This window comes from Bradyrhizobium sp. OK095 (assembly GCF_900109945.1).
Lineage (GTDB): Bacteria > Pseudomonadota > Alphaproteobacteria > Rhizobiales > Xanthobacteraceae > Bradyrhizobium.
This window is the reverse complement of record NZ_FOBX01000009.1, coordinates 223,255-279,238: the sequence shown is the minus strand read 5'-3', so window position 1 is coordinate 279,238 and position 55,984 is coordinate 223,255. Positions and strand designations below refer to the sequence as shown.

Annotated in this window: 56 protein-coding genes and 1 tRNA gene (2 of these 57 running past the window's edge); 19 read left to right on the top strand and 38 right to left on the bottom strand. The window is 63.5% G+C overall.

The features are described 5' to 3' along the window. Nucleotides 1-6 carry the final stretch of a hypothetical protein gene (locus tag BMW89_RS24580; RefSeq protein WP_177196284.1) on the top strand. 192 nt of this gene lie to the left of the window's left edge, so the window shows 6 of its 198 coding nt (coding positions 193-198); its start codon lies off the left edge, out of view; its stop codon occupies nucleotides 4-6. 79 nt (nucleotides 7-85) lie between these two features. Here BMW89_RS24580 and BMW89_RS24575 read toward each other — a convergent pair whose 3' ends face one another. Both BMW89_RS24575 and BMW89_RS24570 read right to left on the bottom strand, forming a co-directional pair. Beyond that, the gene (locus BMW89_RS24575; RefSeq protein WP_092029599.1) at nucleotides 86-763 is read right to left on the bottom strand and encodes an AAA family ATPase; all 678 of its coding nucleotides are present in this window, start codon (nucleotides 761-763) and stop codon (nucleotides 86-88) included. A 442-nt stretch (nucleotides 764-1,205) separates the two neighbouring features. Then, nucleotides 1,206-1,559: a hypothetical protein gene (locus BMW89_RS24570; protein WP_092029598.1), complete on the bottom strand. Its 354-nt coding sequence runs from the start codon at nucleotides 1,557-1,559 to the stop codon at nucleotides 1,206-1,208. 354 nt (nucleotides 1,560-1,913) lie between these two features. Between BMW89_RS24570 and BMW89_RS24560 the strand changes: the two genes are divergently transcribed. The 3 genes from BMW89_RS24560 (at nucleotide 1,914) to BMW89_RS24550 (ending at nucleotide 4,965) form a co-directional block, all read left to right on the top strand. After that, nucleotides 1,914-2,858: an AEC family transporter gene (locus BMW89_RS24560; RefSeq protein ID WP_092029596.1), complete on the top strand. Its 945-nt coding sequence runs from the start codon at nucleotides 1,914-1,916 to the stop codon at nucleotides 2,856-2,858. 194 nt (nucleotides 2,859-3,052) lie between these two features. After that, nucleotides 3,053-3,793 (top strand): outer membrane protein, encoded by a 741-nt coding sequence (locus tag BMW89_RS24555; RefSeq protein WP_092029595.1) that lies wholly within the window; start codon nucleotides 3,053-3,055, stop codon nucleotides 3,791-3,793. Nucleotides 3,794-4,011: 218 nt separating this feature from the next. Beyond that, nucleotides 4,012-4,965 (top strand): SHOCT domain-containing protein, encoded by a 954-nt coding sequence (locus BMW89_RS24550; RefSeq protein ID WP_092029594.1) that lies wholly within the window; start codon nucleotides 4,012-4,014, stop codon nucleotides 4,963-4,965. 88 nt (nucleotides 4,966-5,053) lie between these two features. Here the strand turns inward: BMW89_RS24550 and BMW89_RS24545 are convergent, their stop codons facing one another. Further along, a complete protein-coding gene (locus BMW89_RS24545; protein WP_092029593.1) occupies nucleotides 5,054-5,530 on the bottom strand; it encodes an RES family NAD+ phosphorylase in 477 nt (158 codons plus the stop codon). A 9-nt stretch (nucleotides 5,531-5,539) separates the two neighbouring features. After that, nucleotides 5,540-6,178: an Xre family toxin-antitoxin system antitoxin gene (locus tag BMW89_RS24540; RefSeq protein ID WP_177196283.1), complete on the bottom strand. Its 639-nt coding sequence runs from the start codon at nucleotides 6,176-6,178 to the stop codon at nucleotides 5,540-5,542. Nucleotides 6,179-6,475: 297 nt separating this feature from the next. Between BMW89_RS24540 and BMW89_RS24535 the strand changes: the two genes are divergently transcribed. Then, nucleotides 6,476-7,258, top strand: a complete 783-nt coding sequence (locus BMW89_RS24535) for an outer membrane protein (protein WP_177196282.1) — start codon at nucleotides 6,476-6,478, stop codon at nucleotides 7,256-7,258. A 214-nt stretch (nucleotides 7,259-7,472) separates the two neighbouring features. Here BMW89_RS24535 and tenA read toward each other — a convergent pair whose 3' ends face one another. Further along, nucleotides 7,473-8,147 carry a thiaminase II gene (gene tenA, locus BMW89_RS24525; RefSeq protein WP_092029589.1) on the bottom strand — a complete coding sequence of 225 codons (675 nt, stop codon included), beginning with the start codon at nucleotides 8,145-8,147 and terminating at the stop codon, nucleotides 7,473-7,475. A 176-nt stretch (nucleotides 8,148-8,323) separates the two neighbouring features. Here tenA and BMW89_RS24520 point away from each other — a divergent pair, with 176 nt between their 5' ends. Beyond that, complete coding sequence (locus BMW89_RS24520; RefSeq protein ID WP_092029588.1) at nucleotides 8,324-8,977, top strand: hypothetical protein; 654 nt, start codon at nucleotides 8,324-8,326, stop codon at nucleotides 8,975-8,977. Between the two features lie 811 nt (nucleotides 8,978-9,788). On the opposite strand, the gene BMW89_RS24515 is transcribed toward BMW89_RS24520, so the two are convergent. Then, the gene (locus BMW89_RS24515; protein WP_143062816.1) at nucleotides 9,789-10,106 is read right to left on the bottom strand and encodes a hypothetical protein; all 318 of its coding nucleotides are present in this window, start codon (nucleotides 10,104-10,106) and stop codon (nucleotides 9,789-9,791) included. A 36-nt stretch (nucleotides 10,107-10,142) separates the two neighbouring features. After that, on the bottom strand, nucleotides 10,143-10,655 hold the full coding sequence (locus tag BMW89_RS24510; protein ID WP_143062815.1) for a hypothetical protein: 513 nt from the start codon (nucleotides 10,653-10,655) through the stop codon (nucleotides 10,143-10,145). Between the two features lie 385 nt (nucleotides 10,656-11,040). On the opposite strand from BMW89_RS24510, the gene BMW89_RS24505 reads away from it, so the two are divergent. After that, nucleotides 11,041-11,265: a hypothetical protein gene (locus tag BMW89_RS24505; protein WP_092029585.1), complete on the top strand. Its 225-nt coding sequence runs from the start codon at nucleotides 11,041-11,043 to the stop codon at nucleotides 11,263-11,265. 193 nt (nucleotides 11,266-11,458) lie between these two features. Here BMW89_RS24505 and BMW89_RS24500 read toward each other — a convergent pair. Continuing rightward, nucleotides 11,459-11,535, bottom strand: a tRNA-His gene (locus BMW89_RS24500). Nucleotides 11,536-11,728: 193 nt separating this feature from the next. Then, entirely contained in the window at nucleotides 11,729-12,166 is a 438-nt protein-coding gene (locus BMW89_RS24495) for a phasin (protein WP_092029584.1), read from the bottom strand. A gap of 484 nt (nucleotides 12,167-12,650) precedes the next feature. On the opposite strand from BMW89_RS24495, the gene BMW89_RS24490 reads away from it, so the two are divergent. The 4 genes from BMW89_RS24490 to BMW89_RS24475 all read left to right on the top strand — a co-directional run bounded on the left by BMW89_RS24490 (nucleotide 12,651) and on the right by BMW89_RS24475 (nucleotide 19,365). Then, nucleotides 12,651-16,034, top strand: coding sequence for a PAS domain-containing sensor histidine kinase (locus tag BMW89_RS24490; RefSeq protein WP_092029583.1), 3,384 nt, complete (start codon nucleotides 12,651-12,653; stop codon nucleotides 16,032-16,034). A gap of 107 nt (nucleotides 16,035-16,141) precedes the next feature. Then, complete coding sequence (locus tag BMW89_RS38455) at nucleotides 16,142-16,450, top strand: hypothetical protein (protein WP_244547671.1); 309 nt, start codon at nucleotides 16,142-16,144, stop codon at nucleotides 16,448-16,450. A 933-nt stretch (nucleotides 16,451-17,383) separates the two neighbouring features. Next, nucleotides 17,384-19,060, top strand: coding sequence for a methyl-accepting chemotaxis protein (locus BMW89_RS24480; RefSeq protein WP_092029582.1), 1,677 nt, complete (start codon nucleotides 17,384-17,386; stop codon nucleotides 19,058-19,060). A 2-nt stretch (nucleotides 19,061-19,062) separates the two neighbouring features. Next, nucleotides 19,063-19,365: a hypothetical protein gene (locus BMW89_RS24475; protein WP_092029581.1), complete on the top strand. Its 303-nt coding sequence runs from the start codon at nucleotides 19,063-19,065 to the stop codon at nucleotides 19,363-19,365. A gap of 84 nt (nucleotides 19,366-19,449) precedes the next feature. Here BMW89_RS24475 and BMW89_RS24470 read toward each other — a convergent pair whose 3' ends face one another. The 14 genes from BMW89_RS24470 to BMW89_RS38015 form a co-directional block, all read right to left on the bottom strand. Further along, nucleotides 19,450-21,420, bottom strand: coding sequence for a methyl-accepting chemotaxis protein (locus BMW89_RS24470; protein ID WP_092029580.1), 1,971 nt, complete (start codon nucleotides 21,418-21,420; stop codon nucleotides 19,450-19,452). Nucleotides 21,421-21,552: 132 nt separating this feature from the next. Beyond that, nucleotides 21,553-23,100, bottom strand: a complete 1,548-nt coding sequence (locus BMW89_RS24465) for an FAD-dependent monooxygenase (RefSeq protein ID WP_143062814.1) — start codon at nucleotides 23,098-23,100, stop codon at nucleotides 21,553-21,555. A gap of 275 nt (nucleotides 23,101-23,375) precedes the next feature. Beyond that, nucleotides 23,376-24,548 carry a thiolase family protein gene (locus BMW89_RS24460; RefSeq protein ID WP_092029579.1) on the bottom strand — a complete coding sequence of 391 codons (1,173 nt, stop codon included), beginning with the start codon at nucleotides 24,546-24,548 and terminating at the stop codon, nucleotides 23,376-23,378. A 208-nt stretch (nucleotides 24,549-24,756) separates the two neighbouring features. After that, on the bottom strand, nucleotides 24,757-26,346 hold the full coding sequence (gene serA, locus BMW89_RS24455; RefSeq protein WP_092029578.1) for a phosphoglycerate dehydrogenase: 1,590 nt from the start codon (nucleotides 26,344-26,346) through the stop codon (nucleotides 24,757-24,759). 17 nt (nucleotides 26,347-26,363) lie between these two features. Further along, nucleotides 26,364-27,104 carry an enhanced serine sensitivity protein SseB C-terminal domain-containing protein gene (locus BMW89_RS24450; RefSeq protein WP_283805333.1) on the bottom strand — a complete coding sequence of 247 codons (741 nt, stop codon included), beginning with the start codon at nucleotides 27,102-27,104 and terminating at the stop codon, nucleotides 26,364-26,366. 97 nt (nucleotides 27,105-27,201) lie between these two features. Continuing rightward, on the bottom strand, nucleotides 27,202-28,374 hold the full coding sequence (locus BMW89_RS24445) for a phosphoserine transaminase (RefSeq protein ID WP_092029576.1): 1,173 nt from the start codon (nucleotides 28,372-28,374) through the stop codon (nucleotides 27,202-27,204). A gap of 79 nt (nucleotides 28,375-28,453) precedes the next feature. Further along, complete coding sequence (locus tag BMW89_RS24440; protein WP_244547669.1) at nucleotides 28,454-28,645, bottom strand: hypothetical protein; 192 nt, start codon at nucleotides 28,643-28,645, stop codon at nucleotides 28,454-28,456. Between the two features lie 173 nt (nucleotides 28,646-28,818). Beyond that, on the bottom strand, nucleotides 28,819-29,283 hold the full coding sequence (locus BMW89_RS24435; RefSeq protein WP_092029574.1) for a GNAT family N-acetyltransferase: 465 nt from the start codon (nucleotides 29,281-29,283) through the stop codon (nucleotides 28,819-28,821). Between the two features lie 18 nt (nucleotides 29,284-29,301). Then, a complete protein-coding gene (locus tag BMW89_RS24430; protein ID WP_092029573.1) occupies nucleotides 29,302-29,892 on the bottom strand; it encodes a glutathione S-transferase family protein in 591 nt (196 codons plus the stop codon). 75 nt (nucleotides 29,893-29,967) lie between these two features. Further along, nucleotides 29,968-30,867: an outer membrane protein gene (locus BMW89_RS24425; protein WP_092029572.1), complete on the bottom strand. Its 900-nt coding sequence runs from the start codon at nucleotides 30,865-30,867 to the stop codon at nucleotides 29,968-29,970. A 185-nt stretch (nucleotides 30,868-31,052) separates the two neighbouring features. Beyond that, nucleotides 31,053-31,880 carry an outer membrane protein gene (locus BMW89_RS24420; protein WP_177196281.1) on the bottom strand — a complete coding sequence of 276 codons (828 nt, stop codon included), beginning with the start codon at nucleotides 31,878-31,880 and terminating at the stop codon, nucleotides 31,053-31,055. Nucleotides 31,881-32,108: 228 nt separating this feature from the next. Then, on the bottom strand, nucleotides 32,109-33,359 hold the full coding sequence (locus BMW89_RS24415) for an MFS transporter (RefSeq protein WP_092029570.1): 1,251 nt from the start codon (nucleotides 33,357-33,359) through the stop codon (nucleotides 32,109-32,111). A 249-nt stretch (nucleotides 33,360-33,608) separates the two neighbouring features. Beyond that, nucleotides 33,609-34,955, bottom strand: a complete 1,347-nt coding sequence (glmM, locus tag BMW89_RS24410; protein WP_092029569.1) for a phosphoglucosamine mutase — start codon at nucleotides 34,953-34,955, stop codon at nucleotides 33,609-33,611. A 221-nt stretch (nucleotides 34,956-35,176) separates the two neighbouring features. Next, complete coding sequence (locus BMW89_RS38015; RefSeq protein ID WP_177196280.1) at nucleotides 35,177-35,344, bottom strand: hypothetical protein; 168 nt, start codon at nucleotides 35,342-35,344, stop codon at nucleotides 35,177-35,179. 118 nt (nucleotides 35,345-35,462) lie between these two features. Here BMW89_RS38015 and BMW89_RS24405 point away from each other — a divergent pair, with 118 nt between their 5' ends. Then, nucleotides 35,463-36,599, top strand: a complete 1,137-nt coding sequence (locus BMW89_RS24405) for an alpha-hydroxy acid oxidase (protein WP_092029568.1) — start codon at nucleotides 35,463-35,465, stop codon at nucleotides 36,597-36,599. Nucleotides 36,600-36,846: 247 nt separating this feature from the next. Here BMW89_RS24405 and BMW89_RS24400 read toward each other — a convergent pair whose 3' ends face one another. The 8 genes from BMW89_RS24400 to BMW89_RS24365 all read right to left on the bottom strand — a co-directional run bounded on the left by BMW89_RS24400 (nucleotide 36,847) and on the right by BMW89_RS24365 (nucleotide 45,830). Next, complete coding sequence (locus BMW89_RS24400; protein WP_177196279.1) at nucleotides 36,847-37,473, bottom strand: single stranded DNA-binding domain-containing protein; 627 nt, start codon at nucleotides 37,471-37,473, stop codon at nucleotides 36,847-36,849. Between the two features lie 130 nt (nucleotides 37,474-37,603). Next, nucleotides 37,604-38,230, bottom strand: coding sequence for a hypothetical protein (locus BMW89_RS24395; protein WP_092029567.1), 627 nt, complete (start codon nucleotides 38,228-38,230; stop codon nucleotides 37,604-37,606). A 66-nt stretch (nucleotides 38,231-38,296) separates the two neighbouring features. Further along, nucleotides 38,297-39,136: a shikimate dehydrogenase gene (locus BMW89_RS24390; RefSeq protein ID WP_092029566.1), complete on the bottom strand. Its 840-nt coding sequence runs from the start codon at nucleotides 39,134-39,136 to the stop codon at nucleotides 38,297-38,299. Between the two features lie 111 nt (nucleotides 39,137-39,247). Next, a complete protein-coding gene (locus tag BMW89_RS24385; RefSeq protein ID WP_092029565.1) occupies nucleotides 39,248-41,005 on the bottom strand; it encodes a SulP family inorganic anion transporter in 1,758 nt (585 codons plus the stop codon). A 91-nt stretch (nucleotides 41,006-41,096) separates the two neighbouring features. After that, nucleotides 41,097-41,369, bottom strand: coding sequence for a helix-turn-helix domain-containing protein (locus BMW89_RS24380; protein WP_092029564.1), 273 nt, complete (start codon nucleotides 41,367-41,369; stop codon nucleotides 41,097-41,099). 299 nt (nucleotides 41,370-41,668) lie between these two features. Next, nucleotides 41,669-43,717 (bottom strand): elongation factor G, encoded by a 2,049-nt coding sequence (locus tag BMW89_RS24375; RefSeq protein WP_092029563.1) that lies wholly within the window; start codon nucleotides 43,715-43,717, stop codon nucleotides 41,669-41,671. 170 nt (nucleotides 43,718-43,887) lie between these two features. After that, nucleotides 43,888-44,367: a DUF992 domain-containing protein gene (locus BMW89_RS24370; protein ID WP_092029562.1), complete on the bottom strand. Its 480-nt coding sequence runs from the start codon at nucleotides 44,365-44,367 to the stop codon at nucleotides 43,888-43,890. 260 nt (nucleotides 44,368-44,627) lie between these two features. Further along, nucleotides 44,628-45,830, bottom strand: a complete 1,203-nt coding sequence (locus BMW89_RS24365; RefSeq protein ID WP_092029776.1) for a pyridoxal phosphate-dependent aminotransferase — start codon at nucleotides 45,828-45,830, stop codon at nucleotides 44,628-44,630. Between the two features lie 540 nt (nucleotides 45,831-46,370). Here BMW89_RS24365 and BMW89_RS24355 point away from each other — a divergent pair. From BMW89_RS24355 to BMW89_RS24335, 6 genes are all read left to right on the top strand, one after another. Next, nucleotides 46,371-47,021, top strand: a complete 651-nt coding sequence (locus tag BMW89_RS24355) for a glutathione S-transferase family protein (protein ID WP_092029560.1) — start codon at nucleotides 46,371-46,373, stop codon at nucleotides 47,019-47,021. A 154-nt stretch (nucleotides 47,022-47,175) separates the two neighbouring features. After that, entirely contained in the window at nucleotides 47,176-47,352 is a 177-nt protein-coding gene (locus tag BMW89_RS38010; protein ID WP_177196278.1) for a hypothetical protein, read from the top strand. A gap of 73 nt (nucleotides 47,353-47,425) precedes the next feature. Beyond that, nucleotides 47,426-47,584, top strand: coding sequence for a hypothetical protein (locus BMW89_RS24350; protein WP_092029559.1), 159 nt, complete (start codon nucleotides 47,426-47,428; stop codon nucleotides 47,582-47,584). Nucleotides 47,585-47,713: 129 nt separating this feature from the next. Continuing rightward, nucleotides 47,714-48,523, top strand: coding sequence for a PAS-domain containing protein (locus BMW89_RS24345; RefSeq protein ID WP_092029558.1), 810 nt, complete (start codon nucleotides 47,714-47,716; stop codon nucleotides 48,521-48,523). Nucleotides 48,524-48,583: 60 nt separating this feature from the next. Continuing rightward, nucleotides 48,584-49,039, top strand: a complete 456-nt coding sequence (locus tag BMW89_RS24340; protein ID WP_092029557.1) for a GNAT family N-acetyltransferase — start codon at nucleotides 48,584-48,586, stop codon at nucleotides 49,037-49,039. Between the two features lie 261 nt (nucleotides 49,040-49,300). Further along, on the top strand, nucleotides 49,301-50,242 hold the full coding sequence (locus BMW89_RS24335) for an aldo/keto reductase (protein WP_092029556.1): 942 nt from the start codon (nucleotides 49,301-49,303) through the stop codon (nucleotides 50,240-50,242). Between the two features lie 16 nt (nucleotides 50,243-50,258). On the opposite strand, the gene hmuQ is transcribed toward BMW89_RS24335, so the two are convergent. The 4 genes from hmuQ to BMW89_RS24315 all read right to left on the bottom strand — a co-directional run bounded on the left by hmuQ (nucleotide 50,259) and on the right by BMW89_RS24315 (nucleotide 53,852). Beyond that, nucleotides 50,259-50,582, bottom strand: a complete 324-nt coding sequence (gene hmuQ, locus BMW89_RS24330) for a heme-degrading protein HmuQ (RefSeq protein WP_092029555.1) — start codon at nucleotides 50,580-50,582, stop codon at nucleotides 50,259-50,261. A 58-nt stretch (nucleotides 50,583-50,640) separates the two neighbouring features. Continuing rightward, nucleotides 50,641-51,012, bottom strand: a complete 372-nt coding sequence (locus tag BMW89_RS24325; RefSeq protein ID WP_092029554.1) for an endonuclease domain-containing protein — start codon at nucleotides 51,010-51,012, stop codon at nucleotides 50,641-50,643. A 63-nt stretch (nucleotides 51,013-51,075) separates the two neighbouring features. After that, complete coding sequence (locus BMW89_RS24320; RefSeq protein WP_177196277.1) at nucleotides 51,076-52,293, bottom strand: DUF1501 domain-containing protein; 1,218 nt, start codon at nucleotides 52,291-52,293, stop codon at nucleotides 51,076-51,078. 2 nt (nucleotides 52,294-52,295) lie between these two features. Continuing rightward, nucleotides 52,296-53,852 (bottom strand): DUF1800 domain-containing protein, encoded by a 1,557-nt coding sequence (locus BMW89_RS24315; protein WP_092029552.1) that lies wholly within the window; start codon nucleotides 53,850-53,852, stop codon nucleotides 52,296-52,298. A gap of 114 nt (nucleotides 53,853-53,966) precedes the next feature. Between BMW89_RS24315 and BMW89_RS38450 the strand changes: the two genes are divergently transcribed. Continuing rightward, nucleotides 53,967-54,182 carry a cysteine-rich CWC family protein gene (locus BMW89_RS38450; RefSeq protein WP_092029551.1) on the top strand — a complete coding sequence of 72 codons (216 nt, stop codon included), beginning with the start codon at nucleotides 53,967-53,969 and terminating at the stop codon, nucleotides 54,180-54,182. 63 nt (nucleotides 54,183-54,245) lie between these two features. On the opposite strand, the gene BMW89_RS24305 is transcribed toward BMW89_RS38450, so the two are convergent. From BMW89_RS24305 to BMW89_RS24295, 3 genes are all read right to left on the bottom strand, one after another. Further along, nucleotides 54,246-54,944, bottom strand: coding sequence for a glutathione S-transferase family protein (locus BMW89_RS24305; protein ID WP_092029773.1), 699 nt, complete (start codon nucleotides 54,942-54,944; stop codon nucleotides 54,246-54,248). Nucleotides 54,945-55,074: 130 nt separating this feature from the next. Further along, nucleotides 55,075-55,305 (bottom strand): hypothetical protein, encoded by a 231-nt coding sequence (locus BMW89_RS24300; protein ID WP_092029550.1) that lies wholly within the window; start codon nucleotides 55,303-55,305, stop codon nucleotides 55,075-55,077. After that, nucleotides 55,302-55,984: the 3' portion of a sulfite exporter TauE/SafE family protein gene (locus BMW89_RS24295; RefSeq protein ID WP_092029549.1), read on the bottom strand. The gene runs 97 nt beyond the window's last position; the window shows 683 of its 780 coding nt (coding positions 98-780); the start codon falls outside the window, past its right edge; the stop codon is at nucleotides 55,302-55,304. The genes BMW89_RS24300 and BMW89_RS24295 overlap by 4 nt, the downstream gene beginning before the upstream one ends.

The following is a 55,984-nucleotide window of genomic DNA, read 5'->3' as shown; positions in this document are numbered from 1 at the left end:
GCCTAACCTTCATCGGCATGTGAACCCCAAAAACGCAAAACGCGCGGACAGCCGCGCGTTTTCGTCCGGGGAATGATTTTTTGAATTATGCCGCCTGCTTGTGCATTGCGCCAGATGCCGACACCGTGCCGCGAATAGCTTTCACTGAACGCTCGATCGCTGCCCACAGCCTTGCAATTTCCTGAGCCGCACGGCTCTCGGACTGATATTCCCGCGCGCCTTCGCCATGGCTCAGCGCCATCAGCAAATCCGTACGGTTGGTGATCTGACCGCCCCACACCGGAGCGCGGAATTTCGCCAACGCCTCGCGGGCGATGGTGACGATCGGGCTTTCGGATTCGTCACGGCGGGCCGGCGCACCGTTGAGCACGACCGCGTAGGGCTTGCGCGCCGCGCGGCACATCTGAATCGTTTCCTGCACCGCGTTGACGTCGAACACGCCGGGACGCGCCGGAATGACCACCATCGTGGCGTTCTTGATCGCGTCATCGACGACGGCCGACAGGTTCGGCGGCGTGTCGATCAACACCCATTCATAGCCGTCGCGCTTGGCGGCGGAGACGATGCCGCTGACGGAGTTCACCGCAGACTTGATCGGCGGCTCGTTGGTGCCACGCAGCTTGTGCCACAGCGTGAGAGATCCTTGCGGATCGGCATCGACGAGCAGGATAGGCTTGGTCCCCTTGATCTGCGCGGCGAGATGTGCGGCCAGGGTACTCTTGCCCGAGCCGCCTTTACGCGATGCGAAAACAATAACGTTCATGCCCTTGGCCTCCAGATTGACCCCAGGCCGCGAAAATGAATCACCGCGCTGATTCGTGAAAGAAAAATTTATCGGGAGTTGCCTTGCCGCCACGAAATATCAAAGCGTGTTGGCTTTTGAGTCACACTGCTTCGTGCGACGACAGAAACGAACTGCAATCAAGCGCCCTTGAACCGAGCAATCGTGCTTTTTTTGAGCAATGAGAAGGGGAAAGCGGAATGCAACCTTGCCGCGCAAACCGACGCGCGGCTCTTTTCGATCGCGGGTGCGCGTAATCGCCGCAAGCATGCGCGCGAGACAGCGAACAAAAGGAGTCCGGTGGCTGTCGTCAAGCTGATGCGGCAAATCGCGCACCGCGAAGACGCGCTTCGCGCCTATTCAGCGAAGACGCGTTGGCGCTTCTGGCCCAGGCATGACGGAGTTTCAGAGAAGGAACGCGCGCTCAGCTCGGCTCGGTCTTTTTCTTCTTGGCCGCCTTCGGCGCCGGCTTGGTGCTCTTCTTCGCCGTCTTGGGCGCGATGTTGACCGGCTTGCCGGCGCGGGCCTCGCTGGGCTCGGGTCCCTGGCGGAAGTACGGCTTGCATTGCGGCGAGAGCTGCGCCTTCTTCTGGATCATGCAGGCAGTGATGGCATCGACGTTCGGCACGAACTCGCCGCACAGCCGCATCGCATCGGGCGTGCAGGCCTGCTGTTGCTCGGGCGTGTAAGCGAAGCCAGCGCCTGGCTGGACGAACACGGCCAGGGCAAGCCCGGCCATGGCAGCAAGAATGGATTTCCCAGAGTGAAACGCCGGCATTGATCCCCCCAAATCTAGAGTCGGGCCGGAGTGTGGGTGAACGGCTGTTCGTTGGCAACGAGGGCGGAGGCGAAAGGTCGGACGTGTGCGGTCTCGGCAACAGGGCGGGCCGGGCCGGGCTGCTCCGCAGAGTTCGGCAACACTTTGGCAGAGATGGTCAGATCGGGCCCGGCCCGAGCCCCCGGTGCCCCCTCAAACAAAAAAACGCAAAACAACCCCATGCACAGTAGCCAGGCCCGGCCCCGTTTACGGATTTTACGAATTCGATTTGACTCGTCGGGCAAAACAGGAGCATGATGGCATCGTCGAGAGTGCGTGGGGTGGTCGGCTGCTCCCCGAGAGGTTGAGGGGCGCATGGCCACCGTGTTGATCGTCGCGCCGGTGTTCGCCCTGATCGCGGCCGGCTATGCGGCGGTGCTGTTTCGCTTCGTCTCGGAGAGCGCGCACAAGGGCATCTCCGAATTCGCCTTCAGCATCGCGATTCCCGCGCTGCTGTTCCGCACCATCGTCGTGTCGGAATTCCCCGATGTCAGCCCCTACCGGATGTGGGGCGCCTATTACGGCGCGCTCGCGATGATTTGGATCGCGGCGCTGGCGATCTCGGCGCTGCTGCGCGAACGGCGCGAGGATCGCGAGGACGGCGTCGTGTTCGCGATCGGCTCGGTCTACGGCAACATCGTGATGCTCGGCATTCCGCTGACGCTCTCGGCGCTTGGCAACGAGGCCGCGGGTCCGATGGCGCTGATCCTGTCGGTGAACACGCCGCTGCTCTGGCTCTGCGGCATCCTGCAAATGGAGCTGGTCAGCCGCAAGCGGACCGGCTCGGCGCTGTCGGTGATCCGGCCCGTGCTCGCGGACCTCGCGCGCAATCCGCTGATGCTGGGGATCGGCTTTGGCGTGGTGTGGCGCTTCACGGGTCTCGGCCTCAATCCCGTCGCCGACAGGACCATCGAATTGCTCGCGCAGGCGGGAACGCCGGCGGCGCTCATCGCGCTCGGCATCAACCTGTTTCGGTTCGAGGTGAAGGGCGAGATGTTGAGCGTCGTCGTGATGAGCGCGCTCAAGCTGCTGGCGATGCCGGCAGCTGCCTTCGTGCTCGCAAAGCTGTTGAACCTGCCGCCGGTCGCGGCCGGCGTGGTCGTGCTGTTCGCGGCGATGCCAACCGGCGCGAACGCCTACATTTTTGCAGTGCAGTATCGGCGGCTGGTGAATCCGGTGTCGGGCGCGGTGGCGCTGGGGACGCTGCTGGCTGCGGTGACGTTGCCGGTGGTGGTCGCGATCGTGACGAGGCAGCTGTAGCGCGGCGGCGACCACCATCGTACCGGAGCGCGTGCGATCACGGCACCGGATCCCTTATTGGAACTGCCGCGCATTTTGAATGGAAGCGACAATTCCGTCACAGCCGCCGGGCGGCGTGATTGATAGGCTGTGAATTGGAATGGGAATTGGAATGGGAATTGGAATCGAGGTTTTTTCTAACGCGCGAGGGGACCATGAAGCGCTTTGCAATTTCCATCATTCTTTCCCTGATCGGAACGTCGGCCTTCGCCGCTGACATGGCGCTCAAGGCGCCGCCCCCACCACCGCCGCCGGTCGCGACCTGGACGGGCTTCTATCTCGGCATCAACGGGGGATGGGGCTGGGGCACCACCAACCACACTGATATATTCGGCACGACGTCGGGTAATTTTTCCCAGAACGGCGGCCTGGTCGGCGGCACCTACGGGTTCAACTGGCAGGTCAACAGATTCGTCATCGGCTTCGAGGGCGATTTCGACTACGCGGACATCAAGGGCACGCTCACGAGCCCGTTGCTGTGCAGCGTCAACGGCGGCACGACCTGCTTCACCACGCTCAGGAACTTCGGGACGGATCGCATTCGGGTCGGCTTCGACGTCAACGGCTGGCTCCTCTTCGGCACGGCCGGCGTCGGATATGGGCAGGTCAAGGCCGGGCAAAATCCCTGCGGCCTGACCGTGTTCGGCGGCTTCAGCTGCGGCGAGGCGTGGCGCACCGGCTGGGTTGCAGGCGGCGGCGTGGAGAAGATGTTCGCTCCGCACTGGTCGGCAAAGATCGAGTACCTGCACTACGATCTCGGCAACAAGACAGTGTACACGCCGACGACCATCGGAGGCGCGATCAACGTGAACGTGCTCGAGCGCGGCGACATCGTGAGGGCCGGCATCAACTACAAATTCGATTGGCCCGGCAGTTCGGTCGTCGCCAGGTACTGACGGAATCGCAATGCGGTGAGACAGAAGCCCCGGCTGGTCCGGGGCTTTTGCGTTTGGGACCAAGTGGCCGCGATCAAGCTGCTCGCACACGTTCGCCGCGATGACCGAAGCCGACTTCCGGGTTTGACCCGATGTTCCTATCGTCGGTGTCGCGGGTGTGATAGGTCCTGCTGGTCTCCCAGTTCGGCGACGAACGCGCGTCCAGGTAAGGGTAGCTCATGCAACAGTTGACGGACGAAGGTCGGCGGATCGTCGATGATGTGGCGCGCCGGCACGGATTTTCGAGTGACGCTGTATTGTGCATGCTTCTGGCCGTTTCGGCCGGATACGGCAACCAGGCCCAATTCAATCATCCGGAATTCGGCGGCATGGGCCAATGGTCGATGGGCGGGATGATCATGATCGGCGACATGTTCAACAACTACCTGAAGGGCCGCGTCGATTCACTGTGCCAGGAATTGTCGAGCCTGATCCAGGGACAACCGCTGTTCCAGATGCCCGCCCAGAGCCAGAGCCAATCCCAGGGCGGCCAATCCCAAGGCGGCGGCTGGCAGGGCCAGAGCGGAGGCAGCCACCAGCAGCAAAGCAACGGCTACGGCAACACCGGCTACGGCGGCAGCGGCTCGAGCCTTTTCGTGCCCGCAGCATCGAGCAATTGGTGGCCCGCTGATCTCGGCATGCCCGGTTCGACGGGCGGTCAAAACAATCTGCGCTATGCCTATTTTCCAGGCGCACGGCGGCTGGCCGTCGACATCAATGGTCAGGTGTCGGTTTATGATACGGGCCAGCACCAGATCGGCGGTTTTTCGCAACAGCAAAGCGGCGATCAGTCGATTACCTTCACCAGCCAGTTCGGACTGGTGCGCGTGGCCGACCTGCCGCGGATCAACCCAGTGAACAATGGTGCCGCCCCGCAGCAGGCTGCCCCGCAACAGGCCTATGCCAGCCAACCCGATCCCTGGGTGCAGAGCGCGCCGCCGCCGATGCCCGCGCCGCCACCAATGGCGAGTTCGACAATGGCGAGTTCGCCACCGAACCAATTCGGGCCGTCGCCCGCTCAGCACGACGAGATCGTTGCGCTGATCGAAAAGCTCGCCGACCTGCACAAGAAGTGCATCCTCACGGATAGCGAATACGAGTCGAAGAAGGCCGAATTGCTCAGCCGGCTCTGAGCTGCTTTCGATTGCGGCAACAGTCCGCGTTACGGTGGTGGGGGCGAGGTAGGTCGGCAGCGACAGGCGCCGGTCTCACCAATATCCGCTATTCGTTGCCCGTCCTTTGTCCGAACAGCCGCGGGTCATGAGGATAGCGCGCGACATGCGCCACGCGGATACGCCCGGCGTCCTTGTGTCTCGGATTGATGATGTAATTTTGTGCGAACGGCACGATGACCGATGGCACCGACACCATCGCCGTACGCGCCTCGTCGAACCACGGCCGCAATAAGCCACGTGTCACCCTTGGATCGTCAGCCCAATCCCGCGATATCCCTTCGATATCGGTCAGGCTCACCGTTTCGACGGCGAGGTTGTCCGGCACGTCGATCCCGAGCAGCTGGTAGCTCGTCGGCAGGTCCTCGAAATCGATTTCCAGATGCACCATCACTTCGAGCAGCGCCGAAGCCGGATGGTCCGCGGCGTAGACCACGGGCCGGCCGCGATCATGCCAGCGGCCGCCGGCCTTCAGGCCGCCCACGCCCGACAGATCGTCGAAATTGGAAATCCGCCAGATCCTCACGCCAGATCCTTACGCAAGGATGCCGTGATCGATCCGGTACAACATCTCCTCGACAACCCGCGCACCCGCCTCCGTTGCGAGGTAAGCCAACGGCGTTTCTCCGCCCAGCGCCTTCTTCGGTTTGCGCAGCCAGCGGTGCGCCTTGGCGGCATCGCCGAACACGTTCGCGCCCAGCCGGTCGACTCGCGCCAGCCGCACGGCCTTGTCGGTCTCCTCGATCGTCAGCGGCTCGCCATCAGACAACCGTCGCGCCAGCGTGCGCTTAGGCACGACGAACATGTGGATTTCGTCGTCGGTGTAGTTGGCAAGGCATTTGAGGGCGGCGGGTTCGATCCGAAACAGACTGTTGGCGTCGATGACGACATTGAACAGTTCGGCCGAGGGGCGCGATTCATCCGAGGCATTCCTGCCAAGCCCGAGCAAAGGAGCGTCGGTGACGGTGGAGAGCCCCGTGACCGCATCGAAATGCCCCTGCACGACAATCGCGCCGGCTTGCGGTTGATAGGTCTGGTCCGGCTCGGCGGCGGACAGGCGTTCAGGCCTTGCCGATTTGCGCGATTTGTCGGGAGGAGATTTGTGCGTCGGCTTCGATGACGGGCCGCGAAGCCTCCGTGAAGCGATCGAACCAACGCCTTCGCCGGCACGCACATTCTTTGCCATCGGAACCCGTCTCGGCACTCTTATGCCAAATGCCTGAAAAATTGTACCACATGGCATTTAAGCACATCGCAGCGGGGATTCAACCATGGTCCTACAGCTCGAGGATGCCCAAACTCAAAGAGCGCGCGGGGTCTCGGGCACTGTCGCCATAACTCCCACAACTCTGATTTCGGCTAAAGCGCATTCCACCAACAGCGACAAATTTGTCACAGCCGCCGGACGGCGCGCTTGATAGGTTCCGAATCGTAATTGAGCTTATTTTTCGCGTGGGGGATTATGAGGAAGTTGGAATTCGGCATTGTTGCCGCGCTGGTGATGTCCACCGCTGCTCAGGCCGCAGACATGGCAGTCAAGGCGCCACCGATGGCTCCGCCGCCAGTCTATAGTTGGACGGGCTGCTACATCGGCGGCAATGTTGGTGGCGCATGGCACCACGCCGATCAGACCGCAAGCCGCAACATCCGGGGCACCATTTTCGCTACTCCGTACGACCTGGGATCTGCGAACAGCAACGGCGACTTTATCGGCGGTGCTCAGATCGGTTGCGACTACCAGTTCGCCGGCAAATGGGTGGTCGGCATTCAGGGCATGTTCGACTTCGGCAACACCAACAGCACAGGCAACCTCACCGATGCTCGGCTGACGGCCGCGTTCACCAATCCTTATATCACGACCCGCACTCGGGATCTCTACACGGTCACCGGCCGCATCGGCTATCTCTTCACGCCGCAATTGCTGGGCTACGTCAAGGGTGGCGGCGCCTGGACGAACACCTACACGGCGATCTACTCCTCCGCCCCTGCCGCTTATCTTTCGGAATCGGGAAGTGCCGACCGCACCGGTTACACCGTCGGTGGCGGCCTCGAGCACATGTTCGCCAAGGGCTGGTCCGTGTTCGGCGAATACAACTATGCCGACTTTGGCCGCAAAGACATCGCCAACATTGCGGGACCATTGACCACTTCCGGCTCGGCCACCATCAATGCGACCCGCCTGACCATGCAGACCGCGCTGTTCGGCGTGAATTACAAGTTCAACTTCGCGAGCCCTGTGGTCGCGAAGTACTGATTGGCGACAGACCGCAATATGAAAGCCCCGGATTTTGTCCGGGGCTTTTTTGCTGCGCTGAAACCTGGCGTTCATCATGCAAAACGTTCGACCAAGCTCGTCAGCCGAACCGCGTTCTGCTGCTGGCCCTGGCTGACGGGCCTCCATCGCGCGGACGGGGAGTTTCGTGTGCTGTCGCCGTAATTCGTAACTCTACAAACGATTGCCGAAAGGGCTATTCAACATGCCGGCCCGCGCGCCAGGCCATCTCCCAAAAGTCTGCCTCGAGCCGGGTGGCTTCCTTGAAGATCGCAATCAGCTCTGCCTCGCGGGCCGGCGTGGCGTAGAGATCGGCGAGATGATCCAGATGCGCCTGCGCTTTGGCAGCGACCTCCTGGTACGGCACGCCGGCGTACTCGGCGATCCAGACGCGATAGGGGTTCGTCGCAGCGTCCGCTTGGGGTCGCGATGCCAGCCGTGTTGCGATCTCCGCGTACCCGATCACGCAGGGCGCAAGCGCCACCTTGAGTGCGAGCAGATCGCCGCGCATTCCCGTGTCGAGCACGTAGCGCGTATAGGCCAGCATCTCGACCGCCGGAGGGGTTTGTTCAAGATCGGTCGGGGACAGACCCCAACCGGCCGAGAGCTTCACATGCAGGTTCATCTCGACATCAAGGATGGCCGAAAGGCCAGCCGCTGCTTCGCGCATGTCGACGAGTTTGGACGACTTGTAGACCGAGAGCGCGTAGGCGCGCGCAAACTCGATGAGGAACAAATAGTCCTGAACGAGGTAGTGACGAAACGCCGCTTCGGGGAGCGAGCCGTCCGCCAATCCGTTCGTGAAGGGATGCTCGGTGTAGGCCCGCCACTCAGCGGATGCTTCTGTCTTGAGACGCTCGAAGAAACTCACGATCTTTTTCGCCTGGCTTGCTTTTCCATGACCGTCTTTGGCTCGCTACCGATAGCGCATTGCGAACCGGGGGGCTACGGTGATGGTGCACAAAACTGGCTTCGAGCGGCGTTGCGGATAGCGCACTCCCCGCGTCGAGGGTTTGGTGCACTGTCACCGTAATCCTGGGGGTAGACGTGGCTTGGAAAGAACACTCCATTAAATACGGCTCGCTTCTCACTTCGCTCGCATCTGTTGCCATAGCGGTGATGGCTCTTTTTCTGACGATCCATAACGCCAGGCTTGATCGCCAGTATAAAGAACTAAGCATCAGACCATTCTTGCACTTGGACGTGGAAACCTCCGATTTTCACGTCGGTATTTTGAACAGCGGGCTTGGACCCGCCGAGATCATATCGGTTGCGACGAAATTCGGCTCTGACAAATGCCTCCTCTTCTATCGACGTCAGAAGCTCCCTACCGATGATATCGATAAGTCTGCGGAAAAAGTTCTGGACGTTTTAACACCTATCAACGCGTACTTCGCCGATCCACTTAGTCAGCTCTTGCAGCCCGACTCGGTGTGGAATTCACCAAAGGCACCAAAGCTCTATGCGCGCACGCTAACTCCAGGAGAGATCGTCCCGCCCGGAAAGGAAGTAGTTATCTTCGAGGTGCAGAAGGAAACACTGGAAGTTATGCAGCAAAGGCTCCAAATCTTGAGTGGTCCTGACTACAATAAAGTTATGCGCCGATTCATGATGCGCGCACAGACTATTCCGTACTATGTGCACTTTTGTTCACTCACAGGTGAGTACTGCGTCAATCAAATTGAGGAAAACTGCGGCTAGCAGGTATTACGGTGACAGTGCATTTTAACTCACTCCCTATCGTCACGGTTATAGCTCGGGGGCTTCGGTCCACGCCTACCTGATCTGAGAGACCGCCAAAGAAAGATTCGGCTCAATTGACTGGGCCAGAATTACGGTGACAGTGCACTAAATCGATGTTGCCTGGTGAGAGGACCCAACCTGTCCAAGCAGGAAGGCCTCTGGCAGGAGGCGGGGTTTCATGCACCGTCACTCCCGCCGATTTACGCTGGCGGGCATGGAGGGGCCATGCCAAGCGCCTGGAGAAGCACGGCAATGCCCGTCACGATGGCGGCGTAACCACTCCAACGGGATTGATTCGCAGTTGTGCCCACGAGGTCTACTTTGCGACCGTTCTTTAGGAAAACCATTCGATCTGCGCGAGTCTCTGTTTGCTCATCTACGTAATTATTCATCCAGTTGGAGGCTGACGCGAACCACAGCACCGCTGCGATGCCGGCTAAAACGACCGAGGTCCAAGTGAGTAGTTCTTTCATGGTGAGCTATCCGCACTTGAATTACGGTGACAGTGTACGAAATTGATGTTGCTTGGCGAGAGAACCCAACCTGTCCAAGCCGGAAGGCCTGAGCAGGAGGTAGGGTTTCGTGCACTGTCACCGTAACTCCGGGCTCTTCCCACTGTGGGCTAAGCGGTCTGGAGCGAAACGCGATGGCCACAGCGGGAACGATGGGAGCGGGTGAAGAAGACGTAACTGGACAAATAGGAACGATTTCTTTACGAATGTGGTTAGAATAGCGTTGGGTGGGACGACCCCAATCGTCCCACCCTTTGTTACCAATGCCAATGTGACGCTACGACAAACGCCGCAATTCCCGCCCGTCCAACGATGGTGAGGAGTTTGCGGCGTTTTCCTTTTTGCCGTTCCTTGTCCTCTTGCTTCATCGCTTCGATCTCCAGCGTGATGAAGGCGGGGATCTCTGAATGACGTCCTTGAGCTTGCAGACGTTCTACATGCTCGTGGATGCACTTCAGAATCGCGTGTCTAGTTGACGCTTCCGGGTACAGGCGAAAGATCAACTCCTCGACCTCGACCGGCACCAAATTCGGTGGCGGCGAGGCATTCCAAGGTTCTGCGTTACGAGGCGGCATTTGCCCCCCTCCTTATGGCCACGAGAAAAACCGGGATCAGGCGGCCACTGATTCCCGGCTAAACTTCAGAAATAAAGCATTTGAGGTAGCCAACCGAAATGCGGTGCGGCCATTGTTGGTGACGACAAAATGGTCGGCAGCTCGCCCTCGCGATGACCGATCCTTTCCGACGTTGGCGATGAGCCCCTTGCCCTCTAGAGAAACCATGGTCCTGTAGATCATGGTCGTGTTCATCGCCTTCCGATGGAATCGATCCGTCAGTTCAACAACAGTTCCGTAGTCGAAGCCTTGGCCAATCGTCCGGTGCTCATTGAAGAGACCACACGCAACGACCGTAAACTCAAATTTGTTGAGAGGTTCAACGAAGAGGTCGTCCTCCAACATGAGGCGGGCGATCGAAGAGTCACTCAACGTGCTCTGGATGATTGGCTCGATTTGCTCCAATACTTCCGAAAGGCACTTATCGAGAGAGTCGTCCTTCCAATCGCGGTTTGGATCACCGCTAGAAGTTGATCGACCGCAGCTGGCGAACTGGGTCAGGTGGGTCATGTAGTTCCTCCTTTTCAGAGGCCCAAACCAGTTTGAGCCTCACGCTGGTCGGGTGATGGCAAGACCGGCGCACAACATGGTTAATATTTTACGGATGTGGAATCAAGGAACTTACACAGCCGTGTAATCAACAGCCCGTGAGCCCCCCGGTGCGATCGAAAGTCGTTTCGTCACAACTCTGCCCTCTTGACGACCTGATTCGCTTATGGGGCAGCAACATCAGCACGACCTCGCGTGCACTAAATTGATGTTGCCTGGCGAGAGAACCCAACCTGTCCAAGCGGGAAGGCCTCCAGCAGGAGGTGGGGTTTCGTGCACTGTCACCGTAATCCCGTAACTCCATCACCGAGCCAGCGCCCAAAAAGATCAACCTTACAAATTCACCATGAAGCAACTGGCCCGGCCGCGCAGCCTTTACACCAGCCCGCGCCGTGCCCATCTATTGCAGATGACCACATCCCCAAAACCTTACGTCAAGCCGCAGCCCCTGACCAAGGACCAGCTGCGACAGATGCTGGCCCAGGCCGTGCGCAATACGCAGCCTGAACTCAACAACGACGTCCAAGCGCCTGAAACGAAGGCAAAGCGCAAATCGCGCTCGCAATCCTGAGCTCCGGCCAAGGGCCCGCTGCGATCAGGCATAGGCATCGCCCGTGCGTTCAGTTTCCGACGCTGGGGGCAAACCAATCCCCGACATTCGCAAGCGTTTCACGGGCTTTCGGCGCGCGCTTTTGGGCGCCTGACGCTTGTCTGGCCTGCGCTCATTATCCAGCTCGTTATTTCTGCTAAGTGATTGTTTTCGCTGGTACAGTTGGGTGGGCTCGAACCACCGACCTCCTGTTCCACAGACAGGCGCTCTAACCAACTGAGCTACAACTGCATCCTTGCGAGCCGCCCTTAGGGCGCCCTTGATAGGGCCGGTACCGAGGGGGGCTGGACGGGGCGGAAACTAGGTGCAACGGCCGTTTTTGGCAAGGCCGCAGAACCCGATAATCACCCTCCGAGCGACGTTATTTCCAAAGCAAAACCCGGGCTCTAGGCCCGGGTTTCTTAATTCAAACGTCCCGATCCGCTCAGGCGGCGGGGGGCGTGTAGAGCTTGGCGGCGCTGGTCTTGATCGGCTCGGCGGCGGCGGTGGCTGCGCGCTGGGCGATCTCGGCAAGCTCCTTGGCCTGGACCTGGAAGGTCTCGAGCTGGGTCTTGCCGTGGCCGGTCCACAGCGCGAACGCATCCGACGGCGATTTCACGCTGAACAGCTCCTGGGTGAAGTCGAGATGGGCCTTGGTATTGGCCTTCGCGAACTCCATCAGCTTGGCGGTGTACTCGCTTGCGCCCTTGTGGGCGGAGGCGAACACGGCCTCGACGGTGCCGTTGTGGGTCTCGGCCGCGTCCTTGAACTTGGCATAGCTCTCGCGGGCCTGCGACACGCCCTTTTCGGCGAACGCACGCATCTGCTCGGGAACCTCGAACGGAATGATCGAGGCAGAAAATGGATCAGTCGCACCTGTCATGGTTGGTCCCTCACGAAAATGGAAAGTGGAGTGAGCCTTCTGGCGCGCCCGCCGGGCCCCGAAGGCCTTAATTCAGCGGGTACGAAGACTGGAAACGCGAAACAAACGAACGGCTCGCCCAGCGCCCAGCTTTATCCGTGCCTAACATGTCAACATTGTGCACCGCAATGTGATCCGGGGGTGCGGCGCGAAATTTAATCTCGGGGAGGGTGAGGTTCCGGATTGGGGGAACCGGTGGTTGAGGTGCCCGGGTGCCCCGGAATGACGGCGGGGTCTCTGCCCGTCACACCGAATCCTGCGGATGCCGCCCGGGTCCGGCTTGCGGGTCCGGCCACATTAAGGTTATCGCGGCTTTAGGCCATCCCTCCTAGGCGGGGGCCGTGGACCTGCCCGCTCCCGCGGGCGATACTAACCCTTTCTTAAGGCTGTCATTCCAGGCAGCCGGCGGACCTGATGCCAACACGCGAGACTTGAAGCCGGTCGGATGAGTACTTCGGATTTCCAGTTGCGAGGCGTCGGTGATCCCCGGCTGGCCGTGCATGCGACCTCGCAGCTCGGCACCTGGCTCTGGTCGGTCGACGGCACGCGCGTGCTCTGGGCCAATCCGGTCGGCGCAAAACTGTTTGGCGCGGCGAATTCCGCAAGCCTCGCTGCGAGGATGTTTGGACCGGCCGACGGCCATCGCCGCCAAATTATCAGGCTCGCCCGCCAGCTGCCGGCGAACGGCGCCATCAGGCTGGAGCGGCTGCGCGGCTTCGGCGCCCGGCTCGGCACGCTGATGACCTGCGCTTGCGCGCGGCTCGACTTTGCCGATGGCGGACACGCCGTGCTCGTGACTGCGATGGAGGCGGCGGGCCGCTCGATGCCGCTGGTCGAGCGGCTGCATCGTCTCGTCGACGGCGCGACGGTGCCGATGGCAGCGTTCGGGCCCGACGGGATGTTCGCCGGCGCGAGCGAACCGGCACGGTCCCTGCTCGGCTTTCGCGATCTCACCGAGGCCGGCCTCGAACAGGCGCGCAACGATGCGCTCACGACAGGCCGCGTCGCGATGCCGATCGGCATCGGCCAGATGGTGCTGCAACGGGTCGGCCTAGGGGCCGATGTCGGGCTGGTCGCGCTGATCGAGCCGGCTGTGCAGCCGGCGGCAGAAGCGACGACCGATGCTGCGCCTGATATCGTTGAAGACATCGCGCACCAAGAGGCCGCTCAGCCTCCCGCACCGGACACTCCGCCGCCAGCGGTGCCGGACGATGTGCAGGGCGCGCGGTCGAACGAGGCGCCATCCGAAATCGCGCTGTTCGATGCCTTCGCCGAGCCGGACGAGACCCCCGCCCCGGCGACGGAGATCGTCACGATCCAGGACGCCGTCAAGGAAGCGGCCGAAGCGCCGCTCGAAGCCACGCCAGAGACTCCGGTTGATAACCCACCGGAAGCCATCGTGCCGCCGCAGGCCGCGCCGATCACCTCACACATGGTCGAGCCGCAATCAGCAGAGCCGCCCACGCCGCGTCAGCATCCGCTGCGCTTCCTCTGGCAGATGGATGCGGAAGGCCGCTTCGTGCTGGCGTCCAGCGAGTTCATCCACCTGATCGGTGCACACACGGCCTCAGGCTTCGGCCGCCTTTGGCACGAGATCGCCGACGAATTCTCGCTCGATCCTGACGGCCGTGTCGCGCAGGCGCTGGCGAGCCACGACACCTGGGCCGGCATCACCGTGAACTGGCCGGCCGATGGCGGCGAGCATCTGCCGGTCGAGCTGGCGGGCCTGCCGGTCTACGACCGCGAACGCAATTTTGCGGGTTTTCGGGGTTTTGGCGTCTGCCGCGATCTCGACAGCCTGAACCGGCTCGATGCGCTCCGCCGCTTCGAGCTGTTCGTCGAACCGCCGGCACCGCAGAGCCTCTCCGCCGAAATCGTCGAGCCCGAGCCAGAACCGGAGCCAGTGGCCGAGCCACCGCCTCCGCCGATCGAGCCATTTGAGCCTGAGGCCACATTTGAGCCTGTCGCCGAACTGCCCGAACCCGCACCCGATGTGAATTCACACCCAACCGAACCGGAAACGCCAGTGGAAACGCCTCCCAATGTCGTGCCGTTCCGCCCAGCCGGCGATGCCAGATCACTCAGCGATCAGAGATCGCCGACGCTGACGCCTGTCGAGAACAGCGCGTTCAACGAGCTCGCCCGGCAATTGTCCGAGCGGTTGGAACGCGAGCGTGAGACGATCGCATCTGTTACGGTCGAGCCGCCCGAGTTCACGCCCGAACCGCCGGCACCGGAACCCGCGGCGCCGCAAGCGCCGGCTGAATGGCTGACCGAGCCCGCGCCACCCGCGCATGGCCACAGCGCGCGCGACCGCGCGCTGCTCGATCTGGTGCCGACCGGCATGTTGATCTATCGCCTCGACCGCCTGCTCTACGCCAACCCCGCCTTCCTCGCGCGCATGGGCTATGCCAGCCTCGCCGCGCTGGAGGATGCCGGCGGGCTCGATGCGCTCTATGTCGAGCCGGGCGTGTCGTCGGCCAGCAGCACGTCGCAGGCCGGCACGCCCGTGACGATCAGCGCGACCTTTGCCAATGGCGAGCGGCCGCTTCCGACCACGGAAGCGCATCTGCACACGATCGACTGGGATGGCGAGAGCGCGCATGCGCTGATCTGCGCGCTGCCGCAGGCAAGTGTCGTCGCTGCGCCGCCCGTTGCCGCCGAGCCCGTGGTCGCGGAATCCTTCCCTTACGCTGTCGAGCCCGAGCTTGAAGCCGGCGATGCGGACGCGGAAGATCTCGCCGCGATCCTCGACACCACGGCCGAGGGCATCGTGATGTTCGATGCCGAAGGCAACATCAACGCCTGCAACCGCAGCGCCGAAGCGCTGTTCGGCTACGACGGCGAAACGCTGATGCAACGGAATCTGGTGACGCTGTTCGCGCCGGAGAGCCAGCATATCGTCATCGACTATCTCGACAGCATGAAGAGCCAGGACATCGCGAGCCTGCTCGACCATGGCCGCGAGGTGCTGGGACGCGAGAAGAAGGGCGGCGTCATTCCGCTCGCGATGATCATGGGCCGCACCAGGCCCGACGGTCCGAACTTCTTCGCCGTGTTCCGCGATCTCTCCCAGAGCAAGAAGGGTGAGAGCGAGCTGAAGAGTGCACGGCGTCTCGCCGACGGCGCGGCGAATGCCAAGGCCGACATGCTGGCGCGGATCAGCCACGAGATCCGCACGCCGCTCAACGCCATCATCGGCTTTTCGGAGGTGATGATCTCCGAACGGTTCGGCACGCTCGGCAACGAGCGCTACGGCGAATACATGAAGGACATCCGTGCCTCCGGCGAGCGCGTCATCGCCATCATCGACGATTTGCTGGAGCTGTCGCGGATCGAGACCGGCAAGCTCGACCTCCATTTCGCCAATCTCAACCTCAACGATCTGGTCGAGGCCTGCGTCGTGGTGATGCAGCCGCAGGCCAACCGCGAGCGCATCATCATCCGCACTTCGCTGGCGCATGCGCTGCCGCAGGTGACGGCGGACACGCGCGCGATGCGGCAGATCACGATGAATTTGATCTCGAACTCGATCCGGCTCGCGAGCGCCGGCGGCCAGGTCATCGTCTCGACCGCGCTGTCCGATCGCGGCGAGATCGCACTTCGCATCCGCGACACCGGCCACGGCCTGTCAGAGCGCGAGGTCGCAGCCGCCATGGAGCCGTTCCGCACGCCACCGCCGGGCGATGCCGCGGACAATTCCGCGCTGTCTCTTTCCCTGACCAAGGCGCTGGTCGAAGCCAACCGCGCCCGGTTCAACATCAAGAGCGGCGCGAATTCGGGAACGCTGATCGAAGTGGTTTTCGCGCCGGTGGTGGCGGGGGCGTGAGGGCAAGGTGGCCGGCGGTTTAGCGCCTCCGCCGCGCCGCCGCCAAGGTCTCCGACGGCAGCTCGCCGGTCACGCGTCGGTATTCGGAGGAAAAGCGACCGGCATTCGTGAATGCCGCATTTGAACGCGACGGCAAGCACACTGGTGTGCTGATCAGGCTGCCTCAGCAGCTCCGCGGCCTTCCGGAGCCGCACCTGCCTGGCAAACAGGCCGGGCGATCCGCGCCTCGATTCCGAGAACTCCCTGAACACCGTCCGCACACTGACATTGGCGATCCCGGCGATCTTTTCGAGGTCCAACGGCTGATCCCAATGGGCCTCGATGTAGGATTCGACGAGATCGATGACGGTTCGATTGCCTCGCGCCGGTGCTCTGTGAAGCAGATGGCTGAAATTGTGCCGATGAGCCAGAAGTAGCCGGACCATCAGGCTCCGCTCCAGCTCTGTTATCGCAATCGCCGAGTAGTCCGGACCGAGCCTGTCCAATTCCACGGCGAACCGGAAAACGTCCTGCCGCGCCAGCGTCATCACAGCCGGGTCGGGATCGTCTTCGACGAAAAACAACCTCGTGTCGCTGTGATCTCCGACGATGCTCTTCAGCAGACGCTCCGGGGCGCCGGCAGAACTGCCGGACAATGTCGGATTCCGGAAACGAAAGCGACGCCGCACCCGCGTACGAGCAGAATGCCAATCCGATCGAGGTGAGGGGCGCGAAGTTGGCGTGAACGCCGAACCCGGCGTCGCGACTGTCAAATCGATCCGCGCCATAGACGCTGAACAGGAGATCGCGCGCGCGACCCGTGTCAGACGATTGGAACAATGGATATCGATCAAGGTATGAGACGTCGCGCAAATCAGCCCCCGGCGATTGGAGTCTAGCCCGGCTCTCGCATCAAACTACCATTCGAGGTTGCAGATACAGCGACACGATGTCTCGTCAACGCATCGAGAATCGCCAGCTCCCACCGCCGCGAACCACGCGGCCCTCGCAAGATCTACCCAATCCGGGTACCTTGACCATCTTTTTTTTCGAAGAGCGCCCCGCGGAATTACGGATGTGGCCGGGGGCGTCGGCGCCGTTGCGGCCCACAGCTTGCCGGATATCGACAGGTGTTTTAGCGCGCCGTTTAAACTTGCCCTGCGCGAACTACTCCGGCACCGGCATACGGATTGAGTTGTCGTCGTCAGGTTAATCGCCACGGCAGAAACCGGCTGTTGTGTCTTTGATCGGACAAACACTCTGATAATTCGATCCAGCTACCCATCCGACAGCTTCAGAGACGCAACCAAGGCTCGCAGCCATTCGGCGTCCAGGAAGTCGATATCCACAGAGCGTCGGGAGACAACGACATGTTTGGCCGCAAGACCGGTAGTGACACGAAGGCCCAGATCGATGCGATCGGCCGCTCGCAAGCCATGATCGAGTTCAACGCTGACGGAACGATCATCACGGCCAACCGGAATTTTCTCGACGCGCTCGGCTATTCGATCGAGGAGATCCGGGGCAAGCACCACTCCATGTTCGTGCCGGCCGATCAGCGCGACGGCGCCGCGTACAAGGCATTCTGGGCGGCGCTAAACCGCGGCGAGTTTCAGGCAGCCGAGTTCAAACGGATCGCCAAGGACGGCCGCGAGGTCTGGATCGAGGCCTCTTACAATCCGGTGCTCGGCGGCGACGGCAAGCCGGCCCAGGTCATCAAGATCGCAACCGTGATTACCGAAAAGAAGCTCCGCGGCATGGCGGATGCATCGAAGCTGGCCGCCATCAACCGGGCGCAGGCGGTCATCGAGTTCAAGCTGGACGGCACGATCGTCAACGCGAACGAGAACTTCCTCGATGCGCTCGGCTATTCCCTCGCCGAGATTCAGGGCAAGCCCCACAGCATGTTCATACCGCAAGCCGACCGCGACAGCGCGGCGTACCGCGAGTTCTGGAGCAAGCTCAACCGCGGCGAATACCAGGCGGGCGAGTTCAAGCGGATCGGCAAGGGCGGCAAGGAAGTCTGGATCCTCGCATCCTACAACCCGGTGATGGACGACACCGGCAAGCCGTTCGGGGTGGTCAAGTTCGCAACCGACATTACCGCGGACAAGCTCCGCAACGCCGACCTGGCGGGGCAGATCGAGGCGATCGGCAAGGCCCAGGCCGTGATCGAGTTCAACATGGACGGCACGATCATCAGCGCCAACGAGAATTTCCTGCACACGCTGGGCTATGCGCTGGGGGAGATCAAGGGCAGGCATCACAGCATATTCGTCGATCCGTCCGAGCGCGACGGCTCCGCCTATCGCGAGTTCTGGGCCGCGCTCAACCGCGGGCAGTACCAGGCGGCCGAGTACAAGCGCATCGGCAAGGGCGGCAAGGAGGTCTACATCCAGGCCTCCTACAATCCGATCCTCGATCTCAACGGCAAGCCCTTCAAGGTCGTCAAATATGCCACCGACACGACGAAGCAGGTGCTCGTGCGCATGGGCAACGAACGCGTCCGCGGCATGATGGAATCGGTCGCTGCCGGCTCCGAGGAACTCAACGCCTCGGTACGCGAGATTTCGGAAGCCATGACGAAATCGCGCGAGACGGCGATGGGTGCGGTCGAGCAGGTCGCCGCCGCCGACGCGCAGGCCCAGCGCCTGACCGAGGCCGCGCAGGCCATGAGCGGCATCGTCGAGCTGATCAGCAACATCACCGGCCAGATCAATTTGCTGGCGCTGAACGCCACCATCGAATCCGCGCGAGCCGGCGAAGCTGGCCGCGGCTTCGCCGTGGTCGCCTCGGAGGTGAAGGGCCTCGCCAACCAGGCCAAGCAGGCGACCGACAAGATCTCCCAGGAGATCAGCAGCCTGAATGGAATCTCGGGCGATGTCGTCGGTGCGCTGAATATCATCAAGCAGGCGATCAACAATGTCAGCGAATACGTGACATCGACGGCCGCCGCGATCGAGGAACAGAGCACGGTCACCAACGAGATGTCGACCAGCATGCAACGTGCCGCCGCGGAGGCAGCTGCCATGGCGGGCGGCGCCTGACCATGATCGAGACGGACAATGTCATTCCATTCGTTCCACGTACGCCGTCAGGATATGTCGCGAGCGTCGAGGCGTCGGCAGATGTTGCCGAGGCCAAGGCGAAAGTGGATGCCTCCTCGGCAATGCTGATCAGGCTCTACGCTCAGCTTGACCAGATCGCGTTGCCGGAATCGCTGGCGGAGCAGTTCAAGGACAAAGTCGTCGAATTGCTGATCGGTGGCCGGAAGCTCCGATCTGTGCTTCACGAGCTCGAATGTCCTGGTGCGGCGGGAAGGGGTGGCCGCTGCGTCGGGACGAACATGTGAAAAAGAAAGTCGCAATTGGCGCGATGGATTCCGGGCTCGCCGCTTCGCGACGCCCCGGAATGACGGGCAATTGCGCCGCCGTGTTCACGCCGCGCGCACCGTATCCAGAAACCTGCCGACCTCGATCTTCAGCCTGTTGCTGTCGTTCGACAGCGACTGCGCCGCGGAGAGCACTTGCGAGGAGGCAGAGCCGGTCTCGGTCGCGCCCTGCCGCACGCTCACGATGTTGGCGCTGACCTGCGTGGTGCCGGCGGCTGCGTTCTGGACATTGCGCGAGATCTCGCTGGTCGCGGCGCCCTGCTCTTCCACGGCGGCGGCGATGGTGGAAGAGATCTCGGACAGGCGCTCGATGGTGCCGCCGATGGTCTTGATCGCGCCGACGGAGTCTTGCGTGGCGACCTGGATGCTCGAAATCTGCTGACCGATATCGCCGGTCGCCTTCGCAGTCTGCTCGGCCAACGCCTTCACCTCGGAGGCCACCACGGCAAAACCGCGACCGGCTTCGCCCGCGCGCGCGGCCTCGATGGTGGCGTTCAGCGCCAGCAGATTGGTCTGGCCGGCGATCGCGTTGATCAGCTCGACCACGTCGCCGATCCGCGCGGCGGCCTTCGACAATTCGCCGACGCGGTCGTTGGTCTGCCCGGCTTGGTTCACAGCCTCGCCGGCCATGCGCGCGGAGGCCTGCACCTGGCGGCTGATCTCGTTGACGGAGGCGGTCAGCTCCTCCGCCGCAGACGCCACCGACTGCACGTTGGTGGCGGCCTCTTCGGAAGCGGCCTCGACCAGCGTGGCAAGCTCGGTGGAACGGCTGGCGGTCGTTGTCAGCGACGTCGCCGAAGCCTCGAGCTCGGTCGCAGCCGACGACACGGTCTCGACGATCTCGCCGATCGCGCCCTCGAAATCGTCGGCCATCCTGATCATGTCGGCGCGGCGGCGCTCGGCGGCGAGCTTGTCCTGCCGGATCTTCTCCTCGGCTTCCTCGTGCGCCTTCCGTTCGGCGTTGATCTTGAAGGTCTCTACGGCCTGCGCGATCTCGCCGATCTCGTCGGGACGGCCGAGGCCAGGCAGCACGATCGCGAAATTGCCGTTGGCAAGCTCGATCATCGCCGCCCGCATCGCGGACAGCGGCTTTGAGACCGAGCGTCCGATGAAGATGCCGAGGCCGAGCACGCCGGATGCGATCAGCGCGATCGCGACCGCAATCCAGAACTGGATGTTGGCGCGCTCGGCGTCGTTCAGACGATCGGCTTCGGCACGAATGGCCTCGACCGACTTCGAGACCTGCTCGATCACAGGCTCGACCGACGAGAAGGCTTCGGACATGGCCCTCAATTCAGTCGCGAGCTTCAGCGCGGTCTCCATCCACGCCGAGAAGTCGCGCTGATAGTCGGCGAGCTTTTGGCGCAGCTCGGCCTTCGCGCCATCGGGAATGGCGGCGGCGTCGACGCCGGCGGCGAATTCGGACGCGCGCTTCTTCATGTCGCCGCCATATCTGGCGTCGCGGCGCAGCATGAAATCCTTCTCATGCCGGCGCATCATCAGCATGATCACCTTCAGCGACGAATTTTCGAGCTGGTCGACCTGACTCTCGATCCCGTGGACGGAGGCGCGCAGGCGGCCTTCGAGACCCGACTTCTCGTCAAGGCCGAGCCGTTGCCGTTCCTCGACCACCGCCGCGAAGTGCGTCTGATAAGTCTTCAACGACGCATTCATCGCGTCGATCCTCGCGGCGAGCTCAGGCTTGCCCAGCGCTGAAATCCTGCCGCGAAGCTTCTCGATATCAAGCGCCACCTGCTTGCCGATTTCGACCTGACGCTGCGCCCTGGCCGGATCGCTGCGCAGCAGAAAATCCTTTTCGGCGCGGCGGCCCTCGAGCAGCTCGACCGCGATCCTGTTATTCAGCTCGAAGACGCTGCGCGCCTCTTCGGCCGCGTCGCGTGAGATGCCCATCGTGCGTTCGCCATAAAGATGGATGCCGCCGATCAGGACGACACCGATGACGCCAATGACGCCGATCGCGGTGATCTTGTGAGTGAGACGAAGGGAAAGTCGCATCTTGGTCGCCGGTTGTGACGGATGCGGTTTATGAAGCGCTAACGCATAAAAACTTCCGTTAATTTGCGGGCACGTAAGATTACGTGTATTATGACAGAACGCACGCCAGAGTGCACAACGAACTTCATGGCGTTAGTGTCTGGGCCTCGTGGGTTCGCCGAACCATCGCACCGCGGCCTGAGCTGCTTCCCCATTGTCGGACGCGCCGTCGCTGGCCCACGCAACGAAGCCATCGGGACGCAGCAATACAGCGCTCAGGCCCAGCCGATCCTTCGGCTCGCCCGCAATATATGAGATCCGATCGCCCCAGCGGCGCGCGAGCACCTGAAGCGGCTCACGCGTATCGAAGTCCAGCAAGATGCCTTTGGCTTGCCTCAGGCATTCTCCGATCGTGGTGCCATCCGAGAGTTCGAAATCTGGAACGCTGCGGCCGACAAGCGGATGGCGGCCGCCAAAATCATGGCGGAGCGAAACGCCGCGCACGCGCTCCGCGAAATAGGTCGCGCCATCGCGGGTTGCGATGAGATCGCGCATGATGGCTTGCAGCGCGCGGGCGCCCGGCGTCGGCCGCATGATCGCGACCTGTGCGCGCGACCAATCGAGGATCTGCGCGCCGACGGGACGCCGTTCTTGCGAATAGGTATCGAGCAGATCGGCCGGTGCATGGCCACAGATCGTCGCAGTCAGCTTCCAACCCAAATTCAAGGCATCGCCGAGGCCAAGATTGAGGCCTTGGCCACCGAGCGGCGAATGGATGTGAGCGGCATCGCCCGCCAACAGCACGCGCCCTTTGCGATATGTCGTGACCTGATGGGCTCGATCCGTCCAGGTGGCAGCGAGCCGAAGCGCCGTGATGGTAACGTCCGTGCAGGAGACATGGCGCAAGACGCTCTGCACATGCTCGCGTGTGACCGGCTCGGTCCGGTGGAAAGCACCACCGTCGAAATCGACCATCGCGATCGTCTCCGGCTGCGCGTAGGTATACATGCCCGTGGGCGTGTAGTTGCGGCCCGGGCGCAGCTTGTCCGGATCGGCCAGTTCAACATCGACGGAATAGCCGGTGAACTCGGGGTCGGTGCCGACGAAGTCGAATCCGCTGATCTTGCGCACCGTGCTGCGGCCGCCGTCGCAACCCACAAGCCAGCGTCCCCGAAAAGTCTCGCCGGCCGCCTGCACCGTCACGTCCTCGTTCGAAGCCGTGATGGCATTGACGCCGAAGCCGCGCCGGATGTCCACGCCCATGCTGCAAGCGCGCGCAGCCAGAACGGATTCGAGTGTTTCCATATCGACGGCGACGTTGGCGTCCGCCGGCGTTGGCAGGCGCCAGGACCATCGCGCGACGTCGATGTCGTCCTGATAGAACTGGATGCCTGCGAAGTGGCCTGCGGGCCGTCGCGCCTGCTGCATCCAGTGGGCAGCACTCTTGATCGCGCCTGACTTGGCGCGTTGCGCGGCCATGATTTCATCCAGCAAACCGCGCCGGTGAAAGGCCTCCGTTGTCGGGATCGAAAGGCCGCGCAAGCCGAACGGGAGTTGCTTCAGGGGAGAAAGCGGATCTTCTGCTTGCTCCAGCACCAGCACCGAAAGACCGGCGAGCCGCAGCTCGCAGGCGAGAAACAGGCCAACGGGCCCGGCGCCGGCAATAACGACGTCGTAGAGATTCGTGGATTGAGTTTGCATGAGACGCTCCTGTGGTCGATGTTCGACCGGAGCGTTCCCCAAGCTTCGAGAACCACACGGACGAACGATTGGGCGCCTGCGTGGCGTCCGACGTTCGTCGCGGGGATCTCGTGCACAAGGCCAAAGACCAGAGCTTTCGTTACCGAAAGGATTTGGGCTTACCAGACCAAATCTGCCTTTTCCGACATGAGCTATATAATTTCGTGGCGATCGATGCGCAATGAAAAAGGCACGGCGCTTGCGGCGCCGTGCCTTTCACATTCACATGGCTTTGATCAGCTGTAGATTTCGAACAGGCCCGCGCCGCCCTGGCCGCCGCCGATGCACATGGTCACGACGCCCCACTTTGCCTTGCGGCGGGCACCTTCCTGGAGGAGATGGCCGGTGAGACGGGCGCCGGTCATGCCGAAGGGATGGCCGATCGCGATCGAACCGCCGTTGACGTTGTACTTGGCGGGATCGATGCCGAGCTTGTCGCGTGAATAGAGGCACTGGCTGGCGAAGGCTTCGTTGAGCTCCCACAGATCGATGTCGTCGATCTTCAGGCCGTGACGCTTCAACAGCTTCGGCACCGCGAAGATCGGACCGATGCCCATCTCGTCCGGCTCGCAGCCCGCCGCCGCCCAGGCAACGAAACGGCCGAGCGGCTTGAGGCCGCGCTTCTCCGCGTCCTTGGCTTCCATCAGCACCACGGCGGCTGCGCCATCCGAGAGCTGGCTGGCGTTGCCGGCAGTGACGGTCTTGCCCGGGCCCTTGACCGGCTCGAGCTTGGCGAGGTTTGCCAGCGTCGTCTCGGGACGATTGCACTCGTCGCGGTCGACGACGTAATCGACGATGCTCTCGGCCTTGGTCGCCTTGTCGACCACCTTCATCTTCGTCTTCATCGGGACGATCTCGTCCTTGAACTTGCCCGCCTGCTGGGCCGAGGCCATGCGGCGCTGCGACTCCAGCGAATATTCGTCCTGGTATTCGCGGCTGAGGTTGTAGCGCTCGGCGACGATGTCGGCGGTGTCGATCATCGCCATGAAGATGTCGGGCGCGGTCTTGAGCAGATCCGGATCGACCCATTCCTTCGGCGAGCCGCCGCCTGGGATCGAGATGCTCTCGACACCGCCGGCGACGATGCAGTCGGCGCCGTCGGAGCGGATCGAGTTCGCGGCCATCGCAATGGTCTGGAGGCCGGAGGAGCAGAAGCGGTTCACCGAGACGCCGCCGGTCGACTTCGGCATGCCTGCGAGCAGCGCGGCCTGGCGGCCGATGTTCGGCGCGCCATGGGCGCAATTGCCGAGATAGCAGTCCTCGACATAATCCTTGTCGACGCCGGCGCGATCGACCGCGTGCTTGATGGCGTGGGCGGCCAGCGACATCGGCGGCGTGATGTTGAACCCGCCGCGGCCGGACTTGGCCAGGCCCGTGCGTGCATAGGAAACGATGACGGCTTCACGCATTGTTTTCTCCCTTTCGAACATTGTACGGAGGCGTTGGTACGAGGCGTTCCGGGCGCCATTGGTACACAAAGTTTGGCGACCGGGGGAGACATAAAGCGCCGCGCTGCATCAACAAAAACGCCGCCCTCGCGAGAAGGGCGGCGTTGTTCCGCATGTCGGAATATATGATAGCCGTCATTCCGCAGCGCGCGCCGCGGACAGGCATACCTCAGAACGTCAGCGCCTTGACCTGCTTGACCTGCGGCAGGGCCTGCACCTTGGCAAGCAGATCGGCCGGCACCGCGCCGTCGACCTCGATCAGCGCGATGGCATCGGAGCCCGGCGCGACGCGGCCGAGATGGAAGGTCGCGATGTTGATCTTGGCATCGCCGAGCAGGCTCGCGAACTTGCCGATGAAGCCCGGCTTGTCCTCGTTGGTCACGTAGATCATCGACTTGCCGAATTCGGCATCGACGCGGATGCCCTTGATGTCGACGAGGCGCGGCTTGCCGTCGGCATAGACCGTGCCCGAGACCGAGCGCTCCTGCCGCTCGGTGGTGACGGTGACGGTGATCAGGCTCTCATAGTCGCTCTGGGCGGCGCGAACGATCTCGTCGACCACCATGCCGCGCTCCTTGGCGACAACAGGCGCCGAGACGACGTTGACGTCGCCGAGCATCGGCCGCAGCAGCCCGGACAGCACGGCTGACGTGATCGCCTTGATCTTCATCTCGGCGACGTGGCCTTCATAGGTGATCTCGACCTTGAGGATGCCGGATTCAGTGAGCTGGCCGGCGAACGAGCCGAGCTTCTCGGCGAGCGCGATGAACGGCTTCAGCTTCGGCGCCTCTTCGGCCGTGATCGAGGGGAAGTTGACGGCGTTCGAGATCGCGCCGGTGAGCAGATAATCCGACATCTGCTCGGCGACCTGGAGCGCGACGTTCTCCTGCGCTTCCGTGGTGGAGGCGCCGAGATGCGGCGTGCAGATCACCTTGGGATGGCCGAACAGCACGTTCGTGGTCGCGGGCTCCTCGACGAAGACGTCGAAGGCAGCGCCCGCAATGTGCTTGGAGTTGAGCGCATCGACCACGGCCTGCTCGTCGACCAGGCCGCCGCGGGCGCAATTGATCAGGCGCACGCCCTTCTTCATCTTGGCGATCGCGGCCGCATCGATGATGTTCTTCGTTTTCTCGGTCAGCGGGGTGTGCAGGGTGATGAAGTCGGCGCGCTTCAAGAGGTCATCGAGCTCGACCTTCTCAACGCCGATGTCCCTGGCGCGCTCCGGCGACAGGAACGGATCGAACGCGATCACCTTCATGCGCAGGCCGAGCGCGCGATCGGCCACGATCGAGCCGATATTGCCGCAGCCGACCACGCCGAGCACCTTGCCGGTGATCTCGACGCCCATGAAGCGGTTCTTCTCCCACTTGCCGGCCTGGGTCGAGGCGTCGGCCTGCGGAATCTCGCGCGCCAGCGCCAGCATCAGGGTGATGGCGTGCTCGGCGGTCGTGATCGAATTGCCGAACGGCGTGTTCATCACGATGATGCCCTTGGCCGTGGCGGCGGGGATCTCGACATTGTCGACGCCGATGCCGGCGCGGCCGATCACCTTGAGGTTGGTCGCCTTCTCCAGGATCTTTGCGGTCGCCTTGGTCGCGGAGCGGATCGCGAGGCCGTCGTAATTGCCGATGATCTCGGCGAGCTTGTCCTTGTCCTTGCCGAGGTTGGGCTGGAAGTCGACCTCGACGCCGCGATCCTTGAAGATCTGCACGGCGGCGGGAGAGAGCGCGTCGGAGATGAGAACTTTCGGCTTGGACATGGGGATGCTGCCTGCTGTTAGCTGAAGAGCTTTTGGAAGAAGCCGCGCTTGACGGCGGGGATGGGAATTCCGGTACGCAAGGTCGATGCGAGTGAACTGCTTTCGAGCGGCACGGCGTCGAGCGGCCGCCCCTTCAACACATTTCCGGCGACCGCGCGATTGATCGCCGCCAGCACGTTCGACCACGATCCCGCGTGATCGACGCCGAGCATCCAGGTCTGGTCGGGATGCCCGGCCCGCGCCGCCAGCATCAGCCAGGCGCCGCGAATGGATTTTTCCGCGCTGAACTCGCGCGAGAGCGCCGCGATCAACTCGTCCGGCACATCGCTGGGATGGCCGAGCAGCAGCTCCTCGCCGACGGGAAGCGTGATCGTCTCGGCACCTTCCTCGAAATGGCCAGCGAGCAGCCGTTTCACCTCGGCAGGAGTAAACTCCTTGCCGTAGTCGGAGCCAGGATTGAGCACGAAGAACGCCTCCGGGTAACGGCCAAACAGATCACGCGTGCGGTCAGGAGTGGCGACGTGGTCACCCTTGAACCAGGCACGCGCCCGGGAAGGCGCAGTGAAGAAAGGAAGGAGCCGCTGCTCGCCGCGCATCACGCTCGGCAATGAGAGCCTGGTTCCTTCCGGAACGGTTGTCTTGCCGTCCGGCCCCGGCGCGATACGCCCCCCTTCGGGGACCAGCGCCACGATGATCTCGGCGTCGATCAATGCCTCCGCAAAGGCCGATCGTTCCGACGGCTCCTGCGCAGCACGCATCAGCATGCGCTCGATCTCGTTCTCGGGTTCGAACATGACGGGCCTGTGGAGGTCGGACCGTGCGGAGGCATCCGCACGGCGTCAGCTCACGGCGTTGTCAGGCGGCTTTCGCCAGCGTAGCCTTGGTCTCGGCGAAGGCCCAGTCGATCCACTGTGTCAGGATCTCGACGTCCTTGGCCTCGACGGTCGCGCCGCACCAGATGCGCAAGCCAGCCGGGGCATCGCGGTAGTACGCGAAGTCGTAGCCCGCGCCTTCCTTCTCGATCAGCGCGACCAGCTTCTTGCTGAACTCCGCCTGCGCGTCCTCGGAGAGCGAGGTGAGCGCGGGGTCGGTGAACTTCAGGCACACCGAGGTGTTGGAGCGGATCGCTGTGTCCTTGGCCAGGAAGTCGATCCAGGGCGTCTTCGCCTTCCAGTCGGCCAGCACCTTGGTGTTGGCGTCGGCGCGCGCGATCAGCGCCTTGAGGCCGCCGATCGACTTGGCCCAGTTCAGCGCGTCGAGATAATCCTCGACGCAAAGCATCGAGGGCGTGTTGATGGTCTCGCCGACGAAAATGCCTTCGTTGATCTTGCCGCCCTTGGTCATGCGGAAGATTTTTGGCAGCGGCCAGGCCGGCTTGTAGGTCTCGAGCCGCTCCACTGCGCGGGGCGACAGGATCAGCATGCCGTGCGCGGCTTCGCCGCCGAGCGCCTTCTGCCAGGAGAAGGTGACGACGTCGAGTTTTGCAAAATCGAGCGGCTGCGCGAAGGCGGCAGACGTCGCGTCGCAGATCGTGAGACCTTCGCGATCCGCCTTGATCCAGTCGGCGTTCGGCACGCGCACGCCGGAGGTGGTGCCGTTCCAGGTGAAGATAACATCGCTCTTGGGATCGACCTTGGAGAGGTCGGGGATCTCACCATAGGCCGCACTGAGCTTGGTGACGTCCTTGAGCTTCAATTCCTTGACGATGTCGCTGACCCAACCCTCGCCGAAGGATTCCCAGGCGATTGTCGTGACCGGCCGCGCACCGAGCAGCGACCACAGCGCCATCTCGACCGCGCCGGTATCGGACGCCGGCACGATGCCGATGCGATAATCGGCGGGCACTTCAAGCACTTCGCGCGTCAGATCGATCGCGAGCTTGAGCTTGGCCTTGCCGACCTTCGCGCGATGCGAGCGGCCGAGCGGTGCGTCCTTGAGATTTTGGGCGTTCCAGCCGGGGCGCTTGGCGCAGGGACCGGAGGAGAAATGCGGCACGTTGGGCCGCGAAGCGGGCTTCGCTACAGTCATCGTCTACCCTTCCAGATAGTAAGCCTCCCGTTGGGGGGAGGTGTCCCGCCGCGGCTGATACGGGAAACAGGAAGAGTCGTCAAGGAAGTTCCGGGGCCTCACGCGCGAGTGATGGCGCCTCCGGCGCGATATCAGGGGATTCCACCACGGCAAGCGCGTTCAGCAAGTCCGTAGCATCGCTGATCAATTGCGCGGCTTTGCGGCGGCTCCCGACCTTCAAAATGCATTTGTCATTGGCCTGCACAACGTAGTCGTTGCCGACCTTGATCATTGAATAACTTGTCATCAAAATCCCCGAACCGACCGAGCCCGGTGTCCGACGCTCCCGTAGCACCATTCGTTCCTGGTTCCACGTGAACGACGGCTGGGTAGTTTACCGGCTCTTAAGATGAACGAATGCGCGATCCGATTTCGCTGATCGTGCAACGCGCACGACGCGCTGCGTCAAAAGCGGACAGTCATGCCGACGTGGCTCGAGGTGAATCCGAGCCGCTTGTAGAAGCGTTGCGCATCCACTCTGCTCGCATGCGTCAGTAGTTCGACCAGATTGCAACCGCGCGCTTTTGCTTCACCAACCGCCCATTGCACCAGAAGCTCGCCGATGCCGCGGCTGCGGCAGTCGGAAGCAACGCGAACATCTTCGAGCAGGCCGCGAATGCCGCCTTGCGAGCTGATGCCGGATAACACCGCGAGTTGCAGGCAGCCGACCACCCTGCCCTCGCTCTCGGCGACGACGAGCGTGAGGTTGGGATCGCGTTCGACGCGCGCAAACGCTTCGTAATAGACCGCAGGCAGCGGATTCTCCACGCGCTCGCGGGCGCGCCCGAGATGATCGTCGGCGAGCATCGCGATCATCGCAGGGACGTCGTCGCGCCGCGCGGGACGGATGGAAACGGACTTATCGTTCATGCTGGGAAACTCCGAACCTCAATGCGCAGCCGGAAGAGCGAGCCAGGCCTCAGCCTCGCCGATCCAGCGGCGGAGGGCCGCATAACGGCCGAGATCGAAGCCGCCTTCATGCGCCACGCGCGTATAGGCCAGCAGCGAGACGTCGGCGAGCGAAACCGCGTCCCCAGCGAAGAAGCGGCTTGCCGCCAGATGCTGCTCCATGCGGTCGAGCGCCGCATAACCACGCTTGACCTTCTCGGGGTCGAGCTCGGAGGCATCCTTGCCGAGATAGACCAGCTGGAAACGGCACACCGCGATATAGGGCTCGTGGCTGTACTGCTCCCAGAACAACCACTCGTCCATCTTGGCCGCCGTGAAGGCGTCGCGCGGGATCAGCGCGCTGTCGCGGGCGAGGTAGCGGATGATGGCATTGGACTGTGCCAGCGTGCGGCCGTCATCGAAGGCGACGGTCGGCACCTGGCCGGCGCTGTTCATCGCCAGGAATTGGGGGTTGCGCGTCTCGCCCTTGCGCGTGTCGATCTCGATCCACTGGTAAGGCAGCGCGAGCTTGTCGCAGACCCACTTTACCTTCAGGCAATTGCCGGAATTGGTATCGCCGTAGATCTTCATTGCCGCCGCCCCAGTTTGGAGCGACAGAGCATCAGGACCGGCAGAAGCTGTCAACCGCGGCGTAGAGGAGCCGCCTCAGAACTTGTAGCCGAGCCCGACGCGCGCGTTGTTCAGCGTCACCGAGGTGTTCATGACGGGAGAGAATTTCACGTATTCGTATTCGACGCGTGCGAACAGCCCGTCCCAAATGCAATATTCGACGCCGAGGCCCGCGGTCCAACCCACCGCGAAGGCGTTGGTCCTGCGCTGGACCTGCGTCTGCGACTGCGCCGGAACGGCGACCGGCAATCCGAACGTGGTCGTCGTCACCACGACGCCGAGGCCGTTGGTGACCGAATTCGTCACATCCTGGCGCAAATCTACATTGCTCGTCACCGTGCGAGAGACGTCCATTCGGCCGACGGCAGCGCCGGCGAAGGCATAGGGCATGAAATCGCCGCCGTCCCAGCCGACGCGGCCCCGCAGCGTGATCATGTCCTTGACCTTCGCCGCGGCGGTGCCGGTCAATGTCACGTCGTAATTGTCGGTGACGTTTGCGGCATGTGTATCGCCGGCCGGATTGACGATCGTGAGCGAGTTGCTACCCGACGTCGACGTGGCGAGATTGTTGAAGTAGCTGTAGGTGCCCTCAAGACCCATAATGGCATCGTACCATTGCCAGTTGCGGCCGACGAAGGCGCTGAAACTGGTGCTCTGCGTGTTGGTCTTGTTCAGGAGCGACCACGACGCTGTCGGCTGCTGCAGCACGCTGTCGCGGAAGATGAAGTTGGTCAGGCCGACGACGCTCTGGCTGAAGTCGGACGCATCGGCCGTGTAGCCGGCGCTGCCGCCGACATAGGCGCCATCCCAATTATGGCTCGTCTTCGACAGACCGTCGGTGAAGCTGCCGCGCAGGATGGGGAGATCCGGCATGTCGGCCGCGTGCGCGGCAGACACCGTCCCCAACATCACTGCCGCCAACAAAAGCCTACGCATCGCAACGCTCCATCGAACTCGAACTTTCGCCCGTGATCATGGCTCGTTAACCTTAACCAATGGTTGCGCCGGACGTTTTCGTCGCCACAAGCCATGAAAAATATGCAAAGCAAAACGGCGCGGAATGATCCCGCGCCGTTAAGACACTTTAACCGATGAGGCTTGTTAACCGATGAGGCTTGCGATCAGCCCTTGGTGACGAGCGGCGGCATGTAGGCCGGCGGGCTGTTGAGCTCCCAGCGCACGCCGAGCTTGACGTCGTGCGAGGTGAGATCCTTGATCTTGATCGTGGTCGGGCCCGAACCGCTGTTGTCGTACAAGCGGAAGTTGCCGGGCGCCGCGTCGCCGAGGTTCATGTAACTGTAGGCCAATTCGACGGTGAACCCGGGATTGACCTTGTAGGCGAGACCGGCGTGAGCGGCCCAGGCAAGGTTCCACTTTCCGTTGTCGGCGAAGTAGGCGACGCTGTTGCTGAGTCCCGGGCTCAATGACACGCCGTCGTCGCGGAAGCCGCTGATCTTGTTGTACGAGCCGCCGACGCCGGCGCCGATGAACGGGGTGATGCACCACCAGGTGCCGAGATCGACGTAGGCGTTGGCCATTACGACCCACTCGGACTTGCTGCCAGTGTAGTTGTTGGCGCCGATGAAGCCGGGGCCAAAGACGTTATCCCCACCATGCAGGTTAGCCTTGCCACGGTATTGGCCGATCACGTCCGCACGGAACCAATTGTTGAAACGATAGCCGACGCCGAGATCGAACAGCGGCGACGAGTCGAAGCCGAGTCCTTCCGTGGACTTCGTGTACCCAGCCGGGAGCACGGCGTCGATGCTCTTGGCGCGCTGGTTGGTCATGCCGACGTCGCCGCGCAGATACCAGCCGCCGAAATCGGCGGGCGGGGCAACCGGCGCGTACATGGGAGGGGGCGCCGCGATCGGCATATCGGCGGCGAACGCCATCGACGAGATCAGGGATGCCGCACCCGCGGCAAGGAGAGACTTAACGCTACGCATTGGCTTCGTCCTTATGGCCGGTGAGGCTAAATACGGGCGCCTCACGTTCTGGAAACTCACAGGCGGGACGATCGCACCAAATGTTTAAGCGCCACTTAACCCTAATTTTTAAGGTTGATTTTTTCTCACTGCACACGCGGATGCGGCGCAAGCGTTGCAAAATTGCGGCACTGGCCTGCCGCAATTACTAATGATTGATAAAGCCGCAGCGCGGCGAAACAGGATTTGTTAACGCATTTGGCGCGGCAGTTTCGGCAGGAACACCGCAAGCAGGCCGATCGCCGGAAGATAGGCGCAGACCTGGTAGACGAACTCGATCGAGGTCTGGTCGGCGAGCTTGCCGAGCACGGCGGCGCCCAGACCACCGATGCCGAAGGCGACACCGAAGAACACGCCGGAGATCATGCCGAAGCGATGCGGCACCAGCTCCTGCGCAAACACGATGATCGACGACGTCGTCGAGGAGATGATCAGGCCGATGATGACTGACAGCACCGCGCTCGCAGTGAGCCCGGCATAGGGCAGCGCCAGCGTGAACGGCAGCGCACCGAGGATCGAAATCCAGATCACGATCTTGCGGCCGAAGCGATCACCGAGCGGTCCACCGAGAAACGCGCCGACCGCGTTCGCGGCGAGGAAGATGAAGAGATACATCTGCGCTGCCTGCGTCGACACGCCAAAACGGTCGATCAGGTAGAAGATGTAATAGCTCGACAGGCTGGAGACGTAGAGCTGCTTCGAGAACAGCAGCGCGACGAGCACGAGCAGCGCGACGGTGACGCGACGCGAGCTCGGCGCGTCGGGATGGGCGTGAACCGCGACCGTCTTCTTTGCCTTGATCTGCGGTTCATACCAGCGGCCGATGCGCCAGAGAATGACGATCGCGAGGCCCGCGATCGAGGAGAACCAGGCGATGCTGCCCTGCCCGAACGGCACCACGATCAGCGCGGCCAGCACCGGCCCCATCGACGTGCCAAAGCTGCCGCCGAGCTGGAACACCGATTGCGCAAAGCCGTAGCGACCGCCGGAGGCGAGCCGCGCGATGCGCGCCGACTCCGGGTGAAACACCGCCGAGCCGAGACCGACCAGCGCGGCGGCGACGAGGATGACCAGATATTGGTGCGCGGCGCTGAGCAGCAGCAGGCCGAAGAAGGTCGAGGCCATGCCGATCGACAACGAATAGGGCTGCGCCTTCTTGTCGGTGTAGTGCCCGACCACTGGCTGCAGCAGTGACGCCGTGAACTGGAACGCCAGCGTGATCATGCCGATCTGCGCGAAGTCGAGCGCGTAGGTGTCCTTCAGGATCGGATACACCGAGGCGATCAGCGACTGCATGGTGTCGTTGAGGAAGTGCGAGAACGAGATGCCGGCGAGTACGATGTAAGCCGGCCCCGCGGCCTTGGTGGCGGCAGGCGCCACGTCGGCGACGACGACGGGCTCGGTCAGCGTTTCCTCGGAGACGACGACAGGCTTGTTCAAGGGAGTATCCCGGCAGGCGCGGCGAACCGCCGCACTGCCTAACTACGATGACCGGCGCGGCCAAACCACCGCCAATCGTCGATGGCAGGAATGCGCCTCGCGATCCGGGTTCGGTTCTGCGTGGGCCTGCATGGTTCGAGACGCCCGCTTCGCAGGCTCCTCACCATGAGGGTCTAGGGTGTCGCCGAGCAACAAGACCTCATCCTGAGGAGCCCGCGAAAGCGGGCGTCTCGAAGGATGGCCACAGGCTCAGGCCGCCGCTGCCTGTCCCAGCGCGGAGACAATGGTGTCGACGACGTCCTCGACCAGGATGCGGTCCTCGCCTTCGGCCATGACGCGGATCACCGGCTCGGTGCCGGAGGAGCGGATCAGCAGGCGGCCGTGGCCGTTGAGGCGCTTCTCGCCGTCGGAAATCGCCGACTTGACGTCGGAATTATCGAGCGGCTTGCCGCCCTTGTGGCGGACGTTCTTGAGGATCTGCGGCAGCGGATCGAAGCGGTGGCAGACCTCCGACACCGGCCGGCGCGACTTCTGCACCACGGCCAGCACCTGCAACGCGGCAACGAAGCCGTCGCCGGTGGTGGCGTAGTCTGACAGGATGATGTGCCCGGACTGCTCGCCGCCGAGATTGTAGCCGCCGCTCAGCATCTGCTCGAGCACGTAGCGGTCGCCGACCGGCGTGCGCACGAGATCGAGCCCCTGCCCCTTGAGAAAGCGCTCGAGTCCGAGATTGGACATCACGGTCGCGACGATGCCCGCGCGCGACAGACGTCCGTCTTCTTTCCAGCTCTGCGCGATCACCGCCAGCAGCTGGTCGCCGTCGACGACATGGCCGCGCTCGTCGACCAGGATGACGCGGTCAGCATCACCGTCCAGTGCGATGCCGATGTCGGCGCGCATCTCGCGCACCTTCCGCGACAGCGCTTCCGGCGAGGTCGAGCCGCAATCCTTGTTGATGTTGAAACCGTCGGGCTCGACGCCGATCGGCACCACGTCGGCGCCCAATTCCCACAGCGCTTCCGGCACCACTTTGTAGGCGGCGCCGTTGGCGCAATCGATCACGACGCGGAGGCCGTCGAGCGAGAGATCGCGCGGCAGCGTACGCTTGGCGAATTCGATGTAGCGATCATGCACGCCGTCGATACGGCGGGCGCGGCCGAGGCTCGCGCTTTGGGCGAGACGCTTGTCGATGGGCTCGTCGAGCAGAAGCTCGATCTGCTTCTCGACGTCGTCGGAGAGCTTGAAACCCTGCGGGCCGAACAGCTTGATGCCGTTGTCCTCGAACAGATTGTGCGAGGCCGAGATCATCACGCCGAGATCGGCGCGCATCGACTTGGTCAGCATCGCCACCGCCGGCGTCGGCATCGGGCCGACCAGCAGCACGTCCATGCCGACGGAGGTGAAGCCGGCAACCATCGCGTATTCGATCATGTAGCCGGACAGGCGGGTGTCCTTGCCGATCACGACCCGGTGGCGGTGATCACCGCGCTGAAACGCAAGGCCTGCGGCCTGGCCGACCTTGAGCGCGAGTTCCGGCGTGATCAGTCCGTTGGCGCGGCCCCGAATCCCGTCCGTCCCGAAATATTTGCGGCTCATATCGTCCCCCACGCGACAACCAGGAATCCCCGTCACAACCTGCGGGTGCCCAAACGGGCTCCGCATCCCTGATTTGCTGAGGTCTTATAAAGCCATCGCGGCTAACTTGGCTTCAAAAAATATGATGAATCATTACGGAACCGGGGACGCCACCGCGCCGGTAACTTATTGTTAACATTATATTTCCGCCTATTCCCTGGGAACGGGACGGGAACCTGCCGCTAGCCCGAACGCTTGACATGGCCGTCGCCACGGCTCGGCGCGGGCTGGGTGACGTTGACGGGATCGGAGCCCGGGAAGGTCTCTTCCAGCCCCTCTTCCAGAGCGTCCTCGAGGTCCTGCTTCTCCTTGATCTCTTCCGGTGTCGGCTGTCCCCGCGGTTTGCTCATGGCACCCTCTTCTCAAACGATTTGGCTGTGCATCCAACCATGCTAGATGAGCCCTCAATCTTCCGATGCAAGACTCTTGACGCGAGACTTCCGAGACAAGGCGGGCCGGGGAACGTTCATGAAGCACATCACCTGTATCGACGACCTTCGCACCCTGCATCAGCGCCGCGTGCCGAAGGCGTTCTTCGATTATTGCGACCGCGGCTCCTATGCCGAGGAAACGCTGCGCGCCAACCGCGACGACATGCAGCACATCAAGTTCCGCCAGCGCATCCTGGTCGACGTCTCCAAGCGCGACACCTCGACGACGATTTTGGGCGAGCCCTCGACCATGCCGCTGATGCTGGCGCCCGTGGGCCTGCTCGGCATGCAGCACGGCGACGGCGAGATCCACGCCTGCCGCGCCGCGCAGGCCGCCGGCATCCCGTTCACGCAGTCGACGATGTCGATCTGCTCGATCGAGGACATCGCCGCCAATGTCGAGAAGCCGTTCTGGTTCCAGCTCTACGTGATGAAGGACCGCGGCTTCATCAAGGCGCTGATCGAACGCGCGATCGCCGCGAAATGCTCCGCGCTGGTGGTGACCGTCGATCTCCAGGTGATCGGCCAGCGTCACCAGGACATCAAGAACGGCATGACGGTGCCGCCGGAATGGTCACTGTCGAAGCTGATCGATTTTGCGACCAAGCCGGCCTGGGTGTCGGGCGTGCTGCAAGGCAAGCGCCGCACCTTCGGCAATCTCGCCGGTCATCTGAAGGTCAGCGACGACATCACCTCGCTGTCGACCTGGATCAACTCGCAGTTCGACACCTCGCTGAACTGGAGCGACATCGAGTGGATTCGCTCGATCTGGCCGGGCAAGCTGGTCCTGAAGGGCATTCTCGACGTCGAGGACGCCGAGCTCGCCGCAAAAACCGGCGCGCAGGCAATCGTGGTGTCCAACCATGGCGGGCGGCAGCTCGACGGCGCGCCATCCTCGATCGAGGTGCTGCCCGAGATCGTCGATGCCGTCGGTGAGAAGATGGAGATCATGTTCGACGGCGGCATCCGCTCCGGCCAGGACGTGATGCGCGCGCTCGCGCTCGGCGCAAAATCCTGCATGATCGGCCGGGCCTATGCGTATGGGCTGGGTGCAGGCGGACAGGCCGGCGTCGCCAAGGCGATCGACATCATCCAAAAGGAATTGCTCACGACCATGGGCCTGTGCGGCGTCAACACGATCGACGAGATCGACGATCACGTCATTGCGGTGTGACCTCTAACCTCTCCCCGCCCTTTGCGGGGAGAGGTCGGATTGCGAAGCAATCCGGGTGAGGGGCAAGGCACACTGCCAGCAAAACAGAGGTCCGTCCGACTCGCGCGACTGCCGCGAGGTTGGTTGCTTCGATCCACAATCCAAGCTGAACTCGCGGAGACAGCCCCTCACCCCACCCTCTCCCCGTAAGAACGGGGCGAGGGAGCGAGAGGGCGATGGGTCCCCAACTATCGAAGTACCCCGCGCCTCACATCGGCGGCGTGATGCCGTCGCGGCCGACATTCACCCGGTTCGCTTCCAGCGACCCATCCTCCTTTTTCGCCGCACCGAAAATGATCAGCTTGGCGCCGGGCTTGATCTCGGATTTGTCGCTGGCGATGAAGGTGACGATGGGGGTGTCCGGCGGCACCACCACTTTCTTCTCGCCGTCCTTGTATTTCACCGTGATGTTCTGGCCGTCGGTGCCCTTCACCGTCTGCGCCACAGTGGCGTTGGTCATGGTCGAATTGGCGCGGGCATCCCAGGGACGAAAACCTTCGGCGGCGCCGCGCTGGTTTTCCGGGAAGATGTGCACCGCGATCGCCTTCTGGGTGCCGTCGGGCTCGGGCATGGCGGTGACGCCGATATAGGAGCCGTCCTTGATCTCCGACAGCGAGGTCTTCACCACGGCGAAGACTGCAACATTGTCAGTCATGTTCACCTTCACGTCAGTGCCCTCGCGGGTCTTGATGGCGAGGGTGTTGCCGTCGACGCTCTCGATGGTTCCGCGGATGCGGACCGTCGGCGTTGTCTGCGCGGACGCGGTTGAAACGAAGATGCAGGTGGCAAAAGCGGCCACAATGGCGCGCGGCACCAAATAGTTCAGCTTCGACATGATTGTCCCCTCCAGGGCTTTGCGGCGGTACATCACGGCAACCCCGCGCAACCGTCGCTATTCCCTCAATTTTTTGAGCATGATCTTGTCGGAAAACCGCTGCACACTTTTCCGGATCATGCTCCCCTGATCACATCGGCGGGGTCAGGCCGTCGCGGCCGACGCTGACGCGATTGGTCTCGAACGAACCGTCGGGCAATTGCTTCATGAAGGCGATGACTTTTGCGCCGGCCTTCAGGTCGGATTTGTCGCCGGGCACGAAGGTCACCACCGGCGTGGTGTCGGGGACGAACACCTTCTTCTCGCCGTCCTTGTACTTGACCAGCAGCGTATGGCCGTCATTGCCGACCACGCTTTCCGACACGGTCGCGTTGGTCATGCTGGAATTGGGCTTGAGGTCATAGGGCCGCGAGCCCTCGCCGGTGCCGCGCATGTTTTCCGGAAACACGTGGACCTCGACGGCGTTATCGCCGCCATCGGGTCCCGGCACGGTGGTGGCGCCGACGAAGGAGCCGACCTTGATGTCGGCGAGTGAAATTTTGGTAATGCCGGAGATGCGCACGTCGGATGCGATGTGGAGCTTGACGTCCTCACCGCTGCGCGACTTGACCTGCAGGGTGTCGCCATTGACGCTCTCGATCGTGCCGCGCACGCGCGTCGGCACCGGCGCCTTTTGTGCGACGGCATAGAGGGTGGAAGCAGCCACCATCGCGACGGCGATGAGCGGGCGTGTGAAAGTTGCGCGTTGAATGGTCATGACGGTCTCCGATTGTCCCCACGGGGGTAGAACTCCGGAGGTGGTGCGCTATTCGCTGTTCGTCTCTCAAGTCTTTGTGAGATCGGCCTCGACCAGCGCGCGCAGCTCGGCGGTGACGTGCGGCCTCTGGCCAAACCACAGCTCGAAGCCACGCACCGCCTGGTGCAAGAGCATGCCGAGCCCATCGGCGGTCTTCAGCCCGCGCGCTTGCGCTGCCGCCAGCAGCGGCGTCACCAGGGGAACGTAGACGAGATCGGCGACGACGGCCGCCTCGGGCAGGCGTGCGACGTCGACATCGAGTGCGGGCTGGCCGTGCATGCCGAGCGAGGTCGTATTCACGAGAAGTTTTGCGCGCGGCAGCACGTCGCCGATCCCGTCCCACGTCACAGGATGCACGTTGGGGCCGAACTGTCTTGCAAGCGTCTCCGCCCGCCCGATGGTGCGATTGGCGAGATGGATGCGCTTGATGCCGCGCTCGCGCAGGCCGAACACGATTGCGCGCGAGGAGCCGCCGGCGCCGAGCACCAGCGCCTCCTCAGCCTTATCCCAGCCGGGCGCGCTGGCATCGAGATTGCCGAGAAAACCTTCGACGTCGGTGTTGGTCGAGCGCAACTCGCCGTCCTCGAACCACAGCGTGTTGGCGGCACCCACGGCCTCGGCGCGCGCATCGGGCGTCGACAGCGCCAGCACGCCTTCCTTGTGCGGAATGGTGACGTTGGCGCCGGCGAAACCGCGCAACGACAGCCGCAGCACGAAGTCGCGCAAATCATCGGGCGGAACCGCCTCGATGACATAGCCGCCCTCGATCCCGAGCGTGCGCAGCCAATAATGATGGATCAGCGGCGAGCGCGAATGCGCGGCCGGCCATCCGATCAAACAGGCAGCTGGCGTCTTGGGCGCGGTCATCTTTCCCTCGGGTCGTGTGTCCGAGGCGATCCATTTCGCGTCCCGCCGGCTCTGTCAAGCGTGCGGGCGCCGCAGCGTCGATCGGACCGGGCTACTCGAGACCCCCGCGGGCTAGCTCACGGCCTCGCCGGCGGCGGGAGCAGCCGCATCTCGCCCGACCTTGATGTCGGCGACTGCGCGCTCGATCGTCGTGCGATAGCGCGCGCGCCGCGGACTGACGCCATGGGTGAGCAGCGCGCGGCGCACCGCCGACGATGCCCCGGTGATGAACAGCTTGACGCCCTGACGGTGGGCCTTGGCGGCCACGCGGCCCAACACGTTCGCCGCCGTGGAGTCCAGGAACGGGACCGCGGCGAAATCGATCACCAGCGCCTTGCGCTTGTCGGCGATGCCGTCGAGCACGCCGCCGATTGCGGACGCGGCACCGAAGAAGAACGCACCGGTGATGCGATAGACCAGCACGTCGCGATCGACCGCAAGCGCAGGATCGTAAGGAACGCGCTCGCCATTGCCGTCATCGGGGCGGTCAGCCGCCACCAGTGGCGACCGCTCCTCAATGCCGGTCATCTCAGCCATGCGATGGATGAACAGCACCGCGCCGAGCGCGAAGCCGACCAGAATGCCTTCGGTCAGGTCGCGGAAGATCGTGAGCAGGAAGGTCGCGAGCAGCACGACAGCGTCGCCCCAGGAGGACCGCAGCAGCGTCGCGAATTCGTGCTTTTCCGCCATGGTCCAGGCGACGACGACGAGCACGGAGGCGAGCGCGGCCAGCGGAATATAGCTCGCGAGCGGGGCTGCGATCAGCATGAACAGCAGCAGGAAGACGGAATGCAGTATGCCCGCGAGCGGGCTTCGCGCGCCGGCGCGGATGTTGGTGGCGGTGCGCGCGATCAGGCCGGTGACGCAGATGCCGCCGAACAGCGCCGAGCCGATATTGGCGACGCCTTGCGCCACCAGCTCGCAATTGGAGCGGTGACGGCGCCCGGTCATGCCGTCGGCCACGACAGCCGATAGCAGCGATTCGATTGCAGCCAGCAGCGCAAACGCAATCGCATCCGGCAGCACCGCCGTCGCCTTCGCAAGCGAGAACGCCGGCAAGGCCGGCGATGGCAGTTCGCGCGGAATACCGCCGAAGCGCGAGCCGATGGTCTCGACCGGCAGCGACAGCACGGTACAAGCGACCGCCGCGAGCACGACCGCGATCAGGATGCCGGGCCAGGACGGCCGCCAGCGCCGCAAGCCGGCGATGATGGCGATGCTGACGATGGCAACGGCCACGGCGGACGGATTGATGGTAGGCAGGCCCGCGGTGAGCGCGACGAGCTTCGGAACGAACTCGCTCGGCTCTTTCCCCGCGAGCGTGATTCCGCCGAGATCGCGAAGCTGGCTTGCGAAGATGATCACGGCGATCCCGGCGGTGAAGCCGACGGTCACCGGATAGGGAATGAACTTGATGTAGGTGCCGATCCGCAGGAAACCGGCGGCAACCAGGAAAAGCCCCGCCATCAGGGTGGCGAGGATGACACCGTCGACGCCGTGACGATCGGCGGTCGCCGCGACCAGCACGATGAAGGCGCCGGCCGGTCCGCCGATCTGAAACCGGCTGCCGCCGAGCAGCGATGCGATGAAGCCGCCGACGACGGCGGTGTAGAGGCCGCGGTCCGGCGTCACGCCCGAGGCGATGGCGATCGCCATCGACAACGGCAGCGCGACGATCGCGACGGTGAGGCCCGCGAAGACATCGGCGCGTAAATCGGCGAGGCCGTAGCCCTCGCGCCAGACGGTGACGAGCTTTGGCAGATACAGTTCAGTGAAGGTCGGCCGACGAAGCTGTTGCAGCTTGCCTGCGTGTTCGCCTGTGATGCTCATGCCCCACAATGCTCCGATGCATCGTGCGGCAGTGCTTTCCGGCACGACGATGCGCTAATTCATTTCGCCCCAGAGCACGATCATCCGCAGATCATGCCCCCACCTTGCGCGGCGGTCCCGGCTCTCTCAGCCGAACGCCGCGTCCGCCGCTATCGCTGCGCGCCTGTTCGCCGATCAACTCGACGCCGGCCCGCTCGAACGCCTCGACCACCTTCATCAAGGTCTCGACCACGCCGCGAACGTTGCCGGTCGACGCCTCCATCCGCTGGATGGTCGGCAGCGAAACGCCGGCAAGCTCGGCCAGGGTTCTCTGGTCGACGCCAAGCAGCGCGCGGGCTGCCCGCATCTGGAACGACGTAATCACCTTGGCCTCACGTATCAGAACTTATAAGTGATATCTGAGATATATACAATGATGTATAATACATCATTGCCGACCGAAGGCAAGCACTTAACCTCTCCCCGCCCTTCTGCGGGGAGAGGTCGGATCGCGTCAGCGATCCGGGTGAGGGGCAAGGCACACTATTGCTGCGAACGAATACCCATCCGACTCGTGAGATCGCTTGCCTACGAACTCAAGCCCAACTCGTGGAGACAGCCCCTCACCCCACCCTCTCCCCGTCAAGAACGGGGAGAGGGAGAGAGAGGTGCGTCCCTAACAGCTCACGCTGCGTGTTGATGCGCGGCGATGATCTGGTCGGCTGCGCGTCCCGTGACTTCGGCCATGTGGTCGAACTGGCGCGTAAAACTGCCGGCGCCTGCCGTGGCCGAGCGCAGCTCGACGATGAGCTCGCCGATCTCGGCTTCCGGCATCATGGCGCGAACGCAGTCCCAGCCGCTCCAGCCGTCGCGGGTGTCGAAGCCGAGGATCTGGCCGCGCCGTGCCGACAGGATCGCGTTGATCTTGGCGGTGGCATCAGTCGGGCAGACGATCTCGACCACGTGGACCGGCTCCAGCAACACCGGCTGGCATTGCGGCAGGCCTTCATTGAGCCCGATCCGCGCCGCCGTGCGGAAGGCGAGGTCGGACGAATCGACGCTGTGATAGGAGCCGTCGGTCAGCGTCACCTGCAAATCGGTGACGGGGAAGCCGAGCGGACCGCGCGTCAAGCCGTCGACGACGCCCTCTTCCACCGCGCCGATGTAGTTGCGCGGCACGGCACCGCCGACCACCTTCTCGGTGAACTTGAAGCCGTCGCCGCGCGGCATCGGCCTGATGTCGAGCACGACGTCACCGAACTGGCCGTGGCCGCCGGACTGCTTCTTGTGGCGGCCGCGCTGGGTGATCGGCTTGCGGATGGTTTCCTGATAGCCGATCGCGGGCGGATGCGAGGCGAGCTTGATGCCGAAGCGATCGCGCAAGCGCTCGCTGGCGACGCGCAGATGCATCTCGCCCTGTCCCCACAGCACGGTGTCGTGGGTCTGGGGGTTCTGCACGACGACGAGTGAGGGATCTTCCTCGTGCAGCCGCATCAGTGCCTGGCCGAGCTTGACGTCGTCCTTGCGATCGGTGGCCGCGACCGAGATCGCGAGCACCGGCGGCGTCGGCTCGCTGGCTGCGAGTCCAGCCGGTGGCGCCTTGCCGTTCGAGACGATGTCGCCGGTCCTGATCGGATCGAGCTTGGCCAGCGCCACCGTGTCGCCGGCCTCCGCCGCGGCACGCTTGGTGTCGTAAGCGCCGTTGACGGCGAGGATGCCGGAGATGCGGCTGCTGCCGCCGGAAGCGGATTGCAGCGTGGCACCGTCGTCGAGATGGCCGGCGAGCAGCCGCGTCAGCGACAATTTTCCGCCGTGCTGCGAATGCAGCGTCTTGAAGACGAAGCCGAGCGCGTCTTTGGTTTCCTGCACGCCGAGACGTTTTGCGGTCTCCGCGATGCCTGGCGCCTCGTGGCGCAGCGCCTTCATCAGACGCAGCACGCCATTTTCGCGCGCGGCGGCGCCAAGCAGCACGGGGCAGATCAGCCCTTCGCGCAGTTCACGCGCGAGATCGTCGAACACGGCATCGCGCGGCGGCTGGATGTCTTCCAGCAATTGCTCCATCAGCGCGTCGTCATGGTCGGCGAGCTTCTCCAGCATCGAGAAGCGGGCCTCCTTCTCGCGATCGAGATCGCCGCCTTCGAGCGTGACCACTTCGGAGGCCTTGTGCTCACGATAGATGAACGCACGTTCCAGCGCGAGATCGACAAAACCTTCGATCAACTCGCCCTTCCAGATCGGGATCTGGCGCAGCACCAGCGGCACGCGCGAGGCGGGCTGGAGCATCGCGAGCGACTCGCGGATGCGCTTGTTGGCGCGGTCGATCTTGTTGAGGAACAGGAAGCGCGGGATCTTCAGCTCCTCCAGCTCGCGCAGGATGATCTGAAGCTGCGGCAGCTTCTTCTCGTCGGCCTCGCAGACCACGATCGCGGCGTCGACCGCGGGCAGCACGGCGCGCATATCGTGGGCGAACTCGACGGAACCGGGACAATCCAGGAAGGTGTAGCTGTCGCCCATGAAACTCGTGGTGGCGGCAGTCAGCCCAACGGTCATCTTGTGATGGCGGGCCTCAGGCGTGGCGTCTCCGACGGATGTTCCGGCATCGACGCTGCCGACGCGCGGGATTGCGCCCGTTCGCGCCAGTATTGCTTCGAGAAGTGTGGTTTTACCGCTTTGGAAAGGGCCCACCAGCGCAATGCACCGTGGACCTCGGGGACTTCTGACGTCTTGTCCCATTTCGCCGCCTCCTTGGTGTGGAGCTCGGCCCATGATTGGGTCGGCAAGCGCAGATGCTCTGCCCGTCCCCGAGATTTGGCAAGCGTCAAACGTCGCTGCGGTGCGTCGTTGCGGAACGCGTCGGTGGAGCGGCGCGTCCCACGCAATTTCAAATCGTTAACGACCAGATCTCAACGACCCGGACGGAGTTCCAGGCTTTCGAGGCCGGCCGCGACGTTGAGGCCAACCTGGCCCTGCACGCTGAGCGGCTGGAGCGCGATCGAATTGTTGGAGCCGCCGACCAGCACGTTGCCGCCGAGGCCGACGCCGACCGAGGCGCTGCCCTGCGCGCCCGCGTAGTTACCGGCGAGGTCGCCCGGTCCGAGCCGGTTCACCGGCGCGAACACGCCCCAGGCAAGGGCCGTCTCCTGGGTGATGCCGAGGTCGAGACCGACTTTGCGGATCGTCGCGACGTAGCGATCGTCCGGCACACCATCGACGCGCAGCACGCAGCCGAGATTGGTGACGGAGCCCACGATGAAGCCGACGCTGGCGCCGCCGCGGCATTCGAGTACGCCGACCTGAACCATCCGCGACTGTGCGCTGGCGCCGGCAACCGAGGCGATGAGACTGGCTGCGGTGAGCCCGGCCAAGATGAACGAACGGCGCATGAGATATCTCCGGCGATGATGTGATGCGAGCAGAGAAGGCACGCTGCAAGCGGCGCGTGATGGTCTATGCCACAAGAGTTTTGTGGTTGCCAGATCGGATACATAGAATTCGCGGAGGCAGCCCCTCACCCCACCCTCTCCCCGCAAGAACGGGGCAAGCCAGACCGGTCAAACGTCCATCCGACTCGGTCCTGCCGAAGCACAAACAAAAAAAGGCCCGCACGAAGCGGGCCTTTCCAATTTGCACTGTCGCGAGAAGCTTACCGCAAATTACCGCAGAAGCGCTGGATGCGCTTGCAGGCCTCTTCGAGGTCCGAGGTCTTGGTCGCGTAGGAGATGCGGAACGCCGGGCCGAGGCCGAACGCCGACCCCTGCACCACGGCGACGCCTTCGGTCTCCAGCAGCTCGGTGACGAAGGTCTCGTCATTGTCGATCACCTTGCCGGACGGCGCGGTCTTGCCGATCGTGCCGGCGCAGGACGGATAGACGTAGAACGCACCCTCGGGACGCGGGCACTCGATGCCCTTGGCCTGGTTGAGCATGGAGACGACGAGGTCGCGGCGCTCCTTGAACACCTTGTTGTTGGCGGGGATGAAATCCTGCGGACCGTTCAGCGCTTCGACAGCAGCCCACTGCGCGATCGACGACGGGTTCGAGGTCGACTGCGACTGGATGGTCGACATCGCCTTGATCAGCTGCGCGGGACCACCGGCGTAGCCGATGCGCCAGCCGGTCATGCAATAGGCCTTCGACACCCCGTTCACGGTCAGCGTGCGGTCGTAGAGTTTCGGCTCGACCTGCGCGACGGTGGTGAACTGGAAGTCGTCATAGACGAGGTGCTCGTACATGTCGTCGGTCATCACCCAGACATGCGGATGCTTGACCAGCACGTCGGTGAGCGCCTTCAGTTCAGAACGGGTATAGGCCGCGCCGGTCGGGTTCGACGGCGAGCACAGGATGACCCATTTGGTCTTCGGCGTGATCGCGCGCTCGAGCGCGTCAGCCTGGAGCTTGAAGCCGGCCGCGGCGGTGCAGACCACCGGCACCGGCTCGCCACCGGCGAGCGCCACCATCTCGGGGTAGCTGACCCAGTACGGCGCGGGGATGATCACCTCGTCGCCCGGATTGATGGTCGCCATCAGCGCGTTGTAGAGCACCTGCTTGCCGCCGGTGCCGACGATGATCTGGTTCGGCTTGTAGACCACGCCGTTCTCGCGCTGAAACTTCGCGATGATGGCTTCCTTCAGCTCGGGGATGCCGTCGACCGCGGTGTACTTGGTCTTGCCGGCTTCAATGGCGTGGATCGCGGCCAGCTTGATGTTGGCGGGCGTGTCGAAGTCGGGCTCGCCGGCACCGAGACCGATGACGTTGCGGCCCGCCGCTTTCAGCGCGCGTGCTTTATCCGTGACCGCGATGGTTGCGGACGGCTTCACACGGTCGAGCGCAGCGGCAAGGAAGGGCATCGTCATCTCCTGACAAGCGTCGTGAACCCTTTGGCCTCACGACTCCGATTGTGGGAATGGCGACACCCTAAAACGTGAGCCGCTGCACCGCAAGAAACTTCAGCCCGATCTCGCAAAAGTTTACGGGATTTGGAGCGTTTCAAGGCTGGATTCTTAGCAATTTTCCGCAACTTTGCCCCGCAAACTCCTCATATCCGGCAAGGCTTGTCCTCGGAGCAATTCTGGGCCGTTCGCGCCGCCACAACACTGACCGCAGGCTGACGCTGGAAGCAGCCTCGGATGATCAGCGCCGACAGCAATCGCCGACGCTCAATCGTCTCGCACCAATGCACCGCGCGATACGTCCACATGCTAACGCAACCGTGATCTGATTTGCGTCGTCGTGTGGAAATGATCTTCCGCCGCATTGCAGTGCGGTAGGGTTTTCGAGTTTTTCTATTGGCCGGCCCTTGCGGCGGATTCGCATCGGCATCATTGTTTAGCCGCGTTGCGGGGCAACAAGCGCCGCGCCTTCCCGTACTCGGAATCCGAACTCTCAGAATGTACAAGCTCTATTCGATGCAACGCTCCGGCAACAGCTACAAGGTCCGCCTTGCGCTGGCGCTGTTGAACTTGCCTTACGAAGCCGTCGAGGTGGACATTCTGCGCGGCGAAAGCCGGACGCCGGACTTCCTGTCCAAGAACCCGTCGGGCCAGGTGCCGCTGCTCGAGGTCGGCGCTGACCGCTTTCTCGCCGAGTCCAACGCCATCCTCTGGTACGTCGCGGTCGGCACGCCGCTCGCGCCGGAGAACCGTATCGATCGCGCCGAGGCGCTGCAATGGATGTTCTTCGAGCAGCACGCGCTCGAGCCGAACATCGGCGCCGCCTATTTCTGGCTGTCGCTGGTCAAGGGCGGCCGCGACCTGCAGACCCACGCGCTCGAGGACTGGATGGAGCGCGGCTATGGCGCGCTCCAGGTGATGGAAAACCACCTCAAGACCAATTCCTATTTCGCCGCCCGCCAGCTCACGGTCGCCGACATCGCGCTCTACGGCTATACCCACGTCGCCGACCGCTGCGACTTCGACCTCCAGGCCTTCCCGGCAATCCGGGACTGGCTGAAGCGCGTCGAAGCCGCCCCCGGCTTCGTGGCGATGGACTGGCGGCCGGCCGAGGTCGACGACCCCGCCAGCATCGCGGCAGGGGCCTGAAAGCGGGCCGGCGTTAAGGATTAGCGGGCATATCGTTAACCTTTGCCCAAATCCCGCCATTTTCACCGCGGGAGCCGCCGCAATATTGCCGGTTGCGACAGCGAAATTGTTCGGCGTCGCGGGTGATTCGCTCGCACGTTGAAGGATTTAGACCATGATTCGGGCGTCCGGCACGGCAGGCTTTCAGGGCCAAACCGATACCGTTTCGTCTTCCCGGCTGACCCATGCGGTCGCGGCTTCGCTCGCCGTCGCCGCGATCTCGCTGTGCCTGATCGTCACCCTGACAGTGCTGTCGACCAAGGCGACCATGGCGATGGGTCTGCCGGTCTGATCCCCGTTTCATCCTGGACCTGCCTTCAAGGTGCCGCGCGGCCCGCGCCTGATGGCATCGCGACGGGACATCGATGAAATCGCCTGTGGTCATCGTTGCAATCACCCTGACTGCGGCCATCCTGGTCGCGGCATCGCTGTTGATTTTCACCGGCGTGCGCAAGAGCCCGGGGACGTCCACGCTGAATGCGCCGTCGTTGCAACAGCGCGTCGGGCACGTGCATTTGGTCTAAAATCATCCGAAAGCTTTGCGAGCCGTCGCAAGTGCCGCTTAAGCGCGCCGCACGATTTCGCACTGCGCCATCAAAACAATCAGCCAGTGTTGCGGCCTTACCTCGTTCGGGGAGGAACGAGACAGGCCCATGCGGTTCGGATGGCGTGCGATCTGCGGTCCCGTGCTGACAGTAGCGATGACGCTGCTGGCGATCCTGCTCGATCGCTCCGTCCCCGTCCCCTCGCCTGCGCCGCTGCTTGTCTGCATCGTTGCTCTCGCCGGAGCACTGTCGGGTTTCGGCTCCGCCATGATCACCGCGGGCCTCGCGGTGATCTGCGCCGCGCTGTTCTTTCTCAACCACCGCGGTGTTGCTTTTGCGCCTGCAGACCTGGTGCGGCTCGGCCTGCTGGCCGCAACAGCAGCTGGCACCGCAGCGATCACCGGCCTGATGCGCGAGCGGCTGCTCGGCACGTTTGCCACTGAGCGCCAAAGCCACGCCACCGCCGCGCGGCTGTCGGCGGCGCTCGACCAGGTCGATATCGGCATCGTGCTGCTCGATGCCGAGACCCGCGCCGAATTCATCAACCGCGCCTTCCGCGATTATTTTGCGCTGCCGGACGAGATGGCCGACGGCAAGCCGCCCTTCGTCGCGCTGATGTATCACGGCCGCGACACCGGCGCGTTCGAGTTGCCGGAGGACGAGCTCGGCACCTTCATCGCGCAGCGCATGGAGATGGTGCGGATCGGCGATGCCACGCCGATCAACATCAGCTTGCGCAGCGGCGAGGTCCTGCGCTTCGTCTGCGCCGTGCTGCCTGACGGCGGCCGCATGCTGAGCTACACGCCGGTCACCGACCTCGTACGCCACACCGACGCGCCGGCGCGAGCCGACTACTACCGCTCGCTGCGCGATCCCGCGAACCGCAAGCTGATCCGGTATCTGCGCGTTGCGGAGTAGCGCGATTGATCAGCACGCCCATCATCACGTATGAAGGACGCTTCATCGCGGGAAGTTCACATGTCGCTCACCATTCGCTCCGTCGCACGGCAGGATTACGATCAATGGCTGCCGCTGTGGGACGGCTACAACGCCTTCTACGGCCGCTCCGGCCCGACTGCGCTCGCACTGGAGATCACGAAGGAGACGTGGCAACGCTTCTTCGATGCCTATGAGCCCGTGCACGGGTTGGTCGCCGAGAGCGACGGCAAGCTGCTCGGCATGACAAACTATCTGTTCCATCGCAGCACCACCGCGATCGAGCCGTCCTGCTATTTGCAGGATTTGTTCACAAGCGAGGCCGCGCGCGGCAAGGGTGTCGGCTCGGCGCTGATCCACGGCGTCTACGAGCGTGCAAAGTCAGCGGGATCACCGCGTGTCTATTGGCAGACGCACGAGACCAACGTCACGGCGCAGAGCCTGTACGACAAGGTCGCGGAACGCTCGGGCTTCATCGTCTATCGCAAGATCTTCTGATCCGGCGGCCTCGGGACCTGTGGATAACTCCGCCTGTCACCGGCGCGTAACACACCGGGATTAAGTTGCAGCTGCGTCTGATCAGGGCCCCCGTCACCGATCAAGCGCCCCAAAGCGGTCCCCGTCAGTCGCCGCGTCTGACAGGGGCCGCATTTTTTTGCGCACTGCTTACGCCTGCATGGCAGCACCGCAGCCGGCAGCTTGCCGCAGCGTTGCACGGCGGTCACAATGGGCCGCTGCTTTCTCCTGACAGGACCTCCCATGGAAATTCGTAATCTCGGCGCCTCCGGCCTGCGCGTGTCTGCGGTCGGGCTCGGCTGCAACAATTTTGGCCAGCGCATCGACCTCGAGGCCTCGCGCAAGGTGATCCATCGCGCGCTCGATCTCGGCATTACGCTGTTCGACACCGCCGACATCTATTCGAACATGGGCGGCTCGGAAAACGTGCTCGGTGCCGTGCTGGGCGATCGCCGCAAGGACATCGTGCTGGCGTCGAAATACTCCAAGCCCATGGCGGAGGACGGCACCAAGCAGGGCGCCTCGCGCCGCTACATCTTCAACGCCGTGGAAGCGAGCCTGAAGCGGCTGAAGACCGATTACATCGATCTCTACCAGCAGCACGATTACGATCCGCTGACGCCGATCGAGGAGAGCCTGCGCGCGCTCGACGATCTCGTCCGCCAGGGCAAAGTGCGCTACATCGGCAATTCGAACTTTCCGGCCTGGCGCATCGCCGAAGCCGAGTACGTCGCACGCGCGATGAATGTCAGCCGCTTCGTCTCCTGCCAGGACGAATATTCCCTCGTCGTGCGCGACATCGAGAAGGACCTGTTGCCGGCAGCAACGGAATACAAGCTCGGCCTGCTGCCGTTCTTCCCGCTCGCGAGCGGACTTCTGACCGGCAAGTACAAAAAGGGTGAGGCCGCGCCCGGTGACACCCGCTTCGGCCAAACTCAGCGACTGCGCGACCGCTACGTCACGCCGCGCAACGAGGCAATCGTCGAGAAGCTTCAGGCCTTCGCGACCGCGCGCGGCCATTCCATGCTCGAGCTCGCCTTCTCCTGGCTCGCCGCGCGCCCGCAAGTGTCGAGCGTGATTGCGGGTGCCACCCGCGCCGAGCAGATCGAGCAGAACGTCAAGGCGATCGCGTGGAAGCTCAGCGCGGAAGAGATGGCGGAGATCGACAAGATCACGCAGGGCTGATCTTTGCGGCGCGGCGCTACTTCGCGCCGCCGCCAACGGTCTGGATCACCTCGAAGCCTTCAAATTGCGGATGGCCGAGATAGGACGGCTTGTGATCCCCGGCCCGCGCATGCGCCGCGCGGAATGCATCGGATTTGGTCCAGGCCTCGAACGCGGCGTGGTTCGCCCAGATCGTGTGCGAGGCGTAAAGCGTGTGGTCTTCGAGCTCGGGACCGCGCAACAGATGGAATTCGACGAAGCCCGGCACCTTGTCCAAATGCGTGTCGCGGGTGAGCCAGACCTGCTCGAAGGCCGTCTCAGAGCCCTTGGCGACGCGGAAGCGGTTCATGGCGATGTACATGGGGGTGGTCTCTCCTGATGTAAGGGACGCTCCGTCCTCTCACTCCCTCGCCCCGTTCTTACGGGGAGAGGGTGGGGTGAGGGGCTGCCTCCGCGAGTTCGGACTGAATGACGGTGAGAACACCTTCGATATTCCCGAGCACGTCGTTGTTCCAGAAACGAAGTACCTTGTACCCCTTCTCTCCCAAGCGTTCATCACGAATAGCATCTGTTGCGGATTCATTGTGCTGCCCGCCGTCGACTTCAACGACGATCCGCTTCTCGCGGCACACAAAATCGCAGATGTAGCCGATGATCGGCTCCTGCCTCACGAACTTGTTGCCATCGATTCGCCGATTGCGGATGCGATTCCAGAGAACCGTCTCCGCATCCGTCTGATCGGAGCGCAGTCGCCGCGCGATTCGGATGGGTTTTTCGTTGTGGCCGCGCATTGCCTTGCCCCTCACCCGGATCGCTACGCGATCCGACCTCTCCCCGCAAAGAGCGGGGAGAGGTTAAGTAACCAGCCCCTTCATCGGCCGCGCTGACGCGCTGTCCGGAAATACCGTCTCCGCTAGAGCACGATCGGACAACCCGAACTGGCTTTGCAGCACGCCCTTGATGACGGAGCGCAGATCCGTTGTCGGCTTGAGGTCGCGCCCTTCATACAAGTTGGCGAGCTTGAGGCCCGGCCAGTCGGAGATGACGCGGCCGCCTTTTACGGCGCCGCCGGCGAGCAGCGCGATGGTGCCGGTGCCGTGATCGGTGCCGTCGGTGCCGTTGATGCGCGCGGTGCGGCCGAATTCGGTGGCGACGACGACGACAGTGTCGCGCCAGCGTGTGCCGAGACCGCTTTCGAATTCAGCGAGGGCGCCGTCGAGGCCGCCGAGCAAGAAGGCGAGGCGCCCGACCGGGCCGCCTTCATTGGCGTGCGTGTCCCAGCCGTCGAAGGCGAGCGCGGCGATGCGCGGGCCGTCGTCGGCGGCCATCAGCTTTGCCGCGCCGCGCGCCACCTGGCGCATCTGCGCAACCTGATTGCCGGGTTTCGGCTTCATGTCGTCGCCGCTCGCGGCCTTCTCGAGCTGGAGGCCTTGCGACAGCGCCGAGGCCAGCGCGGGATCGCGATGACGATAGAGTTCGACCAGACGCATCGCGGTGTCGTCATCGGCCTGCGGCAGCGCGACCGGTGCCCAGCCGACGGTCGGCGCATTGCCACGCAGCACCAGCGGCGTGGTCGGGCCGACCGCGAGTCCACTGGACACGCGCTCACCGCGCGGCAGCGCTTCGAGGGCGCGGTTGAGCCAGCCCGATTGCACCCGGCCCGGGCCGGCATAGCCGCTTTCGAGCACGTCCTGGCCGTCGAAATGCGAGCGGTCGCGATAGGGCGTCGCAACGGCGTGAACCACCGCCGCATGCATGTCGCGATACATGCGCGCAAACTCCGGCATCGCCGGATGCAGCGCGAAGAAGCTGTCGAGCATGATCGCGGGATGCGCACCGTCCGACGTCAGCGCGATCGAGCCGTGCAGGCCGGCATAATCGGGGTCGCCGACCGGCGCGACGGTCGAGAGCCCATCAAGTGCGCCGCGCAGGATCACGACGATCAATCTGGGATCACGCCCCTCGGCCGCGCGCGCAAACTTCGGCAAATAGGCCCAGGCCGCGAAGGAGGCGCCGCCGAGCAGAAGGCCGCGGCGCGAGGTAAGGAGCCGGTTCTCGACGCAGTCGATCATCTTCATCTCCTCTGCATTTCCGGCGACATCAACAGCAGCGCCAATGCCTGCTGCCGCGATTCCGCGCGCTCGATCGTCCGTCGCGTTTCGATGGATGCCGCATCCGCCGCGGCGAATTCCAGGAGGTCGAGCGGGTCGATGTTGGGCCCGAGCCGCGCGCCCATCTGCGCCGCGATGTCGAGCCTCAGCTTGATGCCTTCGGGCGCGGCCCAGGCGGCGCTGCTATCCGGGAAACCGTTGGGACCGGCCGGCGACCACAACGGCTGTCCCAGCAGATTGAGATTGTTGAGGTAGCCGCCGGGATCCTCCGGCACGCGCGCGAGCAGCCGGCCGCTCGCGACCACGAAATCGTAAGGCGAGCGCATCTTGGTGAGCGGCGCCTTCCAGGCCTCGTCGGAATCGACCAGCGCCGTGGCAAGCGCCTTGAGGTCACCATCGGTCTTGACGAAAATGTCGCGCAATCGCGCAACGAGCGCCGGCGGCGGATCATCGGCGACAAAGTGGCGGACGAATTTGGTGGCGATGAAATTCGCGGTCGACGGATGGCGCGCGATATCAGCGAGCGCGGCCTCGCCCTGCGCAAGGCCGGTCGGCTCGTAGGTTTTGCCGAGCAGCTGCTGCGGGCCGGGCTGGTGCGCGTTGGCGTTGAAGACGAAGGAGCCGGGCGTGCCGAGCCCCCCTTGCCGGCCGGCAAAGGTCCAGCCGGTGATGATGCGCGCGAGCGAGGTGACGTCCTCCTGCGTGTAGCCGCCGCCGACGCCGAGGGTGTGCAGCTCCATGATCTCGCGCGCGAGATTTTCGTTGAGCCCGCGCTTGCGATTCTGGCCTGCGCGCGAGTCCGGGCCGAGCGATTGCTGATTGTCGAGAAAGAACAGCATCGCCGGATGCTGCTCGACCGCCTTCAGCATGTCGGCGAAACGGCCAAGCACGTGCGGACGGACCGCCTCGCGCTCGAACGCGCCGGCCCAGATCCGCGCCAGTTCGCCCTTGCTGGCGGAGATGCAGAAATGGTTGGACCAGAATACGACCAGGCGCTCGGTGAAACCGCACTCGACCAGCGTCGCGCGCTGCAACCGCGCCAGCGCCTCGGCGCGAAAAGTCTTCTGGATCACGTTGAGCGGCTGCGGCACGGGTTTTGCGGCCGGCGACGCGGCCGTGTTGGGCTGCATGCTCTCGGACTTCGCGGCTGCGTCAGCCGGCTTCGCCTCGGCCATCTGGCCGGCGATCTCGGTTGCCACCGTATTCAGAGAGAGATTGCGGCGCGGCCCGGGCTTCTGATCGGCAGGCGGTGGCGGCGCTTCCGGCGGCGTGCCGGCCTTGGCAGCGGCTTCGCGCGCCTGCTTGACCTGGTCCTGATAGGCGAACACGGCTTGGCCGAGTTGCGGCGTCGATTGCAGGCCCGGCGCCTCCAGCAGCACGCCGTTGGGGCGGGAGAGCTCCGCCTTCACAAAACCGCGCGGATCGGATGCTGCATTGATGAGATCGCCGGAGGCTCCGCCGCGGGCCCCGAAGCCGAAGCGGTTGAGCGCAATGAGGGCGGCTTGCGAATCGCGGGCCATCGATTTGTCCTTCGCGCGTTGCCAACCGCTTTCCTAGTCTGTGCGCAACGCATAATATACCGCAGCGAGAGATGAACCCGACATGAAAATGACCGCGAAGCTTTTGCGCCAATCATGACAATTCCGAAAGAATCCTCAACGCAGGAACCGCGCCGCCTCGCCTGTTCCCGCTGCGGCACCGAATTCGGCTGCGACCTATCAGGCAATTGCTGGTGCGCGGAGGAAACCGCGCGACTGCCGATGCCGGTCAAGGGGGAGGACTGTTTATGCAGGGAGTGCTTGCGCAAGGCGGCAGCTGAGGCGCGTAGCCCGGATGGAGCGCAAGCGTAATCCGGGAATCGTTCCGCAGGCACCGGCCCCGGATTTCGCTTGCGCTCCATCCGGGCTACGAAGCTACACCACGTGCCCCGGTGACTTCCGCGCCATACCGTCGAACGCATCCAGCAGCTTCTCGCGCCAGACATAGATAGGATCATCCGCTTCCAGCAGCTTGAACGGGCTCGTCACGCGCGCCCATTGGAAGCCGCCGAACACGATATAGTCGGCATAGTTCGGTGCGCTGCCGCCGATGAAGGGCTGCTTCTTCAACGCCTGCCGCATCACCTCCAGCGACTTGCGGAACGCGACCACGCCGGTGTCGCGGCTTGCCATCACCTCATCCAGGCTCTTGCCGCCAAAGCGCGCCTCGCGCGATTGGCGGAAATAATTCGCATCAACCTCGGCAAGGTTCTTCGGGATGTCGGCGATGATCAGCGGAAAGATGCCGCCGACGATGGCGATGTCGCCCCAGGCGTTGATCATCCGCGCCATGGCACGGCCGCCCTCGCCGCCGAACAGCGACGGGCTGTCCGGAAAATTGTCTTCGAGATAGGTCGCGATCGCCCAGGAATCGACCACGGGCTTGTCGTGATGCAGCAACACCGGGACCTTCTCCGACCCGTGCGGCGCAATCGCGCTTTTCTCGGTGAAGCGCCAGGGCAGCGACTCCGCCGTCAGACCCTTGTGCGCCAGCGCCATCCGCGTGCGCCAGCAAAATGGGCTGAACGGGCGCGAGGCGTCGGTGCCAACGAGTTCGAAGAGTTTGAGTGACATGAAAGGCGCCTCCACTTGCTCCGTCATTGCGAGGAGCCCTTGCGACGATGCAATCCAGACTGCCGCCGCGGATACATTCTGGATTGCTTCGCTGGCGCTCGCAATGACGATCTGGAGGCAGTGGCGCGCGTCAGCGCCCGTTCGCGCGCAACAACCTCTCGCCACCTTCCGTCACCGCGATGATCAGCCCGGCACCTGGCCGCGTCTCGCGGGCGACATAACCATGGTCGGCGGCGTCCTCCCAGATGGTGAGGCGCGGGCACGAGGTCTTCCAGGTCGAAATCACCTCGGCATAGGCGCGCGGCTCGCGCGCGATCCATTCGACGAAATCGAGCACCAGTGGATCGGCGTTACAGCTCATTGCAAACCTCCCTTGGTAAAGGCCGCCAGCACCGGTGCGCGCACGAAGAGCCAGCCGCCATAGGCGATGTAGTAGCAGGCGATGGTGGTGATCAGCTTGTTCGACCAGGCCACGAATTGCTGGTCGGTCATGGCTTCGAGGATGCGCCGCGCCAGCGTGGTGCCGAGCATCGATGCCAGGATCGCGACGCCCGCGAGCACTGGATCGAGGCTCGCGGCCTGATCGATGATTCCGCCAAAATAGATCAGCTTGGTGAAATGGCTGACGAGCTGGCACATCGCTTTCGTCGCCACCTTCTCGCGCCGGCCGAAATCGCCGCCAAGGAAGAAAGTGTCGAGCAGCGGCCCTGACACGCCGGTCATCAGCATCAAGCCCATGCAGATCGTGCCATAGAGCGTGCCCTGCCAGAGACGGTCGGGATCCGGCTTGATGTTCGCGGGCATGAGCCGCGCCATGAACGGGGTGATGCCGAGCAGCAGCAGCGCCATCGGCTTGTCCGGCACGTAGCGGGTGAGCGACCACGCCGCAAGCGCGACCGCAGCGCCGACCAGATAGTTCGCGACCGGCCGCCAGCGAATATGCGCGCGCCACAGGAACGCGCGCCAGCCGTTCGACGCCATCTGCGTGATCGCATGCAGCACCATCGCGGTCGGCAGCGGCATCAGCGCCAGCAGGACGC

Coding starts and splice junctions, on each gene's coding strand:
- BMW89_RS24575 (WP_092029599.1), bottom strand. CDS start 763: ATGAACGTTATTGTTTTCGCATCGCGTAAAGGCGGCTCGGGCAAGAGT.
- BMW89_RS24570 (WP_092029598.1), bottom strand. CDS start 1,559: ATGCCGGCGTTTCACTCTGGGAAATCCATTCTTGCTGCCATGGCCGGG.
- BMW89_RS24560 (WP_092029596.1), top strand. CDS start 1,914: ATGGCCACCGTGTTGATCGTCGCGCCGGTGTTCGCCCTGATCGCGGCC.
- BMW89_RS24555 (WP_092029595.1), top strand. CDS start 3,053: ATGAAGCGCTTTGCAATTTCCATCATTCTTTCCCTGATCGGAACGTCG.
- BMW89_RS24550 (WP_092029594.1), top strand. CDS start 4,012: ATGCAACAGTTGACGGACGAAGGTCGGCGGATCGTCGATGATGTGGCG.
- BMW89_RS24515 (WP_143062816.1), bottom strand. CDS start 10,106: ATGCCGCCTCGTAACGCAGAACCTTGGAATGCCTCGCCGCCACCGAAT.
- BMW89_RS24510 (WP_143062815.1), bottom strand. CDS start 10,655: ATGACCCACCTGACCCAGTTCGCCAGCTGCGGTCGATCAACTTCTAGC.
- BMW89_RS24505 (WP_092029585.1), top strand. CDS start 11,041: ATGAAGCAACTGGCCCGGCCGCGCAGCCTTTACACCAGCCCGCGCCGT.
- BMW89_RS24495 (WP_092029584.1), bottom strand. CDS start 12,166: ATGACAGGTGCGACTGATCCATTTTCTGCCTCGATCATTCCGTTCGAG.
- BMW89_RS24490 (WP_092029583.1), top strand. CDS start 12,651: ATGAGTACTTCGGATTTCCAGTTGCGAGGCGTCGGTGATCCCCGGCTG.
- BMW89_RS24480 (WP_092029582.1), top strand. CDS start 17,384: ATGTTTGGCCGCAAGACCGGTAGTGACACGAAGGCCCAGATCGATGCG.
- BMW89_RS24475 (WP_092029581.1), top strand. CDS start 19,063: ATGATCGAGACGGACAATGTCATTCCATTCGTTCCACGTACGCCGTCA.
- BMW89_RS24470 (WP_092029580.1), bottom strand. CDS start 21,420: ATGCGACTTTCCCTTCGTCTCACTCACAAGATCACCGCGATCGGCGTC.
- BMW89_RS24465 (WP_143062814.1), bottom strand. CDS start 23,100: ATGCAAACTCAATCCACGAATCTCTACGACGTCGTTATTGCCGGCGCC.
- BMW89_RS24460 (WP_092029579.1), bottom strand. CDS start 24,548: ATGCGTGAAGCCGTCATCGTTTCCTATGCACGCACGGGCCTGGCCAAG.
- serA (WP_092029578.1), bottom strand. CDS start 26,346: ATGTCCAAGCCGAAAGTTCTCATCTCCGACGCGCTCTCTCCCGCCGCC.
- BMW89_RS24450 (WP_283805333.1), bottom strand. CDS start 27,104: ATGCGTGCTGCGCAGGAGCCGTCGGAACGATCGGCCTTTGCGGAGGCA.
- BMW89_RS24445 (WP_092029576.1), bottom strand. CDS start 28,374: ATGACTGTAGCGAAGCCCGCTTCGCGGCCCAACGTGCCGCATTTCTCC.
- BMW89_RS24440 (WP_244547669.1), bottom strand. CDS start 28,645: ATGATCAAGGTCGGCAACGACTACGTTGTGCAGGCCAATGACAAATGC.
- BMW89_RS24435 (WP_092029574.1), bottom strand. CDS start 29,283: ATGAACGATAAGTCCGTTTCCATCCGTCCCGCGCGGCGCGACGACGTC.
- BMW89_RS24430 (WP_092029573.1), bottom strand. CDS start 29,892: ATGAAGATCTACGGCGATACCAATTCCGGCAATTGCCTGAAGGTAAAG.
- BMW89_RS24425 (WP_092029572.1), bottom strand. CDS start 30,867: ATGCGTAGGCTTTTGTTGGCGGCAGTGATGTTGGGGACGGTGTCTGCC.
- BMW89_RS24420 (WP_177196281.1), bottom strand. CDS start 31,880: ATGCGTAGCGTTAAGTCTCTCCTTGCCGCGGGTGCGGCATCCCTGATC.
- glmM (WP_092029569.1), bottom strand. CDS start 34,955: ATGAGCCGCAAATATTTCGGGACGGACGGGATTCGGGGCCGCGCCAAC.
- BMW89_RS38015 (WP_177196280.1), bottom strand. CDS start 35,344: ATGAGCAAACCGCGGGGACAGCCGACACCGGAAGAGATCAAGGAGAAG.
- BMW89_RS24405 (WP_092029568.1), top strand. CDS start 35,463: ATGAAGCACATCACCTGTATCGACGACCTTCGCACCCTGCATCAGCGC.
- BMW89_RS24400 (WP_177196279.1), bottom strand. CDS start 37,473: ATGTCGAAGCTGAACTATTTGGTGCCGCGCGCCATTGTGGCCGCTTTT.
- BMW89_RS24395 (WP_092029567.1), bottom strand. CDS start 38,230: ATGACCATTCAACGCGCAACTTTCACACGCCCGCTCATCGCCGTCGCG.
- BMW89_RS24390 (WP_092029566.1), bottom strand. CDS start 39,136: ATGACCGCGCCCAAGACGCCAGCTGCCTGTTTGATCGGATGGCCGGCC.
- BMW89_RS24385 (WP_092029565.1), bottom strand. CDS start 41,005: ATGAGCATCACAGGCGAACACGCAGGCAAGCTGCAACAGCTTCGTCGG.
- BMW89_RS24375 (WP_092029563.1), bottom strand. CDS start 43,717: ATGGGACAAGACGTCAGAAGTCCCCGAGGTCCACGGTGCATTGCGCTG.
- BMW89_RS24370 (WP_092029562.1), bottom strand. CDS start 44,367: ATGCGCCGTTCGTTCATCTTGGCCGGGCTCACCGCAGCCAGTCTCATC.
- BMW89_RS24365 (WP_092029776.1), bottom strand. CDS start 45,830: ATGCCCTTCCTTGCCGCTGCGCTCGACCGTGTGAAGCCGTCCGCAACC.
- BMW89_RS24355 (WP_092029560.1), top strand. CDS start 46,371: ATGTACAAGCTCTATTCGATGCAACGCTCCGGCAACAGCTACAAGGTC.
- BMW89_RS38010 (WP_177196278.1), top strand. CDS start 47,176: ATGATTCGGGCGTCCGGCACGGCAGGCTTTCAGGGCCAAACCGATACC.
- BMW89_RS24350 (WP_092029559.1), top strand. CDS start 47,426: ATGAAATCGCCTGTGGTCATCGTTGCAATCACCCTGACTGCGGCCATC.
- BMW89_RS24345 (WP_092029558.1), top strand. CDS start 47,714: ATGCGGTTCGGATGGCGTGCGATCTGCGGTCCCGTGCTGACAGTAGCG.
- BMW89_RS24340 (WP_092029557.1), top strand. CDS start 48,584: ATGTCGCTCACCATTCGCTCCGTCGCACGGCAGGATTACGATCAATGG.
- BMW89_RS24335 (WP_092029556.1), top strand. CDS start 49,301: ATGGAAATTCGTAATCTCGGCGCCTCCGGCCTGCGCGTGTCTGCGGTC.
- hmuQ (WP_092029555.1), bottom strand. CDS start 50,582: ATGTACATCGCCATGAACCGCTTCCGCGTCGCCAAGGGCTCTGAGACG.
- BMW89_RS24325 (WP_092029554.1), bottom strand. CDS start 51,012: ATGCGCGGCCACAACGAAAAACCCATCCGAATCGCGCGGCGACTGCGC.
- BMW89_RS24320 (WP_177196277.1), bottom strand. CDS start 52,293: ATGATCGACTGCGTCGAGAACCGGCTCCTTACCTCGCGCCGCGGCCTT.
- BMW89_RS24315 (WP_092029552.1), bottom strand. CDS start 53,852: ATGGCCCGCGATTCGCAAGCCGCCCTCATTGCGCTCAACCGCTTCGGC.
- BMW89_RS38450 (WP_092029551.1), top strand. CDS start 53,967: ATGACAATTCCGAAAGAATCCTCAACGCAGGAACCGCGCCGCCTCGCC.
- BMW89_RS24305 (WP_092029773.1), bottom strand. CDS start 54,944: ATGTCACTCAAACTCTTCGAACTCGTTGGCACCGACGCCTCGCGCCCG.
- BMW89_RS24300 (WP_092029550.1), bottom strand. CDS start 55,305: ATGAGCTGTAACGCCGATCCACTGGTGCTCGATTTCGTCGAATGGATC.